General features: G+C 70.8%; 61 protein-coding genes and 2 tRNA genes (1 of these 63 cut by a window edge). 14 read left to right on the top strand and 49 right to left on the bottom strand.

The window, feature by feature from the left end; all coding sequences use genetic code 11:
- The 39 genes from HDC93_RS06975 to HDC93_RS06790 form a co-directional block, all read right to left on the bottom strand.
- Positions 1–1,577: the 5' portion of a hypothetical protein gene (locus tag HDC93_RS06975; RefSeq protein ID WP_185008251.1), read on the bottom strand. It extends 160 nt beyond the left edge of the window; 1,577 of the gene's 1,737 nt are visible here — the first part of the coding sequence; its start codon is at positions 1,575–1,577; the stop codon falls past the left edge of the window.
- Position 1,578: 1 nt separating this feature from the next.
- The gene (locus HDC93_RS06970) at positions 1,579–2,403 is read right to left on the bottom strand and encodes a hypothetical protein (protein WP_185008249.1); all 825 of its coding nucleotides are present in this window, start codon (positions 2,401–2,403) and stop codon (positions 1,579–1,581) included.
- Positions 2,404–2,405: 2 nt separating this feature from the next.
- Positions 2,406–3,500: a hypothetical protein gene (locus HDC93_RS06965; protein ID WP_185008867.1), complete on the bottom strand. Its 1,095-nt coding sequence runs from the start codon at positions 3,498–3,500 to the stop codon at positions 2,406–2,408.
- A gap of 2 nt (positions 3,501–3,502) precedes the next feature.
- The gene (locus HDC93_RS06960; RefSeq protein WP_185008247.1) at positions 3,503–4,549 is read right to left on the bottom strand and encodes a hypothetical protein; all 1,047 of its coding nucleotides are present in this window, start codon (positions 4,547–4,549) and stop codon (positions 3,503–3,505) included.
- A 13-nt stretch (positions 4,550–4,562) separates the two neighbouring features.
- Positions 4,563–5,444, bottom strand: a complete 882-nt coding sequence (locus HDC93_RS06955; RefSeq protein WP_311774501.1) for a phage distal tail protein — start codon at positions 5,442–5,444, stop codon at positions 4,563–4,565.
- A 2-nt stretch (positions 5,445–5,446) separates the two neighbouring features.
- The gene (locus tag HDC93_RS06950; protein WP_185008245.1) at positions 5,447–7,843 is read right to left on the bottom strand and encodes a phage tail tape measure protein; all 2,397 of its coding nucleotides are present in this window, start codon (positions 7,841–7,843) and stop codon (positions 5,447–5,449) included.
- Between the two features lie 257 nt (positions 7,844–8,100).
- Complete coding sequence (locus HDC93_RS06945) at positions 8,101–8,574, bottom strand: hypothetical protein (RefSeq protein WP_185008243.1); 474 nt, start codon at positions 8,572–8,574, stop codon at positions 8,101–8,103.
- The gene (locus tag HDC93_RS06940) at positions 8,571–9,044 is read right to left on the bottom strand and encodes a phage tail tube protein (RefSeq protein ID WP_185008240.1); all 474 of its coding nucleotides are present in this window, start codon (positions 9,042–9,044) and stop codon (positions 8,571–8,573) included. The genes HDC93_RS06945 and HDC93_RS06940 overlap by 4 nt, the downstream gene beginning before the upstream one ends.
- 11 nt (positions 9,045–9,055) lie before the next feature.
- Positions 9,056–9,469: a minor capsid protein gene (locus HDC93_RS06935; RefSeq protein ID WP_185008238.1), complete on the bottom strand. Its 414-nt coding sequence runs from the start codon at positions 9,467–9,469 to the stop codon at positions 9,056–9,058.
- Entirely contained in the window at positions 9,462–9,815 is a 354-nt protein-coding gene (locus tag HDC93_RS06930; RefSeq protein WP_185008236.1) for a hypothetical protein, read from the bottom strand. The genes HDC93_RS06935 and HDC93_RS06930 overlap by 8 nt, the downstream gene beginning before the upstream one ends.
- Positions 9,812–10,129: a hypothetical protein gene (locus HDC93_RS06925; RefSeq protein WP_185008234.1), complete on the bottom strand. Its 318-nt coding sequence runs from the start codon at positions 10,127–10,129 to the stop codon at positions 9,812–9,814. Before HDC93_RS06925 ends, HDC93_RS06930 begins: the two co-directional genes overlap by 4 nt.
- A complete protein-coding gene (locus HDC93_RS06920) occupies positions 10,126–10,506 on the bottom strand; it encodes a hypothetical protein (RefSeq protein WP_185008231.1) in 381 nt (126 codons plus the stop codon). Before HDC93_RS06920 ends, HDC93_RS06925 begins: the two co-directional genes overlap by 4 nt.
- A 3-nt stretch (positions 10,507–10,509) precedes the next feature.
- Entirely contained in the window at positions 10,510–10,752 is a 243-nt protein-coding gene (locus tag HDC93_RS06915; RefSeq protein WP_185008229.1) for a hypothetical protein, read from the bottom strand.
- A gap of 3 nt (positions 10,753–10,755) precedes the next feature.
- Positions 10,756–11,760, bottom strand: a complete 1,005-nt coding sequence (locus HDC93_RS06910) for a major capsid protein (protein WP_185008227.1) — start codon at positions 11,758–11,760, stop codon at positions 10,756–10,758.
- 21 nt (positions 11,761–11,781) lie between these two features.
- On the bottom strand, positions 11,782–12,396 hold the full coding sequence (locus HDC93_RS06905; protein ID WP_185008225.1) for a hypothetical protein: 615 nt from the start codon (positions 12,394–12,396) through the stop codon (positions 11,782–11,784).
- Between the two features lie 470 nt (positions 12,397–12,866).
- On the bottom strand, positions 12,867–13,076 hold the full coding sequence (locus tag HDC93_RS39240) for an Rmf/CrpP fold protein (RefSeq protein WP_311774500.1): 210 nt from the start codon (positions 13,074–13,076) through the stop codon (positions 12,867–12,869).
- Positions 13,025–15,244 carry a phage minor capsid protein gene (locus HDC93_RS06900; RefSeq protein WP_260419455.1) on the bottom strand — a complete coding sequence of 740 codons (2,220 nt, stop codon included), beginning with the start codon at positions 15,242–15,244 and terminating at the stop codon, positions 13,025–13,027. Before HDC93_RS06900 ends, HDC93_RS39240 begins: the two co-directional genes overlap by 52 nt.
- 711 nt (positions 15,245–15,955) lie before the next feature.
- Positions 15,956–17,431 (bottom strand): phage portal protein, encoded by a 1,476-nt coding sequence (locus HDC93_RS06895; RefSeq protein WP_185008223.1) that lies wholly within the window; start codon positions 17,429–17,431, stop codon positions 15,956–15,958.
- Positions 17,418–17,615, bottom strand: a complete 198-nt coding sequence (locus HDC93_RS06890; RefSeq protein WP_185008221.1) for a hypothetical protein — start codon at positions 17,613–17,615, stop codon at positions 17,418–17,420. The genes HDC93_RS06895 and HDC93_RS06890 overlap by 14 nt, the downstream gene beginning before the upstream one ends.
- Positions 17,612–18,844: a PBSX family phage terminase large subunit gene (locus HDC93_RS06885; RefSeq protein ID WP_185008219.1), complete on the bottom strand. Its 1,233-nt coding sequence runs from the start codon at positions 18,842–18,844 to the stop codon at positions 17,612–17,614. Before HDC93_RS06885 ends, HDC93_RS06890 begins: the two co-directional genes overlap by 4 nt.
- A complete protein-coding gene (locus tag HDC93_RS06880) occupies positions 18,834–19,361 on the bottom strand; it encodes a helix-turn-helix domain-containing protein (RefSeq protein ID WP_185008217.1) in 528 nt (175 codons plus the stop codon). The genes HDC93_RS06885 and HDC93_RS06880 overlap by 11 nt, the downstream gene beginning before the upstream one ends.
- A gap of 229 nt (positions 19,362–19,590) precedes the next feature.
- Positions 19,591–19,809, bottom strand: coding sequence for a hypothetical protein (locus tag HDC93_RS06875; RefSeq protein WP_185008215.1), 219 nt, complete (start codon positions 19,807–19,809; stop codon positions 19,591–19,593).
- 154 nt (positions 19,810–19,963) lie between these two features.
- The gene (locus HDC93_RS06870) at positions 19,964–20,587 is read right to left on the bottom strand and encodes a helix-turn-helix domain-containing protein (protein ID WP_185008213.1); all 624 of its coding nucleotides are present in this window, start codon (positions 20,585–20,587) and stop codon (positions 19,964–19,966) included.
- Positions 20,588–20,640: 53 nt separating this feature from the next.
- Positions 20,641–20,973: a hypothetical protein gene (locus HDC93_RS06865; protein ID WP_185008211.1), complete on the bottom strand. Its 333-nt coding sequence runs from the start codon at positions 20,971–20,973 to the stop codon at positions 20,641–20,643.
- Positions 20,974–21,026: 53 nt separating this feature from the next.
- Positions 21,027–21,431 (bottom strand): hypothetical protein, encoded by a 405-nt coding sequence (locus HDC93_RS06860; protein WP_185008209.1) that lies wholly within the window; start codon positions 21,429–21,431, stop codon positions 21,027–21,029.
- Positions 21,432–21,481: 50 nt separating this feature from the next.
- On the bottom strand, positions 21,482–22,330 hold the full coding sequence (locus HDC93_RS06855) for a hypothetical protein (protein WP_185008207.1): 849 nt from the start codon (positions 22,328–22,330) through the stop codon (positions 21,482–21,484).
- Positions 22,331–22,503: 173 nt separating this feature from the next.
- Positions 22,504–23,337 (bottom strand): hypothetical protein, encoded by an 834-nt coding sequence (locus tag HDC93_RS06850; RefSeq protein ID WP_185008205.1) that lies wholly within the window; start codon positions 23,335–23,337, stop codon positions 22,504–22,506.
- A 19-nt stretch (positions 23,338–23,356) separates the two neighbouring features.
- The gene (locus HDC93_RS06845) at positions 23,357–23,854 is read right to left on the bottom strand and encodes a hypothetical protein (RefSeq protein WP_185008203.1); all 498 of its coding nucleotides are present in this window, start codon (positions 23,852–23,854) and stop codon (positions 23,357–23,359) included.
- Between the two features lie 109 nt (positions 23,855–23,963).
- The gene (locus HDC93_RS06840; protein WP_185008201.1) at positions 23,964–24,479 is read right to left on the bottom strand and encodes an HNH endonuclease signature motif containing protein; all 516 of its coding nucleotides are present in this window, start codon (positions 24,477–24,479) and stop codon (positions 23,964–23,966) included.
- A gap of 125 nt (positions 24,480–24,604) precedes the next feature.
- Entirely contained in the window at positions 24,605–24,772 is a 168-nt protein-coding gene (locus HDC93_RS06835) for a hypothetical protein (RefSeq protein ID WP_185008199.1), read from the bottom strand.
- Positions 24,769–25,248, bottom strand: coding sequence for a hypothetical protein (locus HDC93_RS06830; RefSeq protein WP_185008197.1), 480 nt, complete (start codon positions 25,246–25,248; stop codon positions 24,769–24,771). Before HDC93_RS06830 ends, HDC93_RS06835 begins: the two co-directional genes overlap by 4 nt.
- Entirely contained in the window at positions 25,245–25,928 is a 684-nt protein-coding gene (locus tag HDC93_RS06825) for a cell surface glycoprotein (protein WP_185008195.1), read from the bottom strand. Before HDC93_RS06825 ends, HDC93_RS06830 begins: the two co-directional genes overlap by 4 nt.
- Positions 25,925–26,884 carry a mucin-2 gene (locus HDC93_RS06820; protein WP_185008193.1) on the bottom strand — a complete coding sequence of 320 codons (960 nt, stop codon included), beginning with the start codon at positions 26,882–26,884 and terminating at the stop codon, positions 25,925–25,927. Before HDC93_RS06820 ends, HDC93_RS06825 begins: the two co-directional genes overlap by 4 nt.
- A 72-nt stretch (positions 26,885–26,956) precedes the next feature.
- The gene (locus HDC93_RS06815; RefSeq protein WP_185008191.1) at positions 26,957–27,484 is read right to left on the bottom strand and encodes a hypothetical protein; all 528 of its coding nucleotides are present in this window, start codon (positions 27,482–27,484) and stop codon (positions 26,957–26,959) included.
- Complete coding sequence (locus HDC93_RS06810; protein ID WP_185008189.1) at positions 27,481–28,977, bottom strand: DNA cytosine methyltransferase; 1,497 nt, start codon at positions 28,975–28,977, stop codon at positions 27,481–27,483. The genes HDC93_RS06815 and HDC93_RS06810 overlap by 4 nt, the downstream gene beginning before the upstream one ends.
- A complete protein-coding gene (locus tag HDC93_RS06805; protein ID WP_185008187.1) occupies positions 28,974–29,354 on the bottom strand; it encodes a hypothetical protein in 381 nt (126 codons plus the stop codon). Before HDC93_RS06805 ends, HDC93_RS06810 begins: the two co-directional genes overlap by 4 nt.
- A complete protein-coding gene (locus tag HDC93_RS06800) occupies positions 29,351–29,704 on the bottom strand; it encodes a hypothetical protein (RefSeq protein ID WP_311774499.1) in 354 nt (117 codons plus the stop codon). The genes HDC93_RS06805 and HDC93_RS06800 overlap by 4 nt, the downstream gene beginning before the upstream one ends.
- A 67-nt stretch (positions 29,705–29,771) precedes the next feature.
- Positions 29,772–29,963 carry a hypothetical protein gene (locus HDC93_RS06795; protein ID WP_185008185.1) on the bottom strand — a complete coding sequence of 64 codons (192 nt, stop codon included), beginning with the start codon at positions 29,961–29,963 and terminating at the stop codon, positions 29,772–29,774.
- A complete protein-coding gene (locus HDC93_RS06790) occupies positions 29,960–30,172 on the bottom strand; it encodes a hypothetical protein (RefSeq protein ID WP_185008183.1) in 213 nt (70 codons plus the stop codon). Before HDC93_RS06790 ends, HDC93_RS06795 begins: the two co-directional genes overlap by 4 nt.
- Before the next feature lie 243 nt (positions 30,173–30,415).
- On the opposite strand from HDC93_RS06790, the gene HDC93_RS06785 reads away from it, so the two are divergent.
- The 4 genes from HDC93_RS06785 to HDC93_RS06770 all read left to right on the top strand — a co-directional run bounded on the left by HDC93_RS06785 (position 30,416) and on the right by HDC93_RS06770 (position 34,724).
- Complete coding sequence (locus HDC93_RS06785) at positions 30,416–30,868, top strand: helix-turn-helix domain-containing protein (RefSeq protein ID WP_185008181.1); 453 nt, start codon at positions 30,416–30,418, stop codon at positions 30,866–30,868.
- A gap of 18 nt (positions 30,869–30,886) precedes the next feature.
- Positions 30,887–31,252: a hypothetical protein gene (locus HDC93_RS06780; protein ID WP_185008178.1), complete on the top strand. Its 366-nt coding sequence runs from the start codon at positions 30,887–30,889 to the stop codon at positions 31,250–31,252.
- Positions 31,249–32,982, top strand: a complete 1,734-nt coding sequence (locus tag HDC93_RS06775; RefSeq protein WP_185008176.1) for a recombinase family protein — start codon at positions 31,249–31,251, stop codon at positions 32,980–32,982. The genes HDC93_RS06780 and HDC93_RS06775 overlap by 4 nt, the downstream gene beginning before the upstream one ends.
- Positions 32,983–33,068: 86 nt before the next feature.
- A complete protein-coding gene (locus HDC93_RS06770) occupies positions 33,069–34,724 on the top strand; it encodes a long-chain fatty acid--CoA ligase (RefSeq protein WP_185008174.1) in 1,656 nt (551 codons plus the stop codon).
- 85 nt (positions 34,725–34,809) lie between these two features.
- Here HDC93_RS06770 and HDC93_RS06765 read toward each other — a convergent pair whose 3' ends face one another.
- On the bottom strand, positions 34,810–36,015 hold the full coding sequence (locus HDC93_RS06765; protein WP_185008173.1) for an MFS transporter: 1,206 nt from the start codon (positions 36,013–36,015) through the stop codon (positions 34,810–34,812).
- Between the two features lie 130 nt (positions 36,016–36,145).
- On the opposite strand from HDC93_RS06765, the gene HDC93_RS06760 reads away from it, so the two are divergent.
- Positions 36,146–36,724: a TetR family transcriptional regulator gene (locus tag HDC93_RS06760; protein ID WP_185008171.1), complete on the top strand. Its 579-nt coding sequence runs from the start codon at positions 36,146–36,148 to the stop codon at positions 36,722–36,724.
- Positions 36,725–36,870: 146 nt separating this feature from the next.
- Here HDC93_RS06760 and HDC93_RS06755 read toward each other — a convergent pair whose 3' ends face one another.
- Both HDC93_RS06755 and HDC93_RS06750 read right to left on the bottom strand, forming a co-directional pair.
- Complete coding sequence (locus HDC93_RS06755) at positions 36,871–41,880, bottom strand: PAS domain-containing protein (RefSeq protein WP_185008169.1); 5,010 nt, start codon at positions 41,878–41,880, stop codon at positions 36,871–36,873.
- Positions 41,881–42,467: 587 nt separating this feature from the next.
- On the bottom strand, positions 42,468–42,986 hold the full coding sequence (locus HDC93_RS06750) for an SSI family serine proteinase inhibitor (RefSeq protein ID WP_398767013.1): 519 nt from the start codon (positions 42,984–42,986) through the stop codon (positions 42,468–42,470).
- A 183-nt stretch (positions 42,987–43,169) separates the two neighbouring features.
- Here HDC93_RS06750 and HDC93_RS06745 point away from each other — a divergent pair.
- Together HDC93_RS06745 and HDC93_RS06740 are read left to right on the top strand one after the other, a co-directional pair.
- A tRNA-Ser gene (locus HDC93_RS06745) sits at positions 43,170–43,260 on the top strand.
- Positions 43,261–43,459: 199 nt separating this feature from the next.
- Positions 43,460–43,532: transfer RNA gene (locus HDC93_RS06740), tRNA-Arg, on the top strand.
- Positions 43,533–43,608: 76 nt separating this feature from the next.
- On the opposite strand, the gene HDC93_RS06735 is transcribed toward HDC93_RS06740, so the two are convergent.
- A complete protein-coding gene (locus tag HDC93_RS06735) occupies positions 43,609–43,896 on the bottom strand; it encodes a hypothetical protein (protein ID WP_185008161.1) in 288 nt (95 codons plus the stop codon).
- Positions 43,897–44,368: 472 nt separating this feature from the next.
- On the opposite strand from HDC93_RS06735, the gene HDC93_RS06730 reads away from it, so the two are divergent.
- Complete coding sequence (locus HDC93_RS06730) at positions 44,369–44,629, top strand: GntR family transcriptional regulator (protein WP_185008159.1); 261 nt, start codon at positions 44,369–44,371, stop codon at positions 44,627–44,629.
- 7 nt (positions 44,630–44,636) lie between these two features.
- On the opposite strand, the gene HDC93_RS06725 is transcribed toward HDC93_RS06730, so the two are convergent.
- The 3 genes from HDC93_RS06725 to HDC93_RS06715 form a co-directional block, all read right to left on the bottom strand.
- Positions 44,637–45,473, bottom strand: a complete 837-nt coding sequence (locus tag HDC93_RS06725) for a protein kinase (protein ID WP_185008156.1) — start codon at positions 45,471–45,473, stop codon at positions 44,637–44,639.
- Between the two features lie 65 nt (positions 45,474–45,538).
- The gene (locus HDC93_RS06720; protein ID WP_185008154.1) at positions 45,539–45,982 is read right to left on the bottom strand and encodes a hypothetical protein; all 444 of its coding nucleotides are present in this window, start codon (positions 45,980–45,982) and stop codon (positions 45,539–45,541) included.
- A gap of 206 nt (positions 45,983–46,188) precedes the next feature.
- Entirely contained in the window at positions 46,189–46,431 is a 243-nt protein-coding gene (locus tag HDC93_RS06715) for a hypothetical protein (RefSeq protein ID WP_086851077.1), read from the bottom strand.
- 113 nt (positions 46,432–46,544) lie between these two features.
- Between HDC93_RS06715 and HDC93_RS06710 the strand changes: the two genes are divergently transcribed.
- On the top strand, positions 46,545–47,885 hold the full coding sequence (locus tag HDC93_RS06710; RefSeq protein ID WP_185008150.1) for a tetratricopeptide repeat protein: 1,341 nt from the start codon (positions 46,545–46,547) through the stop codon (positions 47,883–47,885).
- On the opposite strand, the gene HDC93_RS06705 is transcribed toward HDC93_RS06710, so the two are convergent.
- Both HDC93_RS06705 and HDC93_RS06700 read right to left on the bottom strand, forming a co-directional pair.
- Positions 47,863–48,396: an NUDIX hydrolase gene (locus tag HDC93_RS06705; protein ID WP_185008148.1), complete on the bottom strand. Its 534-nt coding sequence runs from the start codon at positions 48,394–48,396 to the stop codon at positions 47,863–47,865. The genes HDC93_RS06710 and HDC93_RS06705 overlap by 23 nt on opposite strands.
- A 180-nt stretch (positions 48,397–48,576) precedes the next feature.
- A complete protein-coding gene (locus HDC93_RS06700; protein ID WP_185008146.1) occupies positions 48,577–48,855 on the bottom strand; it encodes a hypothetical protein in 279 nt (92 codons plus the stop codon).
- A gap of 435 nt (positions 48,856–49,290) precedes the next feature.
- Between HDC93_RS06700 and HDC93_RS06695 the strand changes: the two genes are divergently transcribed.
- Positions 49,291–49,725, top strand: coding sequence for a hypothetical protein (locus HDC93_RS06695; RefSeq protein ID WP_185008144.1), 435 nt, complete (start codon positions 49,291–49,293; stop codon positions 49,723–49,725).
- Between the two features lie 565 nt (positions 49,726–50,290).
- Here HDC93_RS06695 and HDC93_RS06690 read toward each other — a convergent pair.
- The gene (locus HDC93_RS06690) at positions 50,291–50,509 is read right to left on the bottom strand and encodes a hypothetical protein (protein WP_185008142.1); all 219 of its coding nucleotides are present in this window, start codon (positions 50,507–50,509) and stop codon (positions 50,291–50,293) included.
- A 576-nt stretch (positions 50,510–51,085) separates the two neighbouring features.
- Between HDC93_RS06690 and HDC93_RS06685 the strand changes: the two genes are divergently transcribed.
- From HDC93_RS06685 to HDC93_RS06670, 4 genes are all read left to right on the top strand, one after another.
- Positions 51,086–51,958, top strand: coding sequence for a DUF2797 domain-containing protein (locus tag HDC93_RS06685; protein ID WP_185008140.1), 873 nt, complete (start codon positions 51,086–51,088; stop codon positions 51,956–51,958).
- A 210-nt stretch (positions 51,959–52,168) separates the two neighbouring features.
- The gene (locus tag HDC93_RS06680) at positions 52,169–52,909 is read left to right on the top strand and encodes a response regulator transcription factor (protein WP_185008138.1); all 741 of its coding nucleotides are present in this window, start codon (positions 52,169–52,171) and stop codon (positions 52,907–52,909) included.
- Complete coding sequence (locus tag HDC93_RS06675; RefSeq protein ID WP_185008136.1) at positions 52,906–54,501, top strand: HAMP domain-containing sensor histidine kinase; 1,596 nt, start codon at positions 52,906–52,908, stop codon at positions 54,499–54,501. Before HDC93_RS06680 ends, HDC93_RS06675 begins: the two co-directional genes overlap by 4 nt.
- 14 nt (positions 54,502–54,515) lie before the next feature.
- A partial coding sequence (locus HDC93_RS06670) for a glycosyltransferase (RefSeq protein WP_260419454.1) occupies positions 54,516–56,034 on the top strand: 1,519 nt, incomplete at its 3' end.

The raw sequence follows: 56,034 nt of genomic DNA, 5'->3' as shown, positions 1-56,034 counted from the left end.
AGCAACATCGGGCCGTCGCCGGTCGTGGTGTTGTAGACCATGCGCCACATCACGTAATAGACGCCGGCTGCCGCGGCGTACGCGGCCGTGAGCGGGCTGGATATCGTGCCGCCCCCGGCGTCGTGCTCCTCGGCCGGCTCGTACGCGGCCGTCGACATGTCGCCGGTCGCGGCAACGCGTGTTCCGCTGCTGTTGTAGAGGGCGGCCCATGATCCGGTCTGGAGTCCGCCGGCGTAGCCGGTGGCGAACCACACGATGCGGTTGATGGTCGCCGCAGTGCGCAGGATGACGGCCGTTACCCGCATCGGGCCCGACCCCGGGTACAGGCCGGTCGACACGGCGAGGGCCGGGTCGAATGCCCAGCAGGCGAGGCCGTGGTCGGCGGGTGACCACTCGCCCGCGAATGCGGCGGCGTCCACGTAGCTTTTGCGCGTGAGGTGGTTCGCGGTGGTCGGTGCGACGCTGCTCGACGGGATGGCAGAGAACGTCTTGGTGCCGGTGATCGTCTGCGTTCCGGCGAGCAGGACGGCCGTACCGGCGGCCTCGGCGCTCACGTCGGTTGCGGTGAGCACGACGTCGCCGGTCTTGGTGTTGACGGACGTTACCGGCGCGGTGCCGCCCGCGGCGCCGAGGGTGAACGCGGTTCCGTCGGCCTGCCGAACCTTCAATGTGCCGGCCTCGGCCCACATCACGGCGCCGACCGGGTTGGATGTGGGCGGTGTGGTGGCGTTGGCGAACGCCAGGATGCCGCCGGCTCCTCCGCCGAAGGTGGCTGCCGTGGTGCCGATTCGCGCGTCTGTGAACGTGGCGGTGGCGTTGGTGATCAGCTCGGCGTTCTTGTTGACGGCGGTGTACTTCGACTGCGCGGTGTCCGACACCTTGAACGCGTCGGCCTGTGTGCCTGCGTAGATGACGTGCAAGGTGCCGTCCATGCGGCTGTATCCGCCGTTGTTGGCCACGGCGCCCACGTCGGCGGCGGCGAGGACTATCGCGGCGGCTGACTTGCCGTTGACGGACTGGACAACGCCCGGTGCTCCCGCCGGCCCCTGGTCGCCCTTCGGTCCCTGCTGCCCGGTCGCGCCGGTCGCCCCGGTTGCTCCGGTCGCGCCTGTGGCTCCTCGGGCGCCGGTCGCGCCGACCAGGGACGCGAGCCACTGGGCGACGCTGCCGACGAACCCGGCTTTGACGGCGACCTCGTACGCGCTGTCACCGCGTACGGCGACGTAGGTCGGGGTCGAGGGGTCGGTCGGCGCGATGTCGGCGAGGTCGACCTCGGTTGCCTCGGCGGGCAAGAGAACCTGATAGACGCGGTTCATGGACACGCCCGCGAGCTGTTCGGCGACGGTGTACGACCAGCTGCTCGGGTTCATGCCGGGGGCGTCGGTGGCGGGCAGCACGACGGCGAACGCGCCCGTGGCGTCGAGCGGGACCGTGACGGGCCCGCCGAGGATCACGTCGTACGCGCCGAACGTGATCAGGTTCGGGGCGCGGAAGACGACTTGCCCGGACAGGGGCCGACCGTCCGGGGACAGAAAGCGTCCGGTTACGCGGACGGTGGGGATTCCCTCGGGCAGCACGTCACACCCCCTCGTGGTCCTCGGCGATGACGACGGCGCCGGCGGCCGCGACCGTGGCGGCGGTCCGTACGGGGGTGTCCGGCGCCTCGCTCGCGCTGAACGTGTTCCGGGTGTACGCGCGGTACATGCGGGTCTCGACGTTCTGCCCGCTGGTCTTGGCGCGGTGGCTGACGTCCCACACGACGGTTTCCAGGAACTCGACGCCGTCGAGGGGGGCCTCGATGGTGCGCTGTGTCCACGTGTTCGCGGCGACGTCGTACTCGGCGAGCGTCCGCGCGGTGCCGCCGGACGGGGTCGCGGACACCTTGACCTGTCCCCCGCCGGTCCCGGCGTACGTGAAGACGACGATCACGGCGACCGCGTTGTGTGCGGGGCTGGCGCCCCACCACGCGGTGTCGTAGGTGGTGCCGGTGTAGGACTGGCGCGCGGTCGGATAGAGGCCGATGGGCATCCACGGACGGCCGAGGAACCGCTCGGAGTACGCGTCATCCATCACGATCACGTCCCGTACGCCCGGGTCGCGGTTCCACATTCGGATCATTTGGCCGGCGCCGGTGGCGTCCTCGTCGCCGACGGTGAGGGCGGCCGTGCCGTCCGTGGGGCGGGCGATGCCGACGGCCCAGTCTCCGGCGGGGGTCTGGCCGGTCAGGAAGATGCGGTTGCCGTTCGGTGCCTCGGCGATCAGTCGACCCCCTTCGCCGATCACCACGTCGCCGTTCAACACCTGGTTGAGGGCGGGCCGCATCTGCGCCCGGCCGCGCAGCTGCCGTACCTCGCGTTCGAGGGCGGCGAGGCGGTCGAGGACGTCTTGAGGGACGTACGCCACGGTCAGGGGACCTCCAGGTACAGGCGGGCCGTCTCGGGGCGGCCTCGCTCGGGCGGGGTGATGGACAGGCCGACGACGCGGTACCGGGCGTCGAGGGTGTCGGGGTGCCACAGGTCGCGGATGCGGAGCCGGACCGTGGCGCCGAGCAGGGCCGGCGCGATGTTCCCGCCGAGCACGACCTCGACCTCGGGTATCTGCACGGGGTTGCGGGCGGCGGTCCAGTCGGCGCGGGCGTGGGCGTCGAGGGTGTCCTGTACCTCAACCGTCGTGTAGTCGCTGGAGCCGTCGAGGCGCGGCCAGCCGGCGGAGATATCGGCGTCGTCGACCAGCACGGGCGAGGTGAGCGGGTAACTATCCTGCGCCTGGTTGGCGTTGATGCTGGCGCCGCGGGACTGCCACGCGTTCGCCTTGCTGGTGGCGTCGACCGGCCATGTGTAGGACAGGACCGGGCCGGGGTGGTCGAGCACGATCTCGGACGCACCCGCGCGGATGACCGGGTGTCCGAGTCGCAGCTCTTTCACGCGGCGGCCGTCGGCGTCGCGGAAGCTCGCGATACGCCACTCGAACCCGTCCTCGACGGCGGCGAGGTCGTCGAGCAAGTCGCCCACGGCCGGTAGGTCGTACCGCAGGTACGTGCGGTCGCGCAGGATGCCGGACGTTGCGGTGCCGTAGGTGATCCCGACGTTCCCGCCCGGGGTGTTCTGCACGTAGTCGACCAGGCCGCGCACGATGTCGAATTGGTCGACCTGCTTTGCGGTCTGCGTGTCGTACAGCAGGCGGCGGTACAGGTACGACTCCCACCCGCCGGCCTGAATCTGCGCGCCGAGGAACCCGCGGGAATCCGAGGCGAGGGCGAGCGTCCACAGGATTCCGCCCCACCAGATTTCGCGCCCCCGCTCGACCCACACGGCCGTTCGGCCGGGCACGATCGCCCGGCGGGCCCGTTCCGCCATGGCGCGGTTTGGGATCGGCACGGTGCCGGTCAGCCGGCCGGTCTTGCCTATGTAGTCGTCGAGGGCGACGCCCTGTACGGGCAGTGCGTCGAGCAGCTGGTCGGAGCGCAGATCACAGAACAGCAGCCGGTACGGCGGCGCGATGGTCACTGTACGAACTCCACGGTCAGTTGCCCGTCTTGCACGAACACGTCCGTGCCGCCGTTGCTGCTGATGTTCCACCCGGGGATGAGCGTGATCTGTCCGCCGGGGGTGAGGCCGTCGCGGTAGACGCGCCGCGAGGCGATCACGCGGCTTGCCTGTGCCGACAGGCCGTTCGCTGCGCCGTGCGCCTCGGTGTAGGCGCCGGTCGCCCGCCACGTCATCCACGCGGTTGAGGCCGCGGTCGATCGGTTGGAGACCTGTCCGCCGATGGTGACGAACACGGCGCCGGACGGCGGCACGGTGAAGGTGATACGCGGCCACGCGGCGGCGGTGAAGTCGACGAACGCGCCCGTGGTGGTGAGCGGCGCGGCCGTGACCTGCTTCGTGCTGATGGGTCGTGTCGGTGTCGACGGGTACGCCTGCCACGCCCCGGCGGCGGCGTTCCAGCGCTCCAATCCGGTGCCGTTGTCGCGGTACTGGCCGTCGTACGCCCCGTTGAAGGCGAGGCCGTACCCGCGCGGGATGATCCCGCCGTAGGCCGAGGTGAAGCGGCGCCGGTCGGCAAGCGCGCTGTTCCAGTCGATACCGCCGACGCCCGCCGAGGCGCCCGCGGGCACGGTCACGTCCCACAGGCGCAGACAGGCCGAGGGCATGCTCGGCGCGGTCGGGCTCGCCGACCCCGTGCCGCGGATGATCTCGACCGTGGCGAGGTTCTGGCCTGCCTGGTCGAACAGCTGGTCGTACACGCGCAGGGCGACGGAGTCGATACGGGTGAACTGCGCCTCGCCGTCGGTGAAGGTGAGGGTTACGGGGGCGTCGACCGATACCGGGTAGGCGCCCTGTGCGTCGGTGCCCTGTACCTGGGCGCGGCCGACGCCGATCTGTAGGGACATCGCGCCGGCGCCGGTCGCGGCGAAGGGGTTCCCGCCGGCGATCACGCCGTCGCGGGTGCGCATCTCGGATTCGGGCGCGTAGGTCCCGACCGGGGTAAGGCGGGTGTCCTCGCGGGTCTGCGTGAGCGGCAGCAGCCATGCGGAACGCACGGTCACGGTGGGGTTCTCCTTACCAGTAGGCCGAGCGGTAGCGCACGGTCGCCGACGCCCTCGGGTCGCTGCTGCCGGGCGCGGCGCGGAAGATCAGGGATGCGGTGCCGGGGGCGAGCGTGAACGTCTGCTCGGGCACTGAGCGCGAGGTCGCGGTGTAGATCCGCGACGCGGTGCCGTTGAGGGTGACTGTCCCGGCGAGGGTGTCGACGGTGAGGACGTCGCCGAGGGCGAGCGGGATGTCGTACTCGACCGCGTCGCCCGTTGCGAGGCTGGTCAACGACGGACGGGTCACCGGCCCCCGGAACTCCACGATGGGGTGGGTGTCGGCGTCGCCGATGTTCGTCGTCGACAGGGCGCCGGTACTGCCCGGGTTGCCGAACGGGAGCGGCCACGACAGCGGCCACGACAGACCGGCCTCGGACATGGGCAGGGTCGCCGACACGGTGCGCTCGGTGAGTTCGTACCGGCGCGGGTCGGTTGCCTGCCACTCGATCGCCCCGCCCGTGATGGTGCCGAGGCGGTAGCCGAGGCCGGCGGGGATCGCCCGGCGGGTGGCGCGGGCGTAGGCGAGCAGGGGCCCGCGTTCGTCGAGCCACACGACGAGCGGGCGTTCGTCCTCGACCGGCACCGTGCCGGCGTTGAGTGCGGCGACCACCGCGCCGATCGTGGCGCGCGGGGCCCGGACGAGCAGGCCGTCGAGGGTGACCGTGCGGGCCTGTGCGAGCAGTCGGCCGGGGAACGCGCCGTGCGCGTCGGACCGAGCCACGGTCCCGGAGTCGAGGGCGGGAAGTTCCTCCCAACCCCCCATCGAACGCCACCCGTAGGGGGTGCCGGGGCCGAGCAGCAGGTCGCCGTACTGGACATGTCCGGGGCGGGTCACCTGGTCACCAGCGGCCACGGTCACCCCCTCGCCTTGGCCAGCCACGCGAGCGCGCGGGCGTTGTCGTCGGGGGTGCCGTTCTCGGCGGCGTGCCAGTGCTCGACGTGCAGCGCCGGGCCGGTCGCCGCGGCGGCGAACGGCGAGCCGTATCCGCCCGCGCCCGTGCCCGCGAGGGCGGGAACGGCGGGCGGAGTGACCAGCGTGGACATGACGCGGGCGAGGGCGCCCTGTCCGGAGCGGATACCGGCCACGACGCCGGCGGGAATCCAGCGGCCCACCTTGCGGGCCATCACCTTGGAAGGGCTGTTGATTCCGAGTGCCTTTGCAATCGGGCCCGGAATCATGTTCTTCGCGAAAGAGATCAGCTGCGATCTCAGCCAACTGCCCATCGACTGAACGCCCTTGAGCAGGCCGCGAACTAGGTCGGTTCCCTTGTCGTAGAGCAGCGACTTAAGGTTGAGGAGAGAAGCGATGCGTCCCGGAAGTCCCCTCACCCAATTGAGAAGTTCTGTCGCCTTGTTGACCGTGCCGGTTTTTATGCTCTGCCAATGCTTGATGATCAAGCCTGGAAGGGTCCAGTTCAAAAAGAAACTGATGAGCTTCTGCGGCAGGCTCTTGACGAACGTAACGACGGCGTTCCAGACGTTCAGGGTTCCGGTCCTGATCGCGTCCCAATGCGATATCACGATGCCGACGATCGTCCACTTCAGGAACAGGTCCAGCAGGAATTGACCAATTGACTTGATCTTGTTCCAGACCCAATCCCACGCGAGCGTGGTGTATTTGACGATCGAATCCCAGTTGGCGACGATCAGCGCGACCAGGCCGACCACGGCGGCGATCACCAGAGCGATCGGGCCCATGGAGATCACCCACGCTGCGGCCATGCGCGCGGCCTGGATCATGGACTGTGCGCTCATGAGGACCCACGCCCCGACCACACGGGCAGCTGCGGCTACCGCCCCGGCGCCCTGGGCGATCCAGCCAGCGAGGATCGAGGCATTCGCGGCGAGGAACGACGCGGTGGCGCCTGCTCCGGCAGTGCCCTGGGCGATCCACCCGGTGACGACGGCCGTCGATGTGGTCCACGCCTGTGCGGCGAGGGCGACCAGCGTCGGCAGAAGGAACGTGGTGATCAGAACGGCGGCGGTCGTGAACGCCGTCGAGTGGTCGGAGACGAAACCGGCTGCGGCAGCAACGCCCTTGCCGAACTTGAGGGCGTAGTCGGCGCCGGTCGTCAGGGCCGGTACGACGTAGTCGCCCATGACGTTCACGAGCGTCTGCATGGCACCGCGCTTGAACATCTCGAACTTGGTCGCGGCGTTGTCGCGCATCGCGTCGCCCGCGGCGTCGGTGGCGCCCTTGACCTTGCCGAGGGCGTTTACCGCGCTGCTCGGGTCGATGCTCATCAGGGCACGCGACAGGTCTTCGGACTGAGTGCCGAGCAGCTGCTGTGACAGCCGGAAACGCTCGGTGGGGTCCTTCACCGCCCGTAGCCGGTCGGTGATGGTGTCGAGTGCCGCCTTTGCCTGCGGCCCGCCCTTGGCGAATGCCGCGGCCATCTGGTCGGCGTTCAGGCCGAGTGCTTTAAGTCCCTCGGCGCCGGAACCGTCCTTGACTCTGATGTTCAGTTCTTTGAGCGCGTCGGCGACGATATCGGCGTCGCGCGCGCCGCCCTGCAACCCCTGTTGCAGAATGCCCATGGACGTCTTCGCGTCGAGGCCGAGATCGCGGAACTGCGTCGGATATTCGGCGTACGTGTCGAGCAGATCCTCGGCGACGTTCACGCCGTTCTGCGTTCCCTTGACCAATACGTCGAGGGCTTCCGAGGCTGAATCGGCAATGCCGGTCTTGAGCATCGTGCCGACGGCGCGGGTCACCTTGCCGACGTCCTCGCCCATGACGGCGGCGGTGTCGGCGACCTGCTTTCCCAGGGTCTCGACCTGGGTCTGTGTCGCTTCCGGGGGCAACAGGCCGTTTCGGGCAATGCCCTTGATGGCCTCGGCCCCCTCCTCGACCGAGTCGACGATCGCCCCGGCGTACAGGTCCCCGGCGGCCTCGCCGTACTTCTTGGCCACGGGCCCGGTTGTGCCGAGTTGGGCCTGTAGCGTGCCGGGGATCTTGCTCTGTTCGAGGGCCTGCCCCACGCCAGTCATGAGGGCGGCGCCGATACCGGCGCCGAGGGCGGCCCATCCGAACGCCTTCAACGCCCCGGCGCCCTCGCCCGCGGCGCGGTCGCTGCCGTCGGCCATGCCGTCGCCGATCGCGTCGCCGGCCTGGTGGCCGGCGCTGTCGGCGTCGGTGACCAGCCGTAGGCCGGTCGCGCGCATCCGGTCCTCGGTGCGCTGCATGCCGGCGGCGGCCGGACGGTCGTCGACCTCGATCGTGGCGAGCAGTTCGCCGACGGTGAGGGCCACGCCGGATCACCTCCCGTCGGGGGTCATCCGGCGCGGTCGCCGGCTGGGCGGCTATGCGGCGGGGATGCCGGTGATAGCGGCGATCTCGGCGGCGCTGGTCACCTTGCGGGGGGTGCGCGACCAGGCGCGGGCGAACCGGGACTCGCCCGGCAGACCGGCGACCAGGGCGAGGAACCGGCGGGTGGACAGGGCGGCGAGGTCACGGGCGGCGAGGCCGTACTCGCGGGCGAGGTCGCCCTCGACGGCGGTCCAGTGGGTCAGGACCGCTTGCCAGAACTCCGCCCCTTCTTCGTCTTCGTCTTCTTCGGGGTCGCCCTGCGCTGCGCCCTGTTCGGCGCGGCGGCTTTTCCCGCTTCCTGCTGCTCGTACAGCTGGGCGGCGCGCTGCATGGTGCAGCTGCCGGGACGGCGGATGTTCGCGGCCGAGTAGATCAGTACGACGCCGAGTTGCCGGTCGGTCATGCCGCGTTCGGCCCACGTGTCGAGGACGTCGGCGCCGTAGAGGGTGGCGAGCATCTTCCGTACGTCGTCGGCGTCGCTGGAGTGCTGTACGCGCTCCATCTGCAACGTGAACATGAGCGGCAGGGACTCGGGGAGCTGGTAGCCGGTGCCGTACAGGGTGAGGGACTGGCGCGGGCGGGTGGCGGACTCCTCGGCGAAAAACGCGTCGAAGTCAGCCGTACCCGCGCCGTCGGCGAGCTGCTGCTCGTCGTCGAGGTCGTGCTCGCTCACGGGCTCACCACTGCTTCTGTGGTCGGGGCGCCGCACCTGGTCATGGTCGCCGACCATGACGTCTTGTCGTTGTTGCCTCCGCCCTGCTCGCCGGGCGTCACGGTGGCGTCCCACACGACCCACTGCGTCTGTGTCTCGTGCCGCCACCTGATCCGGTTGCGGGACTCGAATCCGAGGCGGTTCGTCCACACGTGGTCGATATACGCCTGTCCGGGGTCCTGCGCCTTGGTGGTCTTGTCGATGCGGTACTGACCCTCGACGGACAGGGACGCGCCGCGCTGCATGACGTCCTGTTCGTACTGCCCGTCGGATTCGAACACGGTCGTGTCGACGGTTTCCTCGTTCTCCCCGGGGGAGTGCGTGAAGGTGTTGACGCCGGCGATGGGAAGCCACGTGTTCGTGGTCGCGTTCGCGTCCTCGACCTCGAACAGCCATCCGCGGGCGTCAATGGGCCGGCTGCTGCCTGCCATGCGGGAACTCCTTACGTGGGTGCGGGGCCGGAAACGTCGAGGTCGAAGTTCACGACGTGCTCATGACGGCCGGTGCTGTCGGCGCCCATCGGGGCGGGGGTGCCGCGGGCGGCGGCGAGCGTGAGCCATGTCCCGTCGGGCAGCTGCACGCCGGCGAGGCCGTGCAGCGCGTGGTACAGGGCCTCGGCGCGGTTGCGGGAGACGCGCGGGTCGGGCCCGCCGCGCACGCGCACCTGTAGCCGGCGCTGCTCGGCGTCGTCGCGGGACTCGGGGGCCGCTCCGTCGTACAGCGCGAGGGACACGGCGGCGTCCGGCGCGGGCGGCATCGTCTCGACGAACAGATCGCCGGTCGTGCCGGTCGGGTCGTAGTCGACCAGGTTGAGGCCGTCGAGGTGACGGGCGAGGCCGTCGAGCAGATCAGCCACGGAGCGACCTCCGCACCTGGGCGGCGATGATGGCGGCGACCGTGTCGGCCTGCTCGGTCAACGGCCCTTCGAGGTACTTCGCCGACCGGCCGCTGTCGTGCCGGTAGTTCAGGTTTTCGTGCTGCCTGACCGCGTATGGGGTGTCGAAGCTGACCGCGGCCGTGAGCGCTTCCTCGTCGACCGAGGCGACGCCGGAGCGTTCGAGGGTGCCCTCTTCGATCGGCACGCGGGCGCGGGCGCGTTCGAGGACGTGTTCGGCGGCGAGGCGTAGGCCGCGGATGGCGCCGGCGCGGGTGCCGCGCAATGCGGCGGCGCCGTTCCATGTGAGGCGGGCTCGGGCGGTCACTCGGCGCTCACCTCTGTACAGGCGGGCACGGGCAGACCCGGCGCGGTGTGGTGGGCGACGCTGATCGCCTTGGTGGTGCGGCCGTCGGGGAGAGTGATCCGGGACTCGGCCGGACAGTCGAGGTCGGGGGCGGCGATGATCTGCGCGGTGGATGTGACCTCGCGCCCCTGGGGGTCGCGCACGGTCTTGATGGTCTCGGCGACCAGGGCGCGGACGTCGGCGACCGGCGGGCCGTACGTCGGGCCGTACGCGCTGTCGCCGCGGTACGGCTCGATGGTGATCCGGTGGACGAGCAGCCACTCGGGGACGTTCACCAGATCACCCCCGGCAGCAGTCCGGCGCGGGTGAGGGCGCGGTGCGCGCGGGGCGCGAGGTCGACGTCGCCCGCGGCGGCCGGCGGGTCCTTGCGGCCGGACAGGGACACGGGGCCGATAGAGACGCTGTCCCATCGGCCGGCCGCGCCCGTGCCGTCGTCGCCGGTCGCGGCCCAATACTCGACCTGTGCGCGCACGGCGTCGGCGAGGGCGGTCACGACGTTGGGATCGGTCGGCATGCCCGCGCTGTCGGTGCGGTAGACGGCCGTCAACAGGGCGTCGTCGATGTCCTCGGACGCCCGGACGAGCAGCCGGTCGGCGTCCGCCGGCGGCGGGCCGGTCCACACCTGTTCCGGGGTGGCGTAGACACGGCCCACGGATCACCCCTTGGAACGGGAACGGCCCGCGGGCTTGGTCGCCTGCGGGCCGTCGGGGCTGGTCGTACCGGCATCGTCCGGCGGGCCGTCGTCGCCCTGCTCGTCGTCGAGCGGGTTCACGTCGTAGCCGTGGCGCCGGAAGTATGCGACGGCGCCCTCGCTGTCGGTGGTGGCCTCGCCGTCGACGAACCACACGCCGGCCACCTGACCGTTGAACTCCTTCACGGGAGTTGTCACCTGGTACATGGGTCACCTCACCTTGATGTTGCGGAAGACGCTCGCCGCCTTGGTCGCCTTGAGGACGACGCCGATCGGGCCCATTTCGACCTCGCCCTTCTTCACGGCGCCGGCGGCGGAGAAGTCGGGAAGCCACGTGTTCACCAGCTGCCCGCCCACGGTGGCCACGCCGTGGAACCCGTCGAGGCCGATCCGCACCGCGTACAGGTCCGTAAGGCCGGTCGCGGCGGTGCCGCCCACGGTGCGGTTCTCAATCGGGATGATCGGCGCGGAACTGCCCGCCTTCTCCCCGGGGTCCACGAAGGTGATCCCGCCGTAGCTCTCGCGCACGATCGGTCGGCCGTTGCTGCCGATCAGGCCGTCGACCGGGTCGCGGGTGTACTGGCCGGCGCGGCGGGCGAGGGCGCGCACGCGGGCAAGTGCGGTGCTGTTGCCGATCACCAGGGACGGGGCGCCGTCGAGCAGTGACAGCCATTCGTCGAGGATGTCGAGGGCCTTCTGTTCGGCGCGCGGGTCGGTGTCGAAGTCGGTCCAGTCGGTCACCGTGCCGAGGCGGAACTCGGTCGAGGAACCGGCGAGGGCCTTGTCGAGGCCGTCGAACGAGTCCTCGTTCGTCGCCTGGTCGCCGTTGATCACGGCGTCCTGGAAGGTGGTCCGGGCGGCCTTGATCTTCTGCGTCATGTTCAGCGTGACGGCGTTGGACGCTGCCGGGCCGATACGGGCGATGACCCGGTCGACCTCGAACGATCCGCCGAGTACGGCGAGATCGACGCTGTATCGCTGCGTCTTGACCTCGCTCGGCGTGTACTCGGTGTTCAGCTTTCGGAACGCGGCCGTGGGCTGGGTGATCAGCCGGCGGTACGTGTAGGTGAGGGTGTCGCCGTCGCCGGCGGGGTTCACGACGTCGTTGAAGACGAGCGAGTCGAGCAGGACGGATTCCTTACGGAACTCGTCGATGACCTGCACGTCAACGTCATCGGTGGCGTTGTTCTTGGCCTCGTCGAGGGTCACGGGCATGGGGGCTGCTCCTGTCTGCGGTTAGCTGCTGAAGCGGGCGGCGATGGCGTCCGCGAGGGTGGCCGGGCGCTTGTCGCCGGTCGGCGGCCCGTTGAACTCGGCGCCGCCGCGGGCCGGTCCCTGCGCCTGCGCGACGCCGAGGCGGGGGTTCGCCGTCACGGCGGCGGTGATGGCGGAGGTCAGTGCGGCGGTGTCGTTCGGATCGATCGCCTCGACGACGGCCCGGAACGACACGGAGTCGAGCAGGGCGAGCGGGTCGGCGCCGGCGGCGGGCGCGGCGCGGTACACGGCGGTCTGTACGGCGGCGGTGCGCGCGGCGGTCTGGCTGTCGGTGATGGCGCGCTGTGCCCACTGCGGCAGACGGCTGATGTCGCCCTCGACCGGCGGCGCGGCGGGGGCCGGCTGCTGCTCGGCGGGGGCCGGCGCGGGTACTGCCGGGGCGGCGGGCGCCGCTTCGGGCGCGGGGGCCGGGGCGGGCGGCGTGGCCGGCTGCTGCGGTGCGGCGGGCGGTGTCGGCGGCGCGGGTGGTGCGGGTGCGGGTGCGGGTGCGGCGGGGGTCTGCCCGCTCGGCTGGTTGCCGGGGTCGCCCTGCGGCTGTCCGCTCGGCGCGGTCGAGGACGGGGCCGGGGTCGTCATGGGTGCACTCCTGGTGCTGTCGGGCCCGCACGGCGCGGGCACAGGCTAATGCGGGGGGCGACGGCTCTCGGTAGTCCTCAAGTCACGGAAAATGTGGGCACGTTGGAACCACACCCGAGCCGTGAGCGTTGGAGAGCATGAAGGGACTGCCAAGAACGCCCCCTGCCCACACGTCCCGGGCGGGAGCCGTCGCCGCTGGCGGCTAGTCACATGCATCCCCCTCTAGAAGGAGGGGGCGCTGTGTGATCGGACTTTCTTCCAATGGACCACTTGCACGATGTGTCTCAGGTCCTCTACTACCTCGTGCGGCTGATGTTCGAGCTGCATCGGCACTTGGTGCTCCGAAAGGCTCTTCAGCGGCCAAGGCAAGAGCCTGGACAGGGCACCAGCGAGGTGAGCGGGAACAGGTAGACACGCCTACCCACACTCAGTAGAGCGGGGAGGGCTTGGCCGATGGGCAGAGCCCTCCCCTACTGGGGCCGGGGAGTACGGACGTAACCCTTGATCCATGCTGTACGGAGCAGAGAATCAGGCGGGTACGGGCACGTCCTCACGTCGTCGCCGCGGCGTCCGGCCTCGGCGCCCTCCGTGATGGCCCGCACGATGTCCTCACGCGTGCCCACGTGCTTCACCTCTTGTTCTGCTGGTCGGACTCGTTCTTGCGCGCGCCGGTCGCCCATCGCTGTTCGCGGCCGGTGACTTGCTCGATGAACTCGGCCTGTGTCAGCCGACCGTGTTCGGCCCACCACTCTTTCAGTTCGTCGCTCGCCCGCGCGTACGCGATTCGAGCCGGACCGGAGAAGAGTTCAGCCGGATTGGTTCCGGCGGCCTGGGCCTTCTTGTTGAGCAGGTACCCGTTACAGGCGTCCTCGGCGGCGAGGTACTGGCGATAGACGTACTCCTCGTACATGGCGCGGGCCTCGGCGCGGGTGACCCGGCGGGCGGTCTCCTCGGTCACGCCCTTGGCGGCGTCGGCGGCGATGGCGGCGGCCAACTCTTCGGCGAACGCGTCGTCGTCGGCGAGGGCGCCCCACGTCTCCGGGTCCGGGGCGGGGTCCATCGCTTCGGCGAGGGCGTCGCGGTCGGCGAGCAGGTCGTCAACGGCGTTGCCAGTCGCGGCGGGCGGCGGCAGTTCGACAGCGTCGCGGCGGTCCATCTCGGCGGCGATGCGCAGTAGTTCGTCGTTGGTGGCGTACTGCATGCACCACGCGAGGGCGTCGTCGCCCACGTCCGAGAGATCGGCGGCGAGGTTCCCGCCGGGGAAGTAACGGGCGAGCAGGGCGCGGCGGTTGGCCTCGGTGTCGAGGGCGGCGCGTTCGTCGGGCCCGGCGACGCGGGCGCGGGCGGCGAGGTCATGGTCGGACAGGCCGACCAGGTCGCGCCGTACGCCGGGAAGCCGGGCGGCGGTGTCGCGGCGGTCCATCTCGGCCATGACGCGCAGTGCGTCGCCGTCGTCGAGGTGCGGGAACGTGCGGGCGAGGTCGGTGTCGCTGAACGCGAGCAGGTCGTCGGCGAGGTGTCCGCCGGGCCGCACACGGTCGAGCAGGTCGTCGCGGTCGCGGCGGTCGGCCTCGGCCTCGATCCGCGCGCGGGCGCGGTCGTCGAGCAGGCCGGACCCCTCGGCGCCGGCGAGCTGGTCGTCGCGCATCTCCCGTACTGACCGGTCGTCGCCCGACCACACGCGGGCGGCGTCGACCTGCTGCGCGGTCGGCTCGGTGCGCGGGGCGGGGAGGTTCGAGGCGCCCGGCTGCTCGCGGTGCCGCAACCGGCGCAGATCGGGGTGTGCGGCGAGGTGGTCGCGCATGGCGCCCTGCCACTGCCGCACCTTGGCGCCGGCGGCGCGCTGCGCCTCGGGGGTGACGGCGGCGGCCTCGCGGGTTTTCCACCGCCTGATGTTCCGCTCGATCTTCCGCTGTCGCTGTCCCGCCTCGTAGCCGGCTGGGTCGCTGGTCGCGTCCTCCACCGGCGTGATGCCGGGAGAGTAGGCGCTCACGGAGTGACGGCAGTTCGGGTGTTGCAACCCCGCCCGGCGGGCCTCGTCGAGCGATCCGGCGACGCTCACCCGGACCGTGCGGCCGTCCTCGACGGCGTGCTCGGCCTCGACCGTGCGCTCGCCGTCCGCCCCGCCCACAGTCAACACCTTGCGCTCCCACGGGCGGCAGAGCGGGCACTCGCGAGGGGAGTCGGACACGACGACCAGGTCAACGCCGGCCTCGGCGAGCGTGCGCGTGTGCGCCTCGATCGCGGCGCGGCCGACGGACGTCCGTACGGCCATCTCCGCGTAAGAGGTGAGCTGCCAACGGCGCCCCGCGCGGTCCGTGAACGACGCGATACCGCGGTCGGCAAACCGGCGCATGGCGTCCTGTGTCGTCTGTCGGCGGGTGCCGGTACCGAGTAGCGGCGTGGCGGTGACCTCGGCGACGACCGTCCGGTACTGGTCGTCGACCGCCCGGAGAATCGAGCGGTGCGTCGAGGTGAGCCGGTCGACGGTTTCCTGTGCGAGGCGGTCGACGGCCTGCGCGTTCGGTGTGACCTCGTCGACCAGGCGGCGGCCGCCGTCGGACAGGGCGCCGAGTTCGGCGACGGCGGCGCGGTGACCGGTGTTGTACGCCTCGGCGACGGCGTCGAACACGTCGAGGCTGACGGCCTTGCCGAGTTCGTCGACAACGCCTTGAGCGGCGCGGCGCACGGCCTGTACGGCGGCGAGCTTCCGCTCGACCCACCCCGGGGCGTCGAGGCCCTCGGCGAGCTGCCGGGCGATGATGCCCAACAGCCGGTCCTCGGCGTCGGCGTACAGGTCACGGGTGGTCTCGGCGAGGTCTTCGACCATGCCCGGATGGATCGGCATGCGCCCCCCAACGGCCGTACGAAAGTGGACAGATGGGAGGCACGCGCGAACCGTCGGTGACGGATGGTGAATTATGCGACTGCGGAGAGTAGTTGTGGTACGCCGGAGCCCACGGCGCCCCTGATGACGCGTTAGAGTTGCTGGCGCAGCTCCACGTGACCCCTCACGTGCTTCGCCGGTACCCCCGGTGAAGGCCCTGGGCCCCAGGGCACTTTGGGGTCACGGGAGGTGACACGATGACGCGTCGCGACAAACGCGGCAGGCGGAGCGGGAAGCGGAAGCCGGACAAGCGGCTGATGCTGATCGACTGGCTGCCGGTGATCAGGCTCATCATCGAATGGCTGCTGCGGTAGGGCTCGCGCGAGCGTCCCTGACGTGACCCCGGACGTACGGCATGGACAGAGCACTCAGCACTGAGCCCAGCCGACGCTTAGACGGCTGGGCTCACTAGCTGCACGCCACGGCAAGGGCCTGACGCCCGGCGGCAACCGCGCGTTGGGCCCTTCGCTGTGCCTGAGCACAACTTTGCATGGCGTTTCACGTGAAACAGTACCTCGATGGGGACAACCGAGGAAAGTTATACGCGTCAGATTCGGTTGTGACATTGCTGATCTGCATTGAACTTTGGTCGCGAACTTTGGTCGCGAGCGTTGCTCGCGAACTTTGCTCACGAATGTTGTTCACGAACTTTGGTCACGAGCGTTGCTGACGTCAGCTCGGAAATGTGCCGACGGGGTCGGGTGCGGCAGCGCCTGTCTCGGCGAGGATCGCCCGCACTTCGGCCTGTATGGCGGTGTCGTCCCAAGTGGGGTTCAGGATCTTGACCTTGGTCGCGGTCGACACGGCCCCGGCGCGGTTGAGCAGGTCGAGCGTGGTCGCCGTCTGCTCGGCGGACTCGGCGACGCCGTCGCCGAACTCCACGCGGGGACGGTCGGGCGTGATCCTGCTGCCGAACAGCTGCGCGTCGAGCAGCAGCAGGACATGAACCATGTCCGCGACGGCGTGCCGCCAGTAACCGGCCTTCTTGCGGCGGGTGACCATGCTCCGGGCGTCGCGGCTGTCGACCTCGGTCGCGGTGACCGGCGCTCCGTCGCCGTCGAGGCCGAACGACTGGGGCGAGTAGCCGGCTGACTGGGCGGCCTCGCGTGTGATCGCCTCGGTGGTGCTGCGGTGCTCCTCGACCCTGATGTCGAACTGGTTCAGGGTGATCCCGGCGCCCTCGTTCGGCGGCATCCGCAACGAATGCCAGACCTCGCGGTCGTCGTCGAACGACGCCCCGCGGCCGGCTCCCTCGTTGCGCATGTACCCGTCCGGGACGATCAGGCGGGCTCGGGCGAGGCGGATGTCGCGCATCCACGATGTCCACGTTTCGTCGAGGCTGTCGAACAGGTCGTAGATCGGAGCCGCGTAGTCCGAGCGCCCGATCGGTGAACCGCGGTGCAGCCGGTTGGGCAGCATGTTGGGGACGTAGGCGGCGGTGAGCTGCTGAATGCCGGTCGCGATCGCGTCGCCCTGGGCGTCGAGGCTGTCGACCAGGTCGGCCGTGTCGGGGTGCTCGGTGAGCGGCACCCGGCGGCCGACGTTGTCGGCGGTCCCCTGGTACAGCGCGTGCACGATGCGGCCGGGCTCGTGCCGCTCGAAGTGCCGCCATACCGTCGAGGTCGTCGAGCCTTCCAGTTCGCGCCAGAAGTTCACGGCGCGCAGCAGGCCGAACCGCCACTCGGGTATGGCTCCGTCGGGCTGCATGACGGTGAGCAGGGGGCGCGGCACTAGGTCGCGGTCCCATGTCACCCGCAGGAACACGCCGGACAGGGCGGCGGCCTGCTCGGCGGCGCCGAGGAACACCTGTTGGGCGCGACCCTCGTCGAGCAGCTGGTCGAGGCGGGCCTGTGTGGTGGTGTCCTCGACGGTGATCGTCGGCATGTCCGCGAACAGCAGGTCGGCCGAGGTCGACGCGATGTCGCCAGGGAGAGGGACGTGTAGCCGGTGGTCGCGCCGGTCGATGCGGTGCTCGAACGACCGGCGTCCCCACAGGCGGCGCCGCTCGGTGTGGCGTGGGTGGTTGGTGTAGACGCGGGCGAGACGATTCCGGTCGCCGCTGTACCACGCGTCGTCGATGCGCATCGCGTCGTAGTACGGGGCCCACGCCGACGGCGGCCACTCTGCGCCCTGGTCAGGGAGTGCCATCGTCGCCCCCTTCCTGCTCGCCGGTCGCGAACGCGTCGGCGGCGCTGCGGAACAGGGCGGCGAGGGCGGGGCGTACTTCCTCGCCGGGGGCGAGGGTGAGGTCGCCTACCTCGACAGTGTGCTCGCCGACGGTGAGGGTTACGGGCAGGGTGAGCGGTGCGGCCATGGCGGCGGCCTCCTTCATGCGGCGAGGGTGAGCAGGTGCCGCCATTCGTGGGCGGTGGAGTGGACGGCGTAGCGCAGTGCGTCGCACGAGTGGTCGGCGACCTTGACGGGCTTGTCCTCGCCCTTGTCGGCGGCGGCCGTGTCCCATACGTAGCCGGGCAGTTCGTCGAGCAGTCCCTCGCAAGACCGGTGTATCCGCAGCAGACCGGCGCCGAGCAGGCTCGCCACGGACCGGATGCCGTCCACCACTTCGTTGGAGGCGCGGGCAACGCCCTCGTAGGAGTCGGCCCACAACTGCGTGATGAACGATGCCGCGCTCGGGTCGACGAACGTCCACTCGGGGGCGACGCCCTGCTCAGCAACCCACGTGCGCAGTGCGGCGCTGTACTGGGCGTCGGTCATCTGCCGTTGCGCGGTGCGGGAGTCGTGGCGCCACTCGGCGCACGCGTACAGCCGGCCGTCGACTCCCTCGCCGAGCAGGATCGCCGAGGTGGCGTTCACGGTGCCGTAATCGACGCCGATCCAGTACCGGCGCATGGACGGCAGGGTGTCGACGACGTGCTCGGACTCGTCGAACATGTCGTAGATGGCGCCTTCGGCCTGGACCCACAGACCGAGGACGTTCCGCTTGTAGAACAGGCCGGTGTGCGTCGACTTGATCCGGGCTCTGTACTCGTCGTCAAGGCCGGGATTGTCGTCCAACTGGAAGTGCCACGACCTGAGCCGGGCCTCTTCCGGCCTGAGCAGGTAGTCGCGGCGTAGCCAGTGATTCGGGTTGTCCGGGTTGGTGGTCGCGAAGATCTTCGACCCCGGCACGCTGCACCGTGCGGTGAGCTGGTCAAAGAACGACTTGGGGAGCGTGGTCGCCTCGTCCACGTACGCCCCGGCGCACGTCAGACCTCGTACCTTTGGTTCGGCCTGGGCGTCGTTGGCGCCGAGGGCGTGCACGGTACGGCCGAGGACGGTCGCCGTTGGGGCGCCGGCGGTGTACTGGATGTCTTGCGCGACCTCGCCGAACACGTCCGGGTTCGTGAGCGGACCGAACACGTTCCGGGCGAGGCTGTCGCGTGTGCGCCCGACCATGACCAGTTCGCCGCCGGTCGGCGGGTCGGCGACGTACCCCAACCACCGGAGCAGGCTCGCGATGGTCTTCCCGGACCGTACGGAGCCTTCCCAGAGGTTGAGGAACGCGGCGGCCTCGACGATCGAATCGACCTGCTTCGGCGACAGACCGAGGTCACTGTTCATCGTCGCCGTCCGGTGAACTTCCGTGCCGCTCGGCGTAGTTGCGGGCGAGTCCTTCCATGAGGCGCCCGATCACGGAGCGGGAGCGCTCCCCGGCCTCGTCGCGCGGCGGGGCGAGTTTGAGGGAGCGGTCGAGGGCGGCGCCGGCGGTGGCCATCATGGTGCGCCGGTCGGCGGGGGTCGGCTCGTCCTGCCACTTCTGGGCGTAGGTGTGGTCTTTCCCGCCCCACTCGAAGTAGAGGTGTGGCTCGGTCATCTTCGCGAGTTCGCGCTCGGCGATGTCGTGCAGGGTGACGGCGAGTTCGGAGCGGCGCGCGGCGAGGTCGGCGCGGCGCACCCGGGTAGCGGCTTCGACCTCGGCGGCGCGGTCGAACGTGAGCGGCGGGTCGAACGCTGCGGCGATCTTCGACACGGTCGAGGGCGACCGTTCGATCGCCCGCGCGATCTCGTTCCGACTCTTGCCCTCGGAGTGCAGGCGGCGTACCTGCTCGCGGTCGTCGTCGTCGATGGGGCGTCCCACGGGCGATCACCTCCCGCGGACATGCGAACGCCCCGCCGCTGGGGGGAGGAGCGACGGGGCGTTCGGGTAGGGCGTCCGTTTGCGGGCACGCCGAAGACGGGCCCCACTTTAGGTCACGGAACGATAACGGCGCAACTGGTCTTGTCCGACGCCCTCGCCCGCGCGCATGGCGGCCCGCGTCCGGACGCGCGGCGCGCCCCGCCGTGTCGTACAGCGGGGTACGCGGCTGTCATACGTGCTGGTCAGGCTGTCGGACGGGCTTGTACGGCTTGATGTTCGCCGTCTCGATGACGGGCGCGACGCCCGTCGGGTAGTGCCCGCGGTTCCATGCCTCGTAGTACAGGTTCGCGAGCAGCAGTAACGCTTGTCGGACGGCGGCCGAGGCGTCGCAACCGGTCTTCATGATCACGCGCAGGTCGTCGTACATCCCCTCGTCGAGGATGCGCACGGACAGAGACCGGCCTACGGGTGGCGGGAGGCTCGGGGCCTTGGCTGGCCGCTCGGTAGGCTGTGTTCTGGTCATGGTGGGGTCGCTCCCATCGTGATTAGTCGGGCCCGTCCGGCGGTGGAGTCGCTGTGTACGGGCCCGCGTCATGTGCTGGTCAGTGCTCGTGGATGGTGTCGCCGTCGTACGCGGCGGTAAATCGGGCGTCGTCTGGGTCGCCTTCCTCACCGCTTCGCCACACGCACACGCGGGCACCGCTGCGAGCGAGGGGAACGTCGAGACGTTCACCGAGGATCTGGTCGGCGACACTGGCAGCGGACTCGGTGGCACAGAGAGTTCCGGACTCGACCGGTTCCCAGGCGTCCTCGCCGGTCGCGCGGTACATGGTCCATGCCGCGTCCCACGGGTTATTACGCAGGATCCTGTGAACGTACGACGCGGTCACGCCCAGCTCTGCGGCGATCTCGGCAGCCGTCCACCCATCGACGCGCGCCGCGACGATCACGCTCGGTAGGGCCCCCTCGACGGCCTTCGCGGTGCGGCGGATCACGCCTGCCTCGGCGAGGGAGAGGGACGGACCGACCCGCTCGGCGAGAGCGGCGCGCGCCGTGGCGGTGGTCGCCCGGGCGTACTCCTCGGCGAGGCGTGCGAGACCGGACGATTCGGCGGCCGCGTACTGGCGCCGCTCGGCTTCGCATTCCTTCTCGAACTGGTCGAAAGCGGCGAGTAGTTGGGTGCGCAGCCTTCCCGCGGGCGTCTCGTCGGGCTGCTCGTTACTCATGGTTCCTGCTCCTGGTGGCGCGGTCGGGCCCGGCCTCGGGCGAGGCCGGGCGGTCAGGCGGCGAACAAGGCGTACTGCTCATGCGGGCGCGGCACCCCGTCGAGGGCGAGCTGTTCGGCGCGGCGTGGTCGCGCATGCGAGGCGGTCACCAGCATGCCGGCTGGCTCGACGACCTCGATCCGCCATGCAGCGGCCACGGCTTCGGCCTCAAAGCGGTCGCGCGCCTCGGCACGTACGCACCGCTTGCACAGATGCCACCCGCGTACGACGGCGAAGATCCAGTTACGGCCGCCCGCAGGGCGCCCGCAGTAAAGCTCTCGGGTTCCGGGGCGGCGGTAGTGTCCGGTCGCCTTGCGGGCGGCGCCGCGCACTGCGTAGGTCTCCACAGGGGTTCGCTCCTCGGCGGGGCCCGCCCTCAGCAGGCGGGCCCCCTCGGCGGTCAGGCGGGGACGATCAGGACAAGGTCAGTCGCGGGCCACGGGTCGCAGACGTCCCACGGGTTGTCGTCGCCGAGGTTCACGACGGCTTCCGTGCAGTCCGCGAGGTTGTCACACGACCCACACCCGCACGTGCGGTCGTAAGGCATCGGGTGCGCCTGGTACTGGTCGTTGAAGTAGTCCGAGCGGGGCAGACGGCCAAGATTCGGGTAGGCGGTGAGCTGCGCCCGCACGGCGTCGCCGTGGTGGTAGTCGGGGAACGACGCGAGGATCGTGTCTCCCTCGGCGACCTCGACGGCCCGCACGATGCGGGCGGCGGCGGGGTCGACCAGCAACGGGGCGTGATCCTCGTCGTTGGGGAGCGCCGTCACGACCACAGGGAAGAACTCAAAACACTTGGTGCGCATGGGGTTTCCCTTCGGAGGGGCGCCCGCGCGGGGCGCCCCTCAGTGGTCAGTCAGGCGCGGGCGTCGAGGATGTGGGCGCGGGCGGCGAGTGCGGCCGTCTCGACGAACCGCCACTCGCCGTCGAGGTCGTCGGACCCGACGCCCTCGGCGCGGAAGATGGTCACCTCGATGGGGCGTCCGGGGTAGATGTGGGCGCGTGCCACGCCGTCCTCGAACAGGACGGCGTACCCCTCGGTCGACCAGCCCACGGCCCAACCCTCGGCCGTCACGGTCGGGTACTCGTCGGCGTCGCGCTCCTCGCGCGGAACCGTGACGTCGTTGAAGCGCTCGGGCAGGAACGTGATCACGCGGGTGGGGCGCAGCTTCTCGACAGCGAGGGCGAACGCGCGCTCGCGGGTCTGCGTGCCCGCGAACAGGTAGTCACGACTCGGGTAGATGTCGCCCTCGCTGGGGATCTTGGCGACAGCCCAGTACCCGTCAAGCGGCTTGCTCGCCGTGTTGAAGACGGCGTACTCGGCACCGTCGAACTCGAAGGTGGAACGGCCCTCGGCGTCAGCCTCGGCGAGCTGGGGCTCGGGGGCGGCCTCGCGGCGGTGCACGCCGTCGCAGACATGACCGGTCTCGGCGCAGTCGCATGGGCAACCGCAGTCCTCGACGGCCTGCACGAAGAAGGTGAACGCGTCAATGTGGTGCTCGCCGACGATCTCGGTGTCGTCGAGACGGTCGAGGAACGCGTCGAACGGGTTCGGGTCCTCGACGTCCTCGGCGACGGCCTCGACGTCGGCACGCAGCCACTCGCGGGCTTCGTCGAGGGTGCCGATGCACTCGACGCGGTACTCGACGTCGAGGCCGATCTCGCGGTTTCCGACGTGGTAGCGCGTTCGTTTTGTGCTGGTCACAGGGGGTCGCTCCCTTGGTCTGGCCGGGTGGAGTCCGGCGGCGTGGTTCCCACACTAGACGGAATGAACTCAGTACACAAGCTCTGATGTACTGAGTTCATCTCCCTTGTCGGGGTGGTGACTTCGACCCCGTGCGCGGGCGGGCCCGGCCCTCGCCTCCGGGCCCGCCTCGGCTACGCGGCGGGCTGCTGCCGGTCGACGGCGAGGGCGGCCCACAGGGCGATCAGGTCGGCCCCCCGCCACTCGCCCCGGCGGCGGCCGTCCTCGGCTGGCGCGGTGCAGAGTGCGCCGGTCGAGCAGGCGACGACCGGCTCCCCGCCGGCGCGGGTGCGGCCGGTGAGACGCCCGCCGCACCAGGGGCACGGCCGGTCGAGGGCGGTCGACCGGCCGTCGCGTCCGAGGGCGCGCTCGACGGCTTGGCGAGCGCCGGCGGCCGTCGCGGCGAGGTGGTCGAGCAGCAGGGCGGGGACCGGCGTGAACAGGTCGCCGTACTTCTCGCCGAGGGCCCGCCCCTCCAGCCACACGGCGGCCCAGTGCAGCCCGTACGCCCGCGAACCGGCCGACTCGGGCGTCTGGTAGTGCCACCGGCCGGGGTTCTGCCGGTCGGCGAGGTCTTCCCGCACGACGGTGCGGGGCGGGAGCGACCGCAGCACGACCGGCGTCCGCCGTACGGGGCGCTGCACCTGCTCGGCGACGGCGTCGGCGAGGTCGAACAGGTCGCGCTCGGTGTCGAGGGCGGCGTCGAGGGCGTCGAGGTTGAGCGGGGCCGGGTGTTCGCGGATGGTGAGCGGGAGCCGGCCTATGACGGGCGCGGCCGGTATGGGGTCGTCGGTGCGGTCGGCGGCGGCGAGCTGGTCGAGGAACCCGCCGCGGGTCTCGCGCGGCGGCCACTCGGCGGCCGGGGGGTGCGCGATGGCGGCGAGCAGGTCGCCCCACTGCTCACGGATGGCGGCGAGGTCGACCGCGGCGCGGCGGCCGACCGGCGGGGCGGCGAGGGGGGTCGTCATGGGTGGCTGCTCCTTGTGCTCAGTGCTGGGCGAGGGCGTCGCGAACGGCGTCGTACGCGTCGTGCAAGCCGTTGGCGTAGGCGAGGGTGTTCGGCAGTCCGAGGCGGGGCCGGGGCGCGGTGGGCAGCAAGGCCCGTACTGCGGCGACTTGCTTCCCGGCGGCGCGGTAGACGGCGAGGGTGTCGGGCCCGAACACGGCCCGGTACGCGGTGAGTTGTTCCTCGGCGTCCGCGGCGCGCTGCCGGGCCTCGGCGAGGTCGCCCTCAAGCTCGCGTACGACGGCGTCGGCGGCGGCGCGGTGATGGGCGAGGGTGCGCGTGGTGCCCTCGTTCGCCTTGCGGGACTCGTCGGCGCTGCGGCGTTCCTGCTCGACGTACTCGCGCAACAGCCGGGCCTCGGCGGCGCTGAGCCTGCCGCGCTGGGCGCGGGCGAGCAGGACGTCGAGGGCGGCGCGGCGGTCGGCGCGCTCGTGGTCGCGCGGCTTGGTCCGGGAGTGCCGGCGGCGGTGAGTGGTCACGGGGTCTTCTCCTTGCGGTGGTCGGTGCGGTGGCCGAGCCGCTGCTCGCGCGCGCGGTCGGGCTCGCGTCCGGACGCGCGACCGACTGGAACGGGCAGTTGTCGGCGGGTCATGCGGCCTGAGCGAGGGCGCGTGCGGCGCGGGGGCGGATGGGCTCGACGGTGGCGAGGCGGGCCTCGCGCTGCTCGGCGCGTTTGGCTCGGGCGGACGCGTTCTTGCACTTCCGGCACTTCCGCGTCCCGTTCTTCGCGCGGATGGTGTTCGCCTGGTCGTAGGCGTGGCCGGCCGGGCAGTGGGTGACGGCGGCGCGGGCGGCGACGTGGTTCGTCGAGCGGAGGATGTTCGTACGGTGCGTGACGGCGTCGAGGTGGCCGGGGGCGACGCATTCGCGGCGGCGGCACCGGTGGTCGACCTCAAGGCCGGCCGGTATCGGGCCGTTGGCCTGCTCGTACGCGTAGCGGTGGGCCTTGACGGTGCGGCCGTGGGCCCAAAAGGTGCCGTAGCCCTTCTCGTTCTGCGAGCCGTCCCACAGGTGGCAGGGGCCGGGGCAGTTCCGGCGGAGTGACCAGGGGCCGGCGGTGTTCACCTTGTCGGCGAACCGCTCGGCCGGGGTGGGCCGGTCCATGGGGCTACCTCCGACGGGAAGTCGTTCCGAATGTTCTTTCGTGGTTGGTTCATTCCTTCCAGGGTTGGAACATAGTCCACAGGGGGCGGCCTCGGTCACTCCGATTTCCGCCCCCTGGCGCGGTGCTACGCGGCTGCGGGGCGGTCGTCGGCCTTGGCGAGGACGATCGTCCACCCCATGGCGACCAGTTCCGCGACGACCTGCTCGGCCACTTCCCGGGCGGTGTCGAGGCCGTTCCCACGGGCGTTCTCGACGCCCGCGCGCACGACGGCGAGGGCGGCGGCGGGGATCATCGCTGCGACCCGGTGACATGGCGGGCGTCGCGGCGTCCGCACTGCTGACGGGCGACCGGCGGACGCACCATGAGCCGCGCGAGGGCGGCCCGCGCGCGCTCGGACTTCTCGGCAGCGGCGATGCGGGCGGCCTCTTCCCGCTCGGCGCGGTGCCGCTCCTCGACGGCGCGGCGGCGCTGCTCCTCCTCGGCGGCGCGGCGCTCGGCGAGCAGGGCGGGCCCATCCACTTCGAACCACGTCGACCACCGGCCGTATCCGTTGTGCTGCTCGACGATCACGTACGCGCCCTGCTCGGCCATGTTCCGCGCGATGCGGCGCGCGGCCTTGCGGTCCTGCGTCGGCTTGATGGCCGGGCGGTCCGGATGCCGATCCCACGATCCCGTGATCCGGTACCCGCTGTTGTTTTTTGTGCGGTCGCCCGCGCTCGCGCGGCGGCGGTGCGGGGCGCGCTCGGGGTGCTTCCTGCGGCTGGTCATGCGGCCGGCTCCTTCGGTGCGTAGCGGCGGGCGGTGGCGAGGTCGAGGCGCGAGGGGTGGGCGGTGCGGCGCGGGTTGCGGCGGCGGTTGACGCACGGCTCGCCGGCGCGGGCGAGGCAATGCACATGCGGGCACGCGACGTCGAGAGGGTCGGGCAGTCCCTCGACGGCGCGGCGTTCGCGCTCGGCCCGGCGCGGCCGGAACTCGGCGAGGGCCTGGGCGACGGAGCGGGGGAGGTAGTCGCCGAGGGCGGCGAGGCGTTCGGCGACCTCGGGCGCGGGCCCGCCGGTCAGTTCGCGGTACGTCGCGGCGGTCGAGGCGCCGGTCGCGACGGCGTTCCGGGTGCCGACCAGTTCGGCGCGGTACGCCTCGGGGTCGTCTGGGTCGGCGGCGGGAACGGGGTCGTGGTGGCGGTCGACGACGTCGCGGCGGAAGCTGTGCCACGGGCGCGATACGTCCGACGGCCGGACCGGGTACGGCGAGGTCGCGATGTGGTGGCGCACGACCTGTGCGGCGTCCCAATGGCGGCCGTTGGGGTGCGGGGCGCGCGGGGGGACGTCGGCGAGCAGGTCGGCCCACTGGTCGAGGGTTTCCTCGGCGGCGGCCTGGTCGGCGGGCGCGGTGCGCGGGTCGAGGCGCACGGCGTAGGCGAGCAGGGCCGCGACTTCTTCGCGGGTCATCTGGCGTGCTCCTGGGGCGAGTTGAGGGCGGCGGCGAACATGTCGGCGGCGCGGGCGACGCGTCCGGGGCGGGCGGCGGCGAGGGGGATCACGTCGGCGCCCGGCGACGTCGGGGCGCCGGCGGGGACGGGCGGGAGCGCACTCCAGCCGGGGAGGAAGTAGCGGACCGAGCGGGGGCGGGAACGGGCGCGGCGGCACTGCTCGCGGGCGTGGTCGACCAGGGCGGCGACGGCGGTCCGCTGCACGATCGCCTCAAGCCGGAACCAGTCGGCTTCCGCGAGGGACCACTCGACGACGATCCCGGCGGCGGTGAGCGCGTCACGCAATGGCCGAAGGTTCGGCGGGACGGCGGGCGTCGAGCCGTAGCTAGCTGGCTGTACCTCCGCAGGAGGTACAGCGGGATGGGACGGGTCGGGACGGGGGGACCGTGACGGGTCGGTGCCGTCACGCTGTGACGACCCTTCCTGACCTGCGATGTCTTCGGGGAACTCGATCTGATTCGCGGCCGGTTCGCGATTTCCGTCCGACGGATCGCCGTCGGTTCCGACGTGATTTGCCGACGGAACGGGCGGATTACGCTCCTGGTTCCGCTGCTCGTCGGCGCGTTCGCGGGCCCGCTGCTGCCGCTCGGCGGCCCGTGCGCGCTCGGTCTCGACGCGCGCCCGGCTCGGGTTGTAGATCAGGAAGTCGTGCATGTAGTAGTCGCCGGGGGCCGGCTGCTGGCACTTCGGGTGCGGGCACGTGTGACCGTGCTCGTGCCACAGGCCGGCCGCGACCAGCTTCCGGGCCTGCGGACCGGTCCCGTACAGCTGGGCGACGACGCCCGGAACCATGCCCTCGGTGAGGTGCTGGGCGGCGTACGCGCCCGCCTTGACCCACAGGCCGACGGCGGCGTTACCGGCCTTGAGCGTCTTGGGGTGCCCGTAAAACGTGTCGTCGACTTTGAACCAGGTCACAGGGTCTGTGCTCCTCGGGATGGTGCGCCCGGGGCGAGGGGCAACGGCGGCTCGTCCTCGCCCCGGGGCAGATCAGGCGGTGACGTACGGGCGGGTCCGGGCCGGCTGGTGCTCGTCGCACCGTGGCCCGCACGGGTACGGCCGTACCTCGGAGTCGTGGCACGTCGGGTTTCCGTGCCCACAACTGGGCTTGCTGGCAAGTCGGTTGCACTCGGCGCAGTACCGCTTGCCATCGGCGCGGTGGCGGCCGTGTACGGCCTGGTCGTGCTCGCACTTGGGTGGCCGGTGCCGCATGCCCTTGACGTCGGCGAGGGCGGCGCGGTGGCGCTGCCGGGTCTCCTGGTCGTCGACATGGGCGGGCGAGCAGCATGTCGGCACATCGCACGACGGGCGGGCGGGGCCGACCGGGGCCCGACCGTGCCACATCATGAACGCGGCCTGAAATGCGGTGTAGGCGGTGCCCTTGTGCTGGAACCGGCCCCCTCCCTTGGCGGGGTTGCCGGTCCACTCGCGGTGTCCGCCCTCGGTCTCGCGGGTGTTCTTGAGGAACACGAGCGCGAGGTCGGCGGAAACGCCCGGCGCGGACGTGGCGGCGCTCATGCGGCCAGTCCGAACCGCTCGGCGATTCCGGCGCGGTGCAGCAGGAACCGCAGCGCGTACGCGGCCTGCTGGGGGACGACCCCGTTCCCCAACGCCTTGAGCTGTGCGGGGCGGGACAGGCCCGGCACGGCGGTGATGTGGCCGAGGGGTAGCCCCATCATCCACTCGACGAACGCCGGGGTCAGGCGGCCTCGATCGTCAGTTGGCCGAGGTGCCGGTCGGCCCGTGATCGTCTCCCACCGCTCAACCGCGTGGGTGTACTGGCCGTAATCGACGCTGCCGCGCTCGCCAGTGTCGGCGTCCCGTCCCCGTGCTTCTGGTTGGGGCTCCCCTTCGTTCCGTCGCTCGCCCTGGGCGTCGGCAACAGGTGCTCGACCTCGTCGGCGAGCGTCGGACCGTGCCCGCCCCGTTTCCTCTTCGTCGGATGCTGCGACCCGCCGCTCGTCCCCAGTGACGCCGTCGGCGTTTTCAGCAGCTGCACGATCGCCGGTAGGCCGTCCGGGTGTCCCTTCCCCCGGCTGTCCCTCGCGAGGGGCGTCGGAAGCTGCGCGATACGCGCCCGCAAGGTGTCGTTGCGGTTTCCGTCCGGGGTCCCCGGCCCGTTCCACTCGCTCGTGGTCGGCGTCGGCAGCAGGCCACGCGATGATGAAAACGCGCTCACGCTGGTGGGGTGCCCCGACGTCGGATGCGCGCTGCACGTGCCATTCCGCATCGAACCCGAGGTCGGCCAAGTCGCCGAGTACGGCGCCGATAGCTCGAAGAGCGTCGGCGTCTCCGCCGTCTGCATCCAAAGGCGTTCCGTCGGCTCCCACACCGCGAACGGCCTTGGCCGAGAGAAGACCGCGGACATTTTCGATCACCACCAGTCGAGGTCTGAGTACGGAAATGGCGTGTGCGACGTGGAACCACAGGCCGGACCGGGTCCCCTTGATCACGCGCTCGGGCGGCGGGCCCGCAGGGTCGGCGAGGTCGCGGGCGTTGAGTTCGGCGACCGCGGCGGCGGCCACCACACCGGACAGGCGCGAGGGAACGGCGCCGGACGGCGCGGCGGCCTCGCACGTCGTGAGGTCGTGGTCGCCCCACCGGCAGTTCCCGCATAGCAGGACACCGGCGGGTACGACGGTGTCGCCGATCAGGCCCGCGCGCTTGCCGGCGAGGCTCACGTCGGTGCAGGGGAAACCGGACGTGAGGACGTCGACCGGCTCGACCTCCGACCAGTCAACGGCCGTGATATCGCCGTGGTTTGGGACGTCGGGCCAGTGATGGGCGAGGATGCGCGCCGCGTACTGGTGTTTGTCGCCGGGCTCGTATTGGCAGTGCCACGCCACGGACGCGCCGAGGACGTCGCAGACGGCCATGTCGAGGCCGCCGTATCCGGAGCACAGCGACCCAACCCGCAGCGCGTCGCCCTCATCGATGGCGAGCTGTCCCGGCACCATCTCGACGGCCCGCTCGGCGAGCAGCTTCCCGACCGTGTCGAGGGTGAGACTCACGCGGCCTCACCTCGGCCGGGGGGTGTCCTATGGCGGATGTGCGCGGCGAGTCTGGTGATGCGGCCGGCGAGGGTGATCGCGTCGTCGGGGGCGAGCAGGTCGTCGAGGTTGTCGGCGGGCGGGGCCTCGGCGAGCAGGGCCTCGCGGCTCCCGTCGGCGGCGGCTGCGCGCATGGCGCGTTCGTGCTCGGGCATGTCCACGCTCACGACGGCGTGATCGAGGCTGGCGACGTTCGCACCGTGGACGGTGAGCAGACGGCCGACGGGATCGGGGTCGGCGGTGTACGCGACGGCGAGGGCGTCGAGTAACTGCTCGGCACGGTCGGCGATCGGCAGGCGGACGGCGAGGCCGTCGGCGGTGAGCGTCGGGCGGATCACCGGCGCAGCTCCTCGGGCATGACCGGCGTGTCGACGGCGAGGGCGCCCGTAATGGCGTCGTACAGCTGCGGGCGGGTCCAGTCGGCGGCGGGGAACATCCGAAGCAGCAGGCCGCGGGCGGCGCGGTGCGCGTCGCGGTCGGCCTTGACCGGCCCGCCGAGGGCGTCGCCGAGGACGACCCAGGTCGCGAGGCGCTGTTCGCCGTCGCGGTCGGTCGGCACGGGGACGGTCTGAACTCGCGCGGTGCCGGGGGCTATCTGGTCCAGCTGCCGGGCGATCACGGCCGTACGGACGGCGTGCTTCTCGGCGTCCGGGGCGCTCGGCACGGCGGTACTCTCAGGGGTGTTCACGATCGGTACCTCTCGGGGTTCGGTCGGGCGGGCCGTCCGGGCGCAATCCGGGCGGCCCGCCGTGTTTTCAGGCGGCGGCGCGGTGCTCGACGGCGGGCGCCTGCTGGCGCTGGTCGCGTTCGAGGCGGCGCAAGATCAGTTCCGTTGCGGAGTCGAGGCAACCGGCGGCGCGGTCGCTGTCTCGGCGGTCGCGGGCGGCGTCGAGGACACGGCGGGCGTTGGCGAACGCCTGCTCGCGGGAGATCACGGGGCTGGTCATGCGGCGGACCGCTTGACCAGCTGGCCGGCCGAAACGCCGTAGTGCTCCTCGACGGCGGCGGCTACGTTCGCGCTCGGGGCGGTGTGCCCGTGCCACAGGCGCCACGCGGTGTTCCGCGCAACCTTCAACCGGCGTGCGGTGTCTGACGGTTTGTGATCACCCGCTTTGCGGGCGGCGGTGACCAGGGCCTCGCGGTCATACACGAGCATCGTCCTTTCGTGGTTGGTTCACTCCTTCCATGGATGGAACATAGCATGATGGAACGTGTGGGGAAACTGTGAAGTCCTCCCGCTTCAAAGTGCATTGACACTCGGCATATGCCCGACAACAATCGGTCACCTGTTCGAGTGCGCCGCCGCAGTTCTGGGGGTGAACCGTGTTAAAAGTGTGCGATCAGGACAGGTTCAAGACGGCCCGTAGTCGGACCCATCCATGCGCGGTATGTTCCATCCATGGAACAGAACAACCAGCCGGGGAGCGACAAGGCGACCCCCGCCGAGTTCGCGCGATGGCTCCGCGATCAGCTCGAACGGCGCGGCTACGACATGCGACCCAGGGGCGGCGGACAAAGCCGGTTCGTCGCGGATTCGGGCCTGAGTGTCGGCACGATCAGCCGCATTCTCAACAAGCAGGGCGCGCAGGACATCAAGGTTCTGGAAGCCCTCGCACACGCCCTCGGTCTGCCGCTCGCTGAGGTGCTGATCGCCGCCGGCGTCCTCAGCCGCCGAGAGCTAGCCGACGTCCAAAACCCCGCCCCGCGCCCCGACGGCCCACTCACGCCAGAGCAGGCCGCGGAGGAAATGGGCATCGAGGACCCCGAGGACGTCGCGCACTTCGTCAACACAACCGAGTTCCTGATCAGGCGCCGCGCCAAGACTCGCAACGGACGCGCCGCCGAGAATTGACGCACGGAGGCACCGCAAGTGACCCACCGATTCACGCCCGCATTCGCTCTCCTGCTGCTTCTGGCGGGGCAGTCCGCGGGCGTCCTCGGCCTGCTCGGTGACAACGATGCCTTATGGCAGGCCGGGCTGTTCATCACCCTTACCGCCGTCCCGCTGCTCATCGTCCGCACCGTCCACAACTCCCAGCAAGCCACCGCCGACCAGCTCGCCGACGCCGACCGCGCCGGATACGTCCGCGCCCTCGACCATGTCGCCCGCGGTCTGCTCGACGCACCCACCCCGCCCGAACCGGGCCACAGGGAGGACCGCGCCGAGCAGGACGCGGGCAACGTGATCACGCTTCGCCCGAGCCATGTTCGACCAAGCGAACGGAAGGCGCAGTGACAACAGCGCAGTTACCAGCCACTTTCAGAACGAAACAGCTCACGCCGTACGTCGGATACATCCGGGTCTCGACCTGGAAAGAGGAGAAGATCAGCCCCGAACTCCAGCGCAAGGCCATTCTCGATTGGGCCAAGCGCAACGGTTCGGAAATCACCGAGTGGATCGAAGACCTCGACACGACCGGCCGCAACTTCAAGCGCAAGATCATGCGGGCGATCGAGATCGTCGAGAAGGGGCGAGAGAAGGGCATCGCCGTATGGCGATACTCGCGCTTCGGTCGCGACCGCGCAGGCAACGCAATCAACCTCGCGCGCGTCGAGACCATCGGCGGACAGCTGGTCAGCGCCACCGAACCCGTTGACGCAACCACGGCCATCGGCCGGTTCCAGCGCGGCATGATCCTTGAGTTCGCCGCGTTCGAGTCCGACCGCATCGGCGAGGCATGGGCGGAGACGCACCAGCACCGCCGCGCCAAGGGGCTACCGGCCACCGGCCGCCCACGGTTCGGGTACATCTGGCACCGCCGATGGAACCCCCGAACCGAGACACTGCAAGAGGAGAAGTACGAGCCACACCCCGAACTCGGCCCCATCGTCGCCGAGCTGTACCGGCGATACAGCCGCAAGATCAAACCCCAGGGGTTCAGTGCTCTGTGCGCGTGGCTCAACAAGAACGGCCACCGCACCACGCGCGGAACCCTGTGGAGCACTCCCACGCTCACCCGCTACATGGACAGCGGCTTTGCCGCCGGCCTGCTGCGCATCCACGACGACGAATGCAAGTGCAACGGGAGGAAGACCAACGGGACATGCCCGAACTACTTCCTTGCCCAGGGCGCGCACGAGGAACTAGTCGATTGGGACCTGTGGCAGGCGTACCGCGCCAGACGAAAGGAGGTGCAGAACACCCCGCCCCGCGCCCGTAACACCCTGTACGAACTGACCGGCCTGGTTCGCCATGGCACGTGCCGAGGCGGTACCAGCATGACCACGGCACGGTGGAAAACCACCGGGGGCAAGCCGTACAACAAGCCCGGGTACGCCTACCGCTGCACACTGCGCGCGCAGGCCGGCGCGAGCGCGTGCGACAGCCTGTGGATTCCACGCACGGAGGTAGAAAGCGAGGTCGAGAAGTGGCTCAAGCGCGAGGCCGCCCCCGGCATCGACACCGCGCCGCCGACCGAGGACACCACCGAGCCGCAGGTCGACGAGCGGGCCCTCGCCAAACAGGCACGGGGCAAGCTACAAGGGGAGTACAGCACGATCGAGGCATCTCTCACCCGCTTGATCATGGACGCCAACGACAACCCCGAGAAGTACCCGGCGGGGGCGTTCGAGCGGGCACGCGACACGTACCTCGACCGGCAAGAGAAGATCAAGAAGCAGCTTGAAAAGCTGGTCGACGTCGAGGAGACGCCCAAGCGGTCAGACTTTGACCGGCTGGTCGTCGGCGTAGCCCAGGAATGGCGGACGCTCAACACCACCGAGCGGAACGCCATGCTCAAGCAGTTGGTACGCCGTGTCGCCCTTGTGCGCCGCAAGGACGAGAACGGCGAGCCCATACCCGGCGCCGAAGGCATCGAGGTACAGGTTCACCCCCTGTGGGAGCCGGATCCGTGGGAGCCGGCCCGCATCTGCCGGGGGCCGTTCGGCACCGTCACGCCCGGACTGTGGCTGTCCGCCGAACTGTGGACACGTCCCGACACCTGGGAACAGATTCCCCCGAGGTAGTGACATACCGCGTGGTATGCCCCGAGGATTGCGCCAGGTACCACCGCCGCGTAACTCAATGGGGAGGCCCACCGGTGTACGGCACGATGCAAGATGTACCCCTGCTGATCTCGCGAATTCTGGAGCACGGCCGCCAGATCCACGGTTCGTCGCAGGTCATCACGTGGACCGGCGAGGCTGAACCCCAGCGCCGTAGCTTTGCCGAGATCGGCAACCGCGCCGCCCAACTGGCGAACGCACTCCGTGACGAACTCGGAGTACGAGAGTCGGATGTTTTGGGCACACTGATGTGGAACAATGCGGAGCATGTCGAGGCCTACTTCGCGATCCCGTCCATGGGCGCGGTCCTCCACACCCTGAACCTCCGTCTCCCGCCCGAGCAGCTCGCCTGGATCGTCAACCACGCCGCCGACCGCGTGATCATCGCCAACGGTTCGCTGCTCCCCCTGCTCGCCCCGCTGCTGCCGCACCTGAAGCCGGTCGAGCACGTGGTCGTCACGGGCCCCGGAGACCGCTCCCTCCTCGCCGACGCGGCCGTCGGTCGCATCCACGTTCACGAGTACGAGGACCTGATCGCCGGCAAGCCGACCTCGTACGACTGGCCCGAGCTGGACGAACGCCAGGCCGCCGCCATGTGTTACACCTCCGGCACCACCGGCGACCCCAAGGGCGTGGTCTACAGCCACCGCTCCATCTATCTGCACTCCATGCAGGTCAACATGGCCCAGTCGATGGGCCTGACCGACGAGGACACCTCGCTGGTCGTGGTCCCCCAGTTCCACGTGAACGCCTGGGGCCTGCCGCACGCGACCTTCATGACCGGCGTCAACATGCTGATGCCGGACCGCTTCCTCCAGCCGGCCCCCCTCGCCGCCATGATCGAGGGCGAGCGGCCGACCCACGCCGCCGCCGTCCCCACCATCTGGCAGGGCCTGCTCGCCGAACTGACGGCGAACCCCCGCGACGTCTCCTCCCTCGGCCAGGTCACCATCGGCGGCTCGGCCTGTCCGCCCGCGCTGATGGAGGCCTTCGACAAGCTGGGCATGCGGGTCTGCCACGCCTGGGGCATGACGGAGACGTCCCCGCTCGGCACGATCGCCCGTCCGCCGGCCGGTGTGTCCGGCACGGAGGAGGAGTTCGCCTACCGCCTCACCCAGGGCCGCTTCCCGGCCGGCGTCGAGGCCCGTCTGTCCGGCCCCGGCGGCGAACGCCTCCCCTGGGACGGCGAGTCCGCGGGCGAGCTGGAGGTGCGCGGGCCCTGGATCGCGGGCGCCTACTACAACGGCCCCGACGCCGAACCGCTGCGCCCCGCCGACAAGTTCAGCGAGGACGGCTGGCTCAAGACCGGCGATGTCGGCACCATCTCCGCCGACGGCTTCCTCACCCTCACCGACCGCGCCAAGGACGTCATCAAGTCCGGCGGCGAGTGGATCTCGTCGGTGGAGCTGGAGAACGCGCTGATGTCCCACCCGGACGTCGCCGAGGCGGCCGTCGTGGCCGTCCCCGACGAGAAGTGGGGCGAGCGCCCCCTGGCCACGGTCGTCCTCAAGGAGGGCTCCACCGCCACCTTCGAGACCCTGCGCGCCTTCCTCGCCGACGAGGGCCACATCGCCAAGTGGCAGCTCCCGGAGCGCTGGACGGTCATCGCGGCGGTCCCGAAGACGAGCGTAGGAAAGTTCGACAAGAAGGTGCTGCGCAGGCAGTACGCCCAGGGGGAGCTGGACGTCACGTCCCTCGGCTGACGGGCCGGCCCCTGGGGAGCCCCCGGCTGCGGCCGGGGGCTCCGCCGTATCCGCACGCCGGGTATACGCGTGCCGCCGGATCGCCTCACCGGCGGAGGGAGGTCAGCCCCCACCCCAGCACCAGCCACACACCCGCGACCGCGCACACCCCGCCCCACCCGAAGTGGCTGAAGGCGGCACCCGCGAGGGCCGAGGCCGCCGCGCCGCCCGCGAAACCGGCGACCACGTAGGCGGTGTTGGCCGTGGCGGGGGTGGAGGTCGCCGTCAGGGCGAGGGTCTGGTTGGCGACGTGGGAGGCGACCAGCGCGGCGTGCACGGCGATCGCGGCGGCGAACAGCGCCCCCAGCACGTGCCCGCCCAGCCAGAACAGCGGCACGGACACGGCGGCGATCAGATACGCCGACCGCACGACCCGCGCCGCCCCGAACCGGTCCACCAGCCCGCCCGCCAGCGGCGCCACCGCACTCGCGGTCAGGCCGAACAGGCCGAACAGCCCGGCGGTCGCGGTGGACAGCCCGTACTCCGGCCCGGTCAGCAGCAGGGCCAGCGAGGTCCACAGCGCGCTCCACGCACCGAACATCCCGGCCTGCCGGACACACGCCCGCCACAGCTCCGGCGAGCCCCGCAGCACCGACGGCAGCGCGACGAGCCCCGCGAACAGCGGGCCTTCCCGGCGCCGCCGCGACGGCAGGACCAGCGCGGTCGCGAGCCCCAGGGCGAGGGTGAGCACGGCCGCGCCGGCGAACACCCAACGCCAGCCGAAGGCCTGCCCGGCCAGTCCGCCCAGCACCCGGGCCCCGACGATGCCGGTGAAGAGCCCCGCGATGACCGCCGCGACATGCCGGGCACGCCGCTCGGCGGGAGCCCGCTCGGCGACCAGCGGGACGAGCAGCTGGGGGATGACGGTCGCCGCAGAGGCGACGAACATCGCGACCGCGAGGGCGGCTGCGCCCGGGGCGGCCGCACTGGCACCCAGCGCGAGCGCGGTGACGAGCGTGAGCCCGGCGACCAGCCGGCGCCGGTTCGCACTGTCGCCGAGCGGGGCGAAGAACAGCAGCCCGACCGCGTAGCCGAGCTGGGCGACCGAGGCGATCCAGGCGATGGCCGAGGGCGCCGAGCCGAAGTCCCGGGCCATGAGCGGGAGCAGCGGCGCGGCGAGGTAGATGTTGGCGGCGGTGACCGCGCTGCACACGGCGAGCAGGGTGAGGAAGAGCCCGGGGGCGGGCTCACGGGACCGCCGCACCGGGGTCGTGGCCCGGGCGGTGGCGGTGGTGGTGGTCGCTGACGGCATGGGAGGGGACTCCTTGGAGTCGGCTCTAGCAACTAACTGGTTGGTTGGCGAGTGGGGGAACAGTCTGAGCCGCCCCGCCCCTCCCTGTCAACCAAACAGTTGGTTACCCCGGCGCGCTACCCTCTCCCCCATGGCAGCAAGGGACCCCGAGGCCACCAAGGCCCGGATCTTCGAGGCGGCGGTCGCCGAGTTCGCCCGGCACGGCATCGCGGGCGCCCGCATCGACCGCATCGCCGGCGAGGCGAAGGCGAACAAGCAGCTCATCTACGCCTACTTCGGCAACAAGGCCGAGCTGTTCGCGATCGTCCTCGAGAAGAAGATGCTCCACCTCGCCGAGGCCGTCCCCGTCGACCCGGACGACATCGAGAGCTGGATCGACCGCCTGATGGACTACCACGCCGCCCACCCGGAGCTGCTGCGCCTGCTCTTCTGGGAGGGCCTGGAGTACGGCAGCACCGAACTGCCCCACGAGTCCGACCGCCAGGAGCATTACGCCCGCAAGGTCGCCGCCCTCCGGGAGGGGCAGCGGCGCGGAGCCGTCACGGACGCCATCCCGGCGGCCGACCTGCTGTTCCTGCTGACCGCCCTGGCCAACTGGACCGCCGTCGTCCCGCAGATGCGGCGCATCCTCGTCGGCGAGGGGGAGCCGGACCAAGACCGCCTGCGGGCGTCCGTGAAGGAGGCGGCACGCCGGCTGACGGCACGCTAGCCGCTTGGGGGACGGCAGGCCAGGGGCGGCTGGTTGATGCCGCGGCAGGCCAGGAGCCACTGGTTGTGCCGTGGCCTGCCAGGAGCCGTTCGTTGTGCCGTGGCCTGCCAGGAGCCGTTCGTTGTGCCGTGGCCTGCCAGGGGCCGCTAGTTGGTGCCGATCCGGCTGAGCAGTTCGACGATCCTGGTCTGCACCTCGGGGCTGGTGGACCGCTCCGCGAGGAACAGCACCGTTTCCCCGGAGGCCAGCCGCGGCAGGTCGGCCTGGTCGACGGCGGCGGTGTAGACGACGAGCGGGGTGCGGTTGAGCTGCCCGTTCGCCCTCAGCCAGTCGACGATCCCGGCGAACCCCTCCTGCCGCCGTTGCGCCTGCAGCAGGTCCATCACGACCAGGTTCGGCCGGAACTGCCCCGCCAGCGTCACGGCGTCCGCGTCACTCGCGGCCCGCGCGACCTGCATCCCGCGCCGCTCCAGCGTCGCCGTCAACGCCAGCGCGATCTCCGCGTGCTCCTCGATCAGCAGCACCCGCGGCGGGTGCTGCTCACTGTCGCGCGGTGCCAGCGCCTTCAGCAGCACGGCGGGATCGGCGCCGTACGCCGCGTCCCGCGAGGCCTGGCCGAGCCCCGCCGTGACGAGGACGGGCACCTCGGCGGCCACGGCGGCCTGCCGCAGCGACTGCAGTGCCGTACGCGTGATCGGCCCGGTCAGCGGGTCGACGAACAGCGCGGCGGGGAAGGCCGCGATCTGCGCGTCGACCTCCTCGCGCGAGTTCACGATCACCGGCCGGTAGCCGCGGTCGCTCAGCGCCTGCTGGGTGCTGACGTCCGGCGCCGGCCACACCAGCAGCCGCCGCGGGTTGTCCAGTGGCTCGGGCGGCAACTCGTCGTCCATCGGCTGCGGCCGCGGCGGATCGGCCACCTCGACGGCCCCACCGGGCCCGTCCAGCGGCTCGGGTCCCTCGGCGGCGTTCTCGTCCGGCGCGCCTATGGCGTACGACCGTCCGCCGCCCTCGGCCAGCTGCGCGAGGCGCGACTGGCCGGCGAGGGACGGCTGCGCCGGGACCGGTGCGGTGGCCGGGGCGGGGATCTGCGCGGCGACGGGCGGCGGCGTGTGCTCCGCGCCCGGGTACGGACGCGCGCCCTGCTCCGGACGGGGCGCCTGGTCCGCCGGACGCGGCTGACCCTGCTCCGGGCGGGCCGCCTGGTCCGTACGCGTCGCCGGGTCGGGCGGCGTCCCCAGCTTGCGGCGCCGGCCCGATCCGCCCGGCTGGTGCGGGGGAGGCGTCGCCGACTGCTGCGGGACGGACTGCGGGACGGGCATGGCCGACGGCTGCTGCACCTGGGCCGCCTGCCGGGTGAACGGCACGCCCTGGCCCAGCGTGCGCACGCTGATCGCCCGCCCCTGCGTCGAGTTCGGATCGACGGGGGGCGCCGCGGCCTCCGCGGGCAGCGGCTGAGCCGCCCTCGGCGCGCCTTGCGGCGGCAGCGGGGTGCCCGGGGCGGGGGTGTTCTGCTGCACGGCCCGGGGCGGCGTGCTGTTGGGGGGCGCGGGGTGCGCGGCGCCGGCCCCGGACGTCTCGTCGGCGGCGGGCCAGGGCTGGGCCGCGGGGATGCCGCCGGGCGGCGGGGTTCCGTGGATGTTCACGCCCTGGGCGTTCGTGCCCTGAGCAGGCGTGCCCTGGGGCGGGGTGCCCTGCCCGGGTGCGGCCTCCGCGGGGAGCGGCCGGCCGGCGGACTGCTGCTGACCCGGTGCGGCGATGCCCTGCTGCGGCAAGGGCTGGGCCGGGGCGGGTAGCTGGAGGCCCTGTCCCGGAAGGGCGGCCTGCACACTCTGCCCGAGCCCGCCCTGAGCGGGGACGGACACACCCTGCGGTGCGGCCACCTGAGGGACGTTCCCCTGCGGAGGCACGGTGTTGCCCTGCGGAGGCACGGTGTTGCCCTGAGGAGGCACCGTGTTCCCCTGCGCGGTAAGCGGCACGCCCTGCGGCGGCACGGTGTTGCCCTGCGGAGGCACGGTGTTGCCCTGCGCGGCAACCGGCACGCCCTGCGGCGGCACGGCGGTACCCGGCGCGACGGGGGGAGCGGCCACACCGGCCTGGACGGGCACGCCCTGCCCCGGCCCGGCCTGCACGGGTGCGGCGGCCACGGATGCGGCAGGTGCAGCACCCGCGGGAACGGGACCGGCTGCCGGTGCGGCACCAGCAGGCACAGGACCGGTTGCCGGTGCGGCACCGGGAGGCACAGGACCGGTTGCCGGTGCGGCACCAGGAGGCACAGGACCGGTTGCCGGTGCGGCACCGGGAGGAACAGGACCGGCTGCGGGTACGGCGCCCGGGGGCACGGGGCCCACTTGGCCGGCACTCCCCGGCACTTGCGCTCCGGCCGCCGCCGTGGCCTCGGCCGGCTGCGGTGCCGCGACGGCCCGCCGCCGACGGCCGGTCGGCGCACTGGTCGGATGCGGCTGCGGCGGAGTGTGATCGGCGGACTGGTCGTGCGGAACGGCGTCGTGCCGGCCCTCCTCGACCGCACCCGCACCGGCAGCAGCCGCTCCGGCAGCAGCCGCACCGGCAGCAGCCGCTCCGGGAACGGCCGTTCCGGGAACAGCCACGGACGCCTGCCCCTGAGGGGGCACCACACCCGGAGCACCCACGGGACCGCCGGGACCGCCGGGACCACCGGCGGCCTGCTGCCCCTGCCCGGCCGGAGCCTCCTGCTGAGCAGCGGCCGGGGCCTGGGCCGGGGCCTGGGCCGGGGTCTGGGGCTGGGTCTGGGGCTGGGTCTGGGCCGGAGTCTGATCGGCCTCGGCCGGCGGCAGCGCGAACACCGGCCGCGGCCCGGCCGCGGCTTCCTGCGCGGCCGCGGCCCGCTCGTTGGCGGCGGCCAGCGCACGCCGCCGACGACCGGTCGGCTGCTGGGCCTGCCCCTGATCCGCGTCGGCCGAACCAGCGGCCTCACCACCGGAGGGCGCCGCGGGGAGCGCCGGCGGCAGCGCGGCCTGCTCACCGGGTTCACGCCGGGCGCGCCGCCCGGACGGCCCGGGCACACCCTGCGGCGGTACGGTCCCGCCCAGCCCCGTGTTCGAGGCGGCGGCACCCGCCGCATGCTCGGCGGCCGTCACCACGGCCCCCTCGGCCACACCCTGGACGGCACTGCCGACGCCGTCCGCACCGGCGTTCTCGGCCGCGCGCCGCCGCCGCCCGGTGCCGCCCGACGCGGAGTCCTCACCGGACGCCTGCGCCGGGAGGGCCGCCTGCTCCCCGCCGGCCCGGCGCCTGCGCCGCCCGGTGGGCACGGCCCCGTCGGCCGCGGCACCACCGGGCGCGTCGGCTCCGGGATCACCGGCCCCGTCGCCCGCGCCGCCCGGGACGTCGCCGTCGAGGAAGGCGTCGGTGGTGGCCCGACGCGCCCGGCGCCGCCCTCCACCGGAGGTCTGATCCGCGGGTTCGACGAGGGCGAGCGCGGCGGACTCGTCCACCGGCTGGGCGGCGACGGCCCCGGCACCGCCCCCGATCGGCACCTCGAGGACGTAGGCGCTCCCGCTCATCCCCGGCACGTCGTGCGTCTGCAGCACACCGCCGTGGGCCCGGACGATCCCGCGCACGATCGGCTCGTGCACGGTGTCGCCACCGGCGTACGGCCCGCGCACCTCGATGCGTACGACCTCGCCGCGCTGCGCCGCCGCCACGACGACGGTGTTGTCCAGGTAACCGCCCGCCGACACGGGCGTGTTGCCGGTCGCGTCGACCCCCGCCACGTCGGCGACGAGATGCGCGAGGGCGGTCGCGAGCAGCCGGGGATCGACCTCGGCCTCGATGGGCGGCGCGTGCACGGCGAACTGCACGCGCCCGGGCCCGATCAGTTCGACGGCCCCGTCGACCCCGGCGGCGACGACGGCGTCCAGCATCACCTTCGTACGGGAGAGGCTCTCGCTGCCGGTGTCGAGCCGCTGGTACCCGAGGACGTTGTCGATCAGCGTCGTGATGCGCGAGTAGCCGGCCGACAGGTGGTGCAGCACCTGGTTGGCCTCGGGCCACAGCTGCCCGGCGTCGTCGGCGGCCAGCGCGGCCAGCTCGCGGCGCAGTTCCTCCAGGGGCCCGCGCAGCGACCGGCCGAGCAGGGTCAGCAGCTGCTCGTGGCGTGCGGCGAGCGCCTCGAACCGGTCCTTCTCGCGCTCCCCGAGCGCGGCGTAGCGGTCCTCGCCCGCGGCGAGTTCCTCGGCGTGCCGCTCGGTCAGCTCCTCCAGCTCGGTGACGTGCTGCTGGCGCAGCGCGGTGAGCTCGGAGGCGTGCTCCTCGGCGATCCGCTCCAGTTCCTCGCCGTGCCGCTTCTCCGCGGCCTCCTTCTCCTCGACGACGGCGTCGTACGGCCGCCGGTCGGTGAAGGTCATCACGGCGCCGACGAGCTGGTCGCCGTCGCGCACGGGCGCGGTCGTGAGGTCGACCGGCACCTTGCCGCCGTCCTTGGCGTACAGCACCTGTCCGCGCACCCGGTGCTTACGCCCGGAGCGCAGGGTGTCGGCGAGCGGCGAGTCCTCGTACGGGAAGGGCGAGCCGTCGGCGCGCGAGTGCAGGACGAGGTTGTGCAGTTCGCGTCCGCCGAGGTCGCTGGCCCGGAATCCCAGTATCTGGGCGGCGGCCGGGTTGACGAGCACGATGCGCCCGTCGGTGTCCGTCCCGACGACGCCCTCGGACGCGGCCCGCAGGATCATCTCGGTCTGCCGCTGGGACCGGGCGAGCTCGGCCTCGGTGTCCACGGTCCCGGACAGGTCGCGCACGACGAGCATGAGCAGCTCGTCGCCGGTGTAGCCGTAACCGTCGTACGCCTGCTGCCCGTTCTCGAGATTCGCACTGGTGACCTCGACGGGGAACTCGGTCCCGTCGGTCCTGCGCGCGATCATCCGGGTGGGCTTGGTCCGGGCGTGCGGATCGAGGTGCTCCGGCCGGCGCATGGAGCCGGGGATGAGCTTGGAGTCGAACTGCGGCAGCAGATCGAGCAGCCCGCGCCCCACCAGAGCGGTGCCCGGGGTCTCGAAGGCCTCCAGGGCGATGGTGTTGGCGTTGACGACCGTGCCGTTGGCGTTGACCAGCACCAACGCGTCAGGGAGGGCGTCCAGTATGGCTGCGAGGCGAGCAGCGCCTCGGGATGGCCTGCTGCTCACGAGACGCTTCCTCCCTGTTACCGCACCTTGCCGACCGCTCGGGCCATCTTGCCAACCGTCCCGCAGCGTGTCACGCGAGGGAGTCTAAGGGCTGCGGTTGCGCTCGCGACGCCGGATGAGAGCGAGGTCGCACGAGGAAGTGACCCCGAACTGACGACCGAGTAACCGCCAAAGGCCCGCCCTCCTGCGACGACGTCGCGGGACCTTCGCGGGACCTTTACGACGACGTTGTTTCTGTACCTTTTGGCCGGGCTGGCGTGATGGGGGCGGAGAGTGGCGCAAATGGGGTGGGGGACGTGGTGTGCCGGGGGTTGGGGGCCCGGGGCCGGGGCCGGGCCCGGGCTGGGTACGGAGCGGTTGGGTGCCGGGGCCGGGCTGGGTACGGAGTGGTCGGGTGCCGGGTGCCGGGTGCGGGTGTCCGGGGCTACGGGTGCGGGACACCGGCCGACGGCTCGACGCCCCACCGACTCGAGGAGCCACCGGCTCGACGCCCCGTCGCTCAGCGCCCCGATGCCCCGATGCCCCGACGCCTGGATGCCGCGGCTCGGCGCCCGGGCGGTCCGCTAGTACTACAGGGCCCTGTAGTACTAGGCCTTGGCGCCCCGGTCGCCCCCCACCCCCGGCAGGAGCGGCACGAGCCGGTCCCAGCGGGAGATCTGGCAGCCGTCGCGGCGGTCGTACGTGGTGTCGACGGGCCGTCCGGCCCAGGTGCCGGTGACGTGCGCGGTGGCCGGCCCGCCGTACTGCATAGTGCAGAAGCCGCCCTCAGGCGCGGGCGCGAAGACGTCCTGCCCCCACCGCGTGTCCCGTTCCAGGGCGGCACAGGCACCGCTGGGGTCGGGGTGGCTGCCGCCGTCGGGGCCGCAGTACAGCTCGAAGGTTCCGTCGGCCCCGTCGCCGGCGTTCCGCACGGTGACGGTGAGGTGATCGCGGTCGGGGCCGTCGCCGGGCCGGATCGGGGACAGCAGGTCGGTCCCGCCGGCCTGGGCATACGCGGCCGGGGGCACAGCGGTCAGAGACCCCGCGGCGGCGACGGAGGCGGCGGCACCGACGAGGAGGCGCTGCAGGACGGGGCGGGCGGTGGCCCGGGGGGTGGCACGCATCATGCCCTGCCTAACGCGGCGCGGCCCCGGATGTTGCGCGCCCGCCCGGGCCGGGACCCGCAGGGGCCTGACAAGGGCTTTGCCCTGGGCCCTGCCCGCCTAGTACCGTGGGGGTCGATTGGTGACAGCACGCTCGACTGTGTCATCATCGGCACGCACCGCTCGCGCTCGCGCGGGAGTGATGCTGGAGGCGTCGCCTAGTCCGGTCTATGGCGCCGCACTGCTAATGCGGTTTGGGCCTTAAAGCCCATCGAGGGTTCAAATCCCTCCGCCTCCGCACTCGATCACGAAGCCCCGGTCACCCGACCGGGGCTTCGCTGTCGTTGCGTCCCCCCGAAGTGCGGCCTGAAGTGCCGTTTCCGCAGCTCACAAGGGGTGCGGCTAACGGATTTCACATGGCGGCGGCAGTCATGTAATGTTCTTCCTGTCGCCGCGAGCGAGCCGGAAGGCCCGAGAGCGGCGAAAAAACAGAACAAGCACTCGTAGCTTAACGGATAGAGCATCTGACTACGGATCAGAAGGTTGCAGGTTCGAATCCTGCCGAGTGCACACAGGTGAGAGGGCCCCGGAGAGATCCGGGGCCCTCTTACGTTTCGTGGCGTACAGCAGTGAAGTGCGGCTGCGCCTAGGACCGGTCCGGATGGTTCAGCCGCCGACCTCGGCTCTCGGCGATACGGAGAGCGTCTCGCAAGGACTCGGTCAGACGTTCGGCAAGGTAGCGGAGATCGCCGGGTTGTTCGTCGGGGAGCAGGGCGAGGGCGTGGTTGACGAGTTGGTTGCCCATGTGGAGTTGAATCGACTCCGTGGCATCGGCGACTCGGGAGGCCGGTCCGTCGTGATGGTCGGTGATCAGGTAGCTGTGCTTGCCTTCAGGCCCGGATCCGGGGAGAAGGCGGAGTTCGTCTGCTGTCATCAGGCGGCATCGAGTCCGTGGACCCAGTAAGGGCCGGAAACCGGCTGACCCAGGGTGGCCGTGGCGAGTCTCCGCCGATGATGATGTTGATCATGAGCGAGCAGGTACGGGCGTACCGAGCACGTTGCCGTGCCATCCAGCGGTGTGTCGTCCTGGGCGTACGGGCTGCGGTGCTGCGGGAGTGGTGGGGTGATGCTCGGGGCTTGGCCTACGAGCAGGCCGGGCGCAGGTGGCCAGAGAGATGGGGGCCCGCCCGAGCCCTTCACCAGAACGCACACCCAGTCGAAGAGTCGGTGGATAAGGTCAGTCATGTCGTCAGCTCCCATGTAGCTGTTGGCCGTGCCCCGAGGCGGCTGCATCCGTCGTCGGGGTTCTCGCGTGGGTCAACCGTAGCTTCTGCATACGAGGCATGCTAGGTGTTCTAGGTATTCCATGTATCGCATGGATGTCCAAGCATGCGCATGCTGGTGAGGTGATTGAGTTCGTTCCTGACATTCCCCGGTGGCGGCAGGTGGCCGAGGTGGTTCGCGGCCGGATCGCGGATGGCACCTATCCGTCGCGCACCCGTGTTCCTTCGGTAGTGCAGCTCACCTCGGAGTTCGGAGTCGCCAACGCGACGGCGCACAAGGTGCTCCGCGCGTTGCGGGAGGAAGGGCTGACGTATACCGAGCCTGGCCTCGGGTCGTTCGTTGCTGAGCGGACGGGGAATGCCGGTGTCGAGGAGAAGGCATAGCGGGCACTCAGCTCAGAGCTTTGGCCACCTCGTAGATGGTCGGCCGGTCTTCGGGAGCATGGCTGAGCATCGCCTCGATCAACTCGCCCAGCTCACCGGGCGCCTTGACGGGGCGGCGTCTGCCGTTGGCCACGGCCTCTCTCTGGACGGGGCGTGGAGCGTCGTCCGGGTACTCGACGGCACGCCAGCCGGTGGCCGAGATGAGAAGGGAGGCGCCGAGGGCGTAGATGTCGGCTTCCGGCGTGGGCTCGGCTTCCCCTGTGGCGAGCAGGTTGCGGGCAATCTCCGGTGCTTCGTAGTGGACGAGGCAGCCGCGGAACGGGAAGTCGTACCCCTCGGGGACGTGCCCACCTCGGGCTAGAGCCAGATCGATGAGATGCGTCCGCTCCGGCCCGACGATGAAGTGGGCGGGCTGTACGTCGCCGTGGGCCCAGCCTTTGGCGTGCAGTTCGGCGAGGACCTCGACACAACCCAGCGCCATAAGGGCGTCCGGTGCGATGGACGGGTCTTTCCTGCGGCAGGGCTCCCACAGCTGGTGCAGGTCCGGCCCTTCATGCCACGGCTGGAAGTTCCACGTCCCGTGCTCCCATTCTCCGTACGCGAAGTCGTCGAAGCCGAGGCGATGCAGCACGGCACCCTCGCGTGCGGGCGCGAGGGCGGTCCAGGGCTGGGCAGGCCAGTCGGCCGTAGCCTCGATCGGGTAGCCGACCTTGACGGCGTAGTGACCTCGATGGCTCTGCACCTCCCAGACCATGGAGCCCCGGCGGTTCAGGACCAGGCGCTGAGACGTGGGCATGAGGGCGTCGAGCACCACGATCGGCAGTTCAGAGGGTGAGCCGGACAACGTCAGTTCTCCTTCCGGGCGAACGCGGCCGACCACGATCCGAGTCCGGCTGCTGCTGTCTAGTGCTACGCCTGGCCGTACGGGCGGCCGCAGTCGGAGTCGCACTGGGCAAGGTTCGTGCCGTTCATGGTCCACAGGTCATCGAAGACCATGAAGCCCGCCGTCTTCATGGCGCGAGCCGAAGCGGCGACCTGCTTCGAGTCGCGGGCCCCACCACCGGGCTTCGGGTTGTGGTGCAGGAAGCGGCCCGCGTACTGCTCGCAGAGCTCGGCGTACTCCTTCGTGTGCAGGATGAGCGCGTGCAGGCCGAGGTCCACGTCGTCGGACGGGACCATGGGGACGGTCGCGGTGGCTGCGGTGACCACGAAGGCGACCGCCTGGTCCGCGATCCGCTCGGCACGCTCGGGTGACTGCCCGTCATGGACGACCACGAAGTGGGCGAGGCTCTGGAACAGCTCCTCGCCAGCCACCGCGCGGCCGGACCTCTGATCGTTCGCCGTTGCCGTCATGCGAGTACTCCCTCTTGGGTAGTGGAGCGTGGCACTTTCAGGGTTGGGAGGCCGCCCCGAACGGGTGTGGGGGAACCAGGGGATGAGCACCCGTCCGGGGCGGCCGGTCTACTGGCCGACAGCGAGAGCCATGCCGATCACCAGGCCGCACGACCCGCTGATCATGATGATGAAGAGGACTCCTGCGTATCGGCCGATGGCGCGCATCACAGGCCGTCCCTGCTGTTGCCGTTCTTGATGGCCAGGCGGGCGCTCAGTTCCTCCCGAGCGCTCGGCTGCACCACCTTGTCCGGCATGGCATCCCACTCCCGGCCGCCGCCGATGGGCCGTATCTGCACTCGGCCGCCGAGCTCACCCATGACGATGCCGATGCGTCCCTTGGCGGTGTCCTTCGCCAGTTCACCGATGCCTGGTCTGGTCTGCTGGTTGCTCGCCATGCAAGGAAGCATCGCGATCGTAGGACCGCCGCTAAAAGGTCAGGCTGATTACCCAACTTGGGTAACATCGCCGGAAGTAGAGAACCAGCGACGTTGCGTAGCCCTCGCAGTGTGGGAGCTTGCCGATGCCCGACCCGGACCGGCCGCAGGAACTGCCGGCCAGGCTGCTCACCGATCCCGAGATGATCGATGCGTGTCGGGTCCGGGACTTCGCCAGAGTCTTCCGGCTGGTGAAGGTCAGGGCGGGCATCTACCCGTCGATGATTGCCAGGCGTTGTGACCTGACGCCGAGCCGGGTGGGCGAAGTCATCGCGGGGCGGCGCCACTTGCAGCACATGGACGTGATCGAGCGAATCTCAGACGGCTTGCGCATCCCAGGAGACATGCTCGGGCTTGCCCGCCGAGCTTGGGAGACGCCCCAGGCCCTGGTGGTCGACGAGCGCGAGGCGCCTCAGATACCGGGAGCCGAGCAGCCTGCCCCCGCGTCTCTGCCAGGTCCCGATGTGGACGGCATCTTGGCACTGGCCACTCGAACGAGCCTGAACGCGGCGACGCTTGAAGCCTTCCGCTCTTCCATTGAGGACTACTGGCGACGAGACGACCAGCACGGAGGCGAAGCACTGCGGCCCGCCATCGTCGGCCAGCTCCGTTATGTCGTCGGACTCCTGAAGGAGAGCCGACCGCCGTCGATCCAGAGTGGCCTGTACGGCATCGCGGCCGAGCTGGCACGCCTGACAGGTTGGACCTACTTCGACGCCCGCCGGTACAACCAGGCCCGCGCGTACTTCACCGAGGCCCTGCAACTGGCGAAGGAGATCGACGACCGGCAGTTCATGGCCAACGTCCTCGCCTGCATGAGCTTGCAGGCGACCTACCAGGACAAGCCCGCGGACTCGTTGGCACTCGTGACCGCAGCCCAGGATCAGGCTCGGTCAGCACTCGGCAGCACGCCGCGAGTTATGTCGATGCTGGCCATGCGGGAGGCATTCGCCCACGCCACCCTCGGCAACCGTGATGACACGCACCGGGCGATCGGGGAGGCACACAGCCAATTCGAGCGGATCGGGACGAGCGATCCGGCCCCCTCATGGGTGACCTACTTCGACGAGCCGAAGCTCATCGTGGACACGGGCATTGCCCACGGCCGCCTGGGCGAAGCGGCGACTGCCGAACCCTTGATCGCCGATGCCCTGCGGCGGGAGCACCACACGAACCAGCGAGGCCGCGCGTTCCACTCGTTCTGGCTGGCCCGTACGCAGCTGGACCAGGGCAAGCTTGACCAGGCGTGCCACACCGCCACGCAAGCCCTGGAGCCCGCGTCGGCAGTGGCCTCCGAGCGTGTGTCAGGGCACCTCAGGGAGTTCTACGATCAGTTGACCCCACACAGGCAGGAGCCCGTAGCCCTTGCCTTCGAGGCGCGGCTACGGGAGTTCCTCCCACCGGTCAGCGGATCGTTGCATCCATGAGCAGGTAGAGCAGCCCGACCAGCGACCCACTACTCACGACCTCGCGGCGGTCTATCATCCCGCGCACCTCTGAGAGGGGGATCCACTCGATGCGGTCGGACTCGTTCTTCTCCGTGGGCGGACCGGCGTAGGTAGCACCGTCGATCCGAAAGACATGGTGCTGCGAATCGGTGATCCCGTTCGCCGGCTCGGCGTAGATCAGAGGCTTGATGGGGCCGGGACGCCAGCCGGTCTCTTCCAGGACTTCGCGGGCGGCAGCTTCTTCCGGGGTCTCCCCGTCCTCGACCAAGCCCATGGGCAGTTCCCAGGCCCAGGAGTCCGTGATGAAGCGGTGCCGCCACATCATCAGGACCTCTTGGCGGTCGTTGACCACGGCGGCAACGGCCAGGTGCCGGAGGCGGACGACGTGGTACTCCCACCTGCGTCCGTCAGGCTGTTGGACGTCGACCAGACACAGATTCACCCACTTGTTGGTGTAGACCTGTCGCTCACCGTGGGTCTTCCACTCCATACCTGCCGCCCCTCTCGATCGGTCTCCAGGATCTCAGAACGATCCGGAGCCAGGTGCCTGTTCTCGTCCTTTCGCGTCACTTTGACGAGATGGGTCGCAGGGAATCGACTCTGGTCAGGGCTGAGCGGCAGCGGACGAATCATGAGTGCAGCGGGGATCGCACCGAGACCGCTGCGCTTGCTATGACCTCGGCCTTTGATGGGTCAACTGGTAAGTGATCAAGGCCACAAGCAACCCCGCTAGCAGCGCCCACAACACAGCGCCCGGCCGCACGTCGCTGACCAGAGCACCAATGGTGATGCCGACGAATACGATCAAGCCAGCGGCTAGAGCCTTCGCGTCCCTTAGGAAGCGCCACTGTGCGACGCCGGAGCCGGGCTCGCGTCGCTCCGCCACGGCCGTTCGCACAACCAGCACTGCGACGACGACGACACCAACAGCAACGTCTTGCGCTGTCATGCGCAGCCAACTCCCCGGAACCTCTTCGACGCCACGTCTGCCTCGATCAGCCTACTTGCTGGTCTTCGACCTGCCATCGTCTCGCGGAGCCCATCAGTAGGCGACGACGTTCTGGGGGCGGCGCCCCCCCGCTTGAAGGTTATGGCTCTTCTATGTGACTTGAATCCCTAAAGAGCTGGCAACGTGCTTGAGACTAACACCTTCCCGTGCTTTACCGAAGTAAATATGGGCACGCCAATTTATGGGTGACATGAGGGGATATAGGAGATGATTTATCTTCACGTCCTGCCTATCGTCCGACACGCCTGAAGGTAAAGGGCGCGGAAAAAATAAACCTAAAAAACCTTGTTGACTTGCCCGCCTGGTCGTTTTAATTTCATTGCGCAGCAAATGGATCAGATCCACTGCCAGTGGACAATCAAGCGAGGGGGGACTATGGCTATCTTGAAGTCGAGGAAGAGCAAGCGAATAGCGACCATAGTGGGTGGTGCTCTTGGCGCCACAATGCTCGCTGTTACCCCCGCCCTTGCCTGGGGCGGAGACTGGAATGGGCCGGGAGGTGGTGGCGGTGGGACTATTACCTTCTCCAGCAAGACCACGGCCACCTGGAGCTTCACCGTTGTCGATACCAAATCGGACGGCTACTGCACGCGGGTCAAGATCATTGTGGATCGCCCCAACTGGAGCGACATTCCGGTCTACCAGGAGCCGGTGTGCGGTTACCAGCAGGGAGCTCAGTGGGATAAGACCTACTCGACGACCGGTGGAACCTACATGCGAAGCCTGAAGATCCTTCAGTGTCGTCTCCATTCGGACCGCAGTGACGAGACGTGCCAAGAAGTTCACCGGGTTTACAACCCGAAGTACTGATCGCCTGTTGAGCGCATGTGGAGCCCGCAATATTTCCTGGCTGCGGGTTCTGTATGCGTTTCCACGTGGCTCTTTAGTGCTGCATGATGGGGATTCGACAGGGATATGGATCGATTAGTGGTTGGCGTCGCACTCCAAATTGCGGTCGTCATTGCCGCGTTTACCCTGACGGGTGGATGGCATCTCCTGGGTATGAGACCTTCGCGGGTGAATAGTGACCGGCATCTTATGTCGCTATTGAAAAGCTGATAGCTGTTGAAGGCCAATGTGGTGGGCGCTCGGCGGCGGCGCGACGCTTCAACCTGACGGCAGCGCTGACGGCAACGACGGCACACGCTCGCACACAATCGTCAACCTGGGCGATCGGGATTTGAGACTGTCGGCAGCGGGTACGACGCCCTGCCCGATCCTACGGATCAGAAGGTTGCAGGTTCGAATCCTGCCGAGTGCACACAGGTCGAAGGCCCCCCGGGATCATCCCGGGGGGCCTCCGACATCAACGGCTGACATCTACGCAGCCGGAAACACCGATCACTCCTCGGCGGTCGGCTCCTGCTCGCTGTCTTTAGGAGCGCTCGGAGAGGCCTTGGCCACCGCTGCCCAGGAGGCTGTGGAGGAGGTTGTCGACGGCGTCCGCGACGCCACCGAGGCCGAGGCCGTTGAGGAGGTCGCCGGGGGTGGGGAGGTCGGCGCGCTCCTCCGCTGCTGATGCATTGGTGGCGGTGAGCCCGAGGATGCAAGCGGTCGCGAGGGCGGCGGCGAGTGCGCGCGTGGTGTTGTTCATGCAGTGTCAACGATCTTCACTCTGCAGGGGGCACGCCTGACAACAAGCCACTCCGCGTTCGTCATGTCCGAGGGATACCGTCAGACCCGTTCCGGGTGATCGGCCGCGTTCCCGAACCGGTGAGCGACGCACTCACACGACGGAGCAGCAGAGTTGAACTCCACCGGCGTGAGCGCGTACGACTGCGGCAACAGGGTCCCCTGGATCTCGGTTGGCTTCGCAACCCCAAGCTGCCAAGAGGCCCTGCCCTCATGCCACGGCCGGCCGCGATTACCCGGTCGAGACTTCCCTTCGATGCCCACCCCTGAAACGTCCCGGGCCCATGTCCCAGGGCTGAGCCTCCTGATGATCTTGCATCTGCACTGGTCACGGGATGCCGAAGGTGCCTCGGGTGCCGGCTGGCCGGACGGGGGCGGCGGCGTGGTGCGGGTGCGGGTGCGGTGGAGCCGGTCATGCCGGCTCAGCGTGAGAGCGAGCCGGAGACCGTGGCCGCGGCCGGGGCCGACTCCGGCCGCTGAGGCCCCTCCTTCGACGGCCGGCGCCCGTTGTCAGTGGTGCCCCCTACGCTCGGCAGAGATGGCACAGGCATGGAAGTGCTCGGGGCTGCGGTGGTCGGCGCATGGTCCCGTGCTGGTGTGGGACGGCGGGCGGCGCAGCGCGCTGACCTGGGGGAAACGCGTGGCCTTCGAGGTCGCGGAAGGGGGTGTGCGCACCTGCGTGGGGGCTCGGGGGCACGCATGCCCCGTGGGTGCGGCCGTGCCGGGGCGGAGTACGGGGGCGCGGTGCGAGCAGTGCGCGCGGCTGGACCGGGCGCACTCCGTGGCGGCCGACACCATCGCCGGCGATCCCCGGCCGTACCACGTCTATCTGGCGTGGTTCGGGCCCGGCATGGTCAAGGTCGGGATCACCGCCGAGGAGCGGGGCTCCGCACGGCTGCTGGAACAGGGCGCCGTCTGCTTCAGCTGGCTCGGCGTCGGACCGCTCATGGCCGCGCGGCGCACGGAGGAGCTGCTCAGGGCCGCCCTGCGGGTGCCCGACCGGATTCCCTACGCCGAGAAGCGGGTGGTGCGGGCCGCGCTGCCGGAGACCGCCGCGGACCGGGCCCGTGAGGTCGCCGAGCTGCATGAGAGGGCGGTGCGGCTCCCCGCGTGGCCGGAGTCGCTCGTGCGGGAGCCGTTGCTGGTCGTCGATCACGTGGGGGTGTTCGGGCTGGCGGACGTGCCCGTCGCCATGGGCGGCGTGAGCGAGCTCGTCGCCGGGGGTGCGGTCGGCGGGGAGCTGGTCGCGGCCGCCGGGCCTGATCTGCACCTCGCCACCGGCGGCGGGGTCGTCGTACTCGACACGCGGCTGATGACCGGATGGGGGCTGCTGCCCGCCGCGGGAGACGAACTGACCGTGCCCGTGCGGCAGTTCAGGGAAGCGGCAGGCGCGCAGGACGGCTTGTTCTGACCCGCGCGGTCCTGCCACCACTTCCCGCGCGGTCTGCCCACCATCGTGGAGGAGGGCGACCAGCCCTTCGCCGAGGTCGCCGAGGTCGCCGAGGTGCGCGTCTTCACGCGCGGCCTTCCCAGGAGTTCCCTGAGAAGCGCCTGTGTGTTTCTCAGGGAAATCACAGGTTGCCGAAAGCGCGCTCTCAGAGGTCCCCGACATCGTGTTCACATGACCACGACCTCGCCCCAGGGGCGCACCGAACTGCTCAGGCCGGACGGGAGCCCCGTCCGCGTGCTCGTGGTGGACGACGAGCTGTCGATCACCGAGCTGCTGTCCATGGCCCTGCGCTACGAGGGATGGCAGATCCGGAGTGCCGGTGACGGCACGGGTGCGATCCAGACCGCCCGCGACTTCCGGCCCGACGCCGTCGTCCTCGACATGATGCTGCCCGACATGGACGGGCTGGCCGTACTCGGGCGGCTGCGCCGGGAACTGCCGGACGTGCCGGTGCTGTTCCTCACCGCCAAGGACGCCGTCGAGGACCGGATCGCCGGGCTGACGGCGGGCGGGGACGACTACGTCACCAAGCCCTTCAGTCTGGAGGAGGTCGTGGCGCGGCTGCGCGGGCTGATACGCCGCTCCGGCGCCGCCGACCGGCGCTCGGACTCCATGCTGGTCGTCGGCGACCTCACCCTCGACGAGGACAGCCACGAGGTGACCCGGGCCGGGGACAACATCCACCTGACCGCGACCGAGTTCGAGCTGCTGCGGTTCCTGATGCGCAACCCGCGCCGCGTGCTCAGCAAGGCGCAGATCCTCGACCGGGTGTGGTCGTACGACTTCGGCGGCCAGGCCAACGTCGTCGAGCTGTACATCTCCTATCTGCGACGGAAGATCGACGCCGGACGCGAGCCGATGATCCACACGCGGCGCGGTGCCGGGTACCTGATCAAGCCCGCGGCGGCATGAGCGGCCGACGGCGGCCGCGTACGCGGCAGCGGGCGGGCAGGCGGTGGGCAGGCAAGCCGCGCACGCTGCGGACGCGGCTCGTCGTCGCGTCCGTGGTGCTGATCGCGGTGGTGTGCGCGGTGATCGGGACGGTGACGACGCTGGCGCTGCGGTCGCATCTGTACGAGCAGCTGGACGCGCAGGTCGACGACTCCGGCAAGCGACTGTCGGGTCCCGCGAAGCCCGGCGGGAAAGACATCGACGCGACGGACAGGATCACCGGTTTCATCAAGGGGCCTGCGCGGCCCGGGACCGTCGCCGCCGCGGTCGGCGCCGACGGCAGCATCACCCGGGCCGCCTTCGCCGAGGACCCCGAGGCGAACAGCCCCTACCAGGGGAACACCCCCGTCGACCTCACCGAGGAACAGAAGGCCGCCCTCGCCGAGGTGCCGGCCACGGGCATGCACACCGTCGAGATTCCCGGCCTCGGCGAGTACCGCGTGCAGTACGTCAACGGACTCGACGGCGGCACCTACTACGTCGCCCTGCCCACCGAGTCGGTCACCACCACCATCAGCACCCTCGTCATCGTCGAGGTCAGTGTCACCGGCGCCGGACTCGTCGCCGCCGCCATCGCCGGTTCCGTCCTCATCGGCGTCGCCACCCGCCCCCTCCGCCGCGTCGCCGCCACCGCGACCCGGGTGTCCGAACTGCCCCTGCACACCGGCGAGGTGAAGCTCAGCGAGCGGGTCCCCGACTCCGAGACCGACCCGCACACCGAGGTCGGCAAGGTCGGCGCCGCGCTCAACCGGATGCTCGACCACGTCCACGGGGCGCTGCACGCACGGCAGCAGAGCGAGACCCGCGTCAGACAGTTCGTCGCCGACGCCAGCCACGAGCTGCGCACCCCCCTCGCCTCCATCCGCGGCTACGCCGAGCTCACCCGGCGCGGCAGGGAACAGGTCGGGCCCGACACCCGGCACGCTCTGGGCCGGATCGAGTCCGAGGCCGGCCGGATGACCCTCCTCGTCGAGGATCTGCTGCTGCTCGCCCGGCTCGACGCCGGACGGCCGCTCCAGTTCGAGCAGACCGACCTCGTCCCGCTCGTCGTGGACACCATCAGCGACGCCCGTGCGGCCGGCCAGCACCACAACTGGCGGCTCGACCTGCCCGACGAGCCCGCGCTCGTGTCGGCGGACGCGGCCCGGTTGCAACAGGTCCTCGTCAACCTCCTCGGCAACGCGCGCAGTCACACGCCACCCGGTACGACCGTCACCGCCCGCGTGCAGCGGCGCGGACCCTGGCTGTGCATGGACGTCGAGGACGACGGTCAGGGCATCCCGGCCGAGTTGCTGCCGCACGTCTTCGAGCGGTTCGCGCGCGGCGACTCCGCGCGTTCCCGCGCCCACGGCTCGACCGGCCTCGGCCTGGCCATCGTGCAGGCCGTGGCGACCGCGCACGGCGGTGCCGTGACCGTCGACAGCGTGCCCGGGCGGACCGTGTTCACGGTGCACCTGCCCGCGCTGCCGCCCGAGCCGCAGCCGGACATGCGCCGGCTGCCGCACTCACAGGCACGCCACAGCGTCACCACACGGGCACAACAGGGCGCCTGACGAAAGTCGGATCCATGCGAACCGACTCTTCTCCCGGCACCCTGCCGGCGCGGGAGCACCTCCCGGCCGCACCAGCCGGTACGCCTGTCCTGGACGTAGTGATCCCCGTCTACAACGAGGAGAAGGACCTCCAGCCGTGCGTCCGCAGACTGCACGAGCACCTCGACCGGACGTTCCCGTACGCGTTCCGCATCACGATCGCGGACAACGCCTCCACGGACACCACCCCGCAGGTGGCCGCGCGGCTGGCGGCGGAGATCCCCGAGGTCACGACCCTCCGCCTGGAGCAGAAGGGGCGCGGCCGGGCCCTGCGGGCCGTCTGGTCGGCCTCGGACGCCCCGGTCCTCGCCTACATGGACGTGGACCTGTCCACCGACCTCAACGCCCTGCTCCCGCTGGTGGCGCCGCTGATCTCCGGCCACTCGGACCTCGCGATCGGCTCCCGGCTGGCCCGCAGTTCGCGGGTGGTGCGCGGACCCAAGCGGGAGTTCATCAGCCGGGCCTACAACCTCATCCTGCGTGGCTCGCTCCAGGCGCGGTTCTCCGACGCCCAGTGCGGTTTCAAGGCGATCCGGCGGGATGTGGCGCAGGTGCTGCTGCCGCTCGTCGAGGACACCGGCTGGTTCTTCGACACCGAGATGCTGGTGCTCGCCGAGCGCGCCGGGCTGCGGATCCACGAGGTGCCGGTCGACTGGGTCGACGACCCCGACTCGACGGTGCACATCGTCAGGACCGCGACCGACGACCTCAAGGGCGTGTGGCGGGTCGGCAAAGCCCTGGCCACCGGTTCGCTGCCGCTGGACCGGATCGCCCGGCCGTTCGGCGACGACCCGCGCGACCGTGACATCAAGGACGTGCCCAAGGGACTCGCCCGCCAACTGGTCGGATTCTGCGTGGTCGGCGCCCTGTCCACCCTCGTCTACCTGCTGCTCTACAGCGGCTTCCGGGTCTTCTCCGGCTCCCAGATCGCCAACGCCCTCGCCCTGCTGGTCTCGGCGGTCGCCAACACCGCGGCCAACCGGCGGCTCACCTTCGGGGTGCGCGGGCGCGGTGGGGCCGTACGGCACCAGGCGCAGGGCCTGGTCGTCTTCGGCATCGGACTCGCCCTGACCAGCGGCTCGCTCGCGGCACTGAACGCCGCGACCTCCGAGCCGGCGCACTCCACCGAACTGGCCGTCCTCGTCGCGGCCAACCTCGCGGCGACGGTGCTGCGCTTCCTGCTCTTCCGGGCGTGGGTGTTCCCGGACCGGCGCGAGGACGACTCGCCGGCGCCCGCCCCGCACGACACCACGCCGTACGACACCGCCCCGTACGACACCACGCCGTACGACACCGCCCCGTACGACACCGCCCCGTACGACACCGCCCCGCACGACACCACGCCGTACGACGCGGCGCCGCACGGCACCGCCCCCTTCCGCGCCGGTCAAACCCCGTACGGCACCGCCCCCTTCCGCGCCGGTCAAACCCCGTACGGCACCGCCCCCTTCCGCGCCGGTCAAACCCCGTACGGCACCGCCCCCTTCCGCGCCC

This window comes from Streptomyces sp. AK010, assembly GCF_014207295.1.
GTDB lineage: Bacteria > Actinomycetota > Actinomycetes > Streptomycetales > Streptomycetaceae > Streptomyces > Streptomyces massasporeus.
The sequence above is the reverse complement of the archived record's forward strand: the minus strand, read 5'-3'. Positions and strand labels throughout refer to the sequence as shown.

Coding starts and splice junctions, on each gene's coding strand:
- HDC93_RS06940 (WP_185008240.1), bottom strand. CDS start 9,044: ATGGCAGGCAGCAGCCGGCCCATTGACGCCCGCGGATGGCTGTTCGAG.
- HDC93_RS06915 (WP_185008229.1), bottom strand. CDS start 10,752: ATGTACCAGGTGACAACTCCCGTGAAGGAGTTCAACGGTCAGGTGGCC.
- HDC93_RS06910 (WP_185008227.1), bottom strand. CDS start 11,760: ATGCCCGTGACCCTCGACGAGGCCAAGAACAACGCCACCGATGACGTT.
- HDC93_RS06905 (WP_185008225.1), bottom strand. CDS start 12,396: ATGACGACCCCGGCCCCGTCCTCGACCGCGCCGAGCGGACAGCCGCAG.
- HDC93_RS39240 (WP_311774500.1), bottom strand. CDS start 13,076: ATGGGCGACCGGCGCGCGCAAGAACGAGTCCGACCAGCAGAACAAGAG.
- HDC93_RS06900 (WP_260419455.1), bottom strand. CDS start 15,244: ATGCCGATCCATCCGGGCATGGTCGAAGACCTCGCCGAGACCACCCGT.
- HDC93_RS06895 (WP_185008223.1), bottom strand. CDS start 17,431: ATGGCACTCCCTGACCAGGGCGCAGAGTGGCCGCCGTCGGCGTGGGCC.
- HDC93_RS06890 (WP_185008221.1), bottom strand. CDS start 17,615: ATGAAGGAGGCCGCCGCCATGGCCGCACCGCTCACCCTGCCCGTAACC.
- HDC93_RS06885 (WP_185008219.1), bottom strand. CDS start 18,844: ATGAACAGTGACCTCGGTCTGTCGCCGAAGCAGGTCGATTCGATCGTC.
- HDC93_RS06870 (WP_185008213.1), bottom strand. CDS start 20,587: ATGAGTAACGAGCAGCCCGACGAGACGCCCGCGGGAAGGCTGCGCACC.
- HDC93_RS06860 (WP_185008209.1), bottom strand. CDS start 21,431: ATGCGCACCAAGTGTTTTGAGTTCTTCCCTGTGGTCGTGACGGCGCTC.
- HDC93_RS06850 (WP_185008205.1), bottom strand. CDS start 23,337: ATGACGACCCCCCTCGCCGCCCCGCCGGTCGGCCGCCGCGCCGCGGTC.
- HDC93_RS06840 (WP_185008201.1), bottom strand. CDS start 24,479: ATGGACCGGCCCACCCCGGCCGAGCGGTTCGCCGACAAGGTGAACACC.
- HDC93_RS06835 (WP_185008199.1), bottom strand. CDS start 24,772: ATGATCCCCGCCGCCGCCCTCGCCGTCGTGCGCGCGGGCGTCGAGAAC.
- HDC93_RS06830 (WP_185008197.1), bottom strand. CDS start 25,248: ATGACCAGCCGCAGGAAGCACCCCGAGCGCGCCCCGCACCGCCGCCGC.
- HDC93_RS06825 (WP_185008195.1), bottom strand. CDS start 25,928: ATGACCCGCGAAGAAGTCGCGGCCCTGCTCGCCTACGCCGTGCGCCTC.
- HDC93_RS06815 (WP_185008191.1), bottom strand. CDS start 27,484: ATGAGCGCCGCCACGTCCGCGCCGGGCGTTTCCGCCGACCTCGCGCTC.
- HDC93_RS06795 (WP_185008185.1), bottom strand. CDS start 29,963: ATGACCAGCCCCGTGATCTCCCGCGAGCAGGCGTTCGCCAACGCCCGC.
- HDC93_RS06790 (WP_185008183.1), bottom strand. CDS start 30,172: ATGCTCGTGTATGACCGCGAGGCCCTGGTCACCGCCGCCCGCAAAGCG.
- HDC93_RS06785 (WP_185008181.1), top strand. CDS start 30,416: ATGGAACAGAACAACCAGCCGGGGAGCGACAAGGCGACCCCCGCCGAG.
- HDC93_RS06770 (WP_185008174.1), top strand. CDS start 33,069: ATGCAAGATGTACCCCTGCTGATCTCGCGAATTCTGGAGCACGGCCGC.
- HDC93_RS06765 (WP_185008173.1), bottom strand. CDS start 36,015: ATGCCGTCAGCGACCACCACCACCGCCACCGCCCGGGCCACGACCCCG.
- HDC93_RS06760 (WP_185008171.1), top strand. CDS start 36,146: ATGGCAGCAAGGGACCCCGAGGCCACCAAGGCCCGGATCTTCGAGGCG.
- HDC93_RS06750 (WP_398767013.1), bottom strand. CDS start 42,986: ATGATGCGTGCCACCCCCCGGGCCACCGCCCGCCCCGTCCTGCAGCGC.
- HDC93_RS06735 (WP_185008161.1), bottom strand. CDS start 43,896: ATGACAGCAGACGAACTCCGCCTTCTCCCCGGATCCGGGCCTGAAGGC.
- HDC93_RS06720 (WP_185008154.1), bottom strand. CDS start 45,982: ATGACGGCAACGGCGAACGATCAGAGGTCCGGCCGCGCGGTGGCTGGC.
- HDC93_RS06715 (WP_086851077.1), bottom strand. CDS start 46,431: ATGCTTCCTTGCATGGCGAGCAACCAGCAGACCAGACCAGGCATCGGT.
- HDC93_RS06710 (WP_185008150.1), top strand. CDS start 46,545: ATGCCCGACCCGGACCGGCCGCAGGAACTGCCGGCCAGGCTGCTCACC.
- HDC93_RS06705 (WP_185008148.1), bottom strand. CDS start 48,396: ATGGAGTGGAAGACCCACGGTGAGCGACAGGTCTACACCAACAAGTGG.
- HDC93_RS06700 (WP_185008146.1), bottom strand. CDS start 48,855: ATGACAGCGCAAGACGTTGCTGTTGGTGTCGTCGTCGTCGCAGTGCTG.
- HDC93_RS06695 (WP_185008144.1), top strand. CDS start 49,291: ATGGCTATCTTGAAGTCGAGGAAGAGCAAGCGAATAGCGACCATAGTG.
- HDC93_RS06690 (WP_185008142.1), bottom strand. CDS start 50,509: ATGAACAACACCACGCGCGCACTCGCCGCCGCCCTCGCGACCGCTTGC.
- HDC93_RS06685 (WP_185008140.1), top strand. CDS start 51,086: ATGGCACAGGCATGGAAGTGCTCGGGGCTGCGGTGGTCGGCGCATGGT.
- HDC93_RS06680 (WP_185008138.1), top strand. CDS start 52,169: ATGACCACGACCTCGCCCCAGGGGCGCACCGAACTGCTCAGGCCGGAC.
- HDC93_RS06675 (WP_185008136.1), top strand. CDS start 52,906: ATGAGCGGCCGACGGCGGCCGCGTACGCGGCAGCGGGCGGGCAGGCGG.